Annotated in this window: 51 protein-coding genes, 1 tRNA gene and 2 pseudogenes (1 of these 54 only partly in view); 28 read left to right on the forward strand and 26 right to left on the reverse strand. The window is 53.1% G+C overall.

Annotated elements, in window-relative coordinates; all coding sequences use genetic code 11:
• The 3 genes in view from GPM19_RS10085 to GPM19_RS10095 are tightly spaced (at most 19 nt apart) and all read left to right on the forward strand, a layout consistent with a single transcriptional unit that may run on beyond the window.
• Positions 1-814, forward strand: the 3' portion of a protein-coding gene (locus GPM19_RS10085; RefSeq protein ID WP_160418906.1) for an alginate export family protein. 524 nt of this gene lie to the left of the window's left edge; 814 of the gene's 1,338 nt are visible here — the last part of the coding sequence; its start codon lies beyond the left edge, outside the window; the stop codon is at positions 812-814.
• A gap of 14 nt (positions 815-828) precedes the next feature.
• On the forward strand, positions 829-2,325 hold the full coding sequence (locus tag GPM19_RS10090) for an aldehyde dehydrogenase family protein (protein WP_160418907.1): 1,497 nt from the start codon (positions 829-831) through the stop codon (positions 2,323-2,325).
• A 19-nt stretch (positions 2,326-2,344) separates the two neighbouring features.
• Positions 2,345-4,339 (forward strand): copper amine oxidase, encoded by a 1,995-nt coding sequence (locus GPM19_RS10095; protein WP_160418908.1) that lies wholly within the window; start codon positions 2,345-2,347, stop codon positions 4,337-4,339.
• Positions 4,340-4,539: 200 nt separating this feature from the next.
• On the opposite strand, the gene GPM19_RS10100 is transcribed toward GPM19_RS10095, so the two are convergent.
• From GPM19_RS10100 to gloB, 6 genes are all read right to left on the reverse strand, one after another.
• Positions 4,540-6,129: an ABC transporter ATP-binding protein gene (locus tag GPM19_RS10100; protein WP_160418909.1), complete on the reverse strand. Its 1,590-nt coding sequence runs from the start codon at positions 6,127-6,129 to the stop codon at positions 4,540-4,542.
• Positions 6,122-7,198 carry an ABC transporter permease gene (locus GPM19_RS10105; RefSeq protein ID WP_160418910.1) on the reverse strand — a complete coding sequence of 359 codons (1,077 nt, stop codon included), beginning with the start codon at positions 7,196-7,198 and terminating at the stop codon, positions 6,122-6,124. Before GPM19_RS10105 ends, GPM19_RS10100 begins: the two co-directional genes overlap by 8 nt.
• 4 nt (positions 7,199-7,202) lie before the next feature.
• Entirely contained in the window at positions 7,203-8,276 is a 1,074-nt protein-coding gene (locus GPM19_RS10110) for a microcin C ABC transporter permease YejB (RefSeq protein ID WP_160418911.1), read from the reverse strand.
• A 12-nt stretch (positions 8,277-8,288) separates the two neighbouring features.
• Positions 8,289-10,115: an extracellular solute-binding protein gene (locus GPM19_RS10115; protein ID WP_227842361.1), complete on the reverse strand. Its 1,827-nt coding sequence runs from the start codon at positions 10,113-10,115 to the stop codon at positions 8,289-8,291.
• Positions 10,116-10,216: 101 nt separating this feature from the next.
• Positions 10,217-11,359 carry a transglycosylase SLT domain-containing protein gene (locus GPM19_RS10120; RefSeq protein ID WP_160418913.1) on the reverse strand — a complete coding sequence of 381 codons (1,143 nt, stop codon included), beginning with the start codon at positions 11,357-11,359 and terminating at the stop codon, positions 10,217-10,219.
• Positions 11,360-11,389: 30 nt separating this feature from the next.
• Positions 11,390-12,157, reverse strand: coding sequence for a hydroxyacylglutathione hydrolase (gene gloB, locus GPM19_RS10125; protein WP_160418914.1), 768 nt, complete (start codon positions 12,155-12,157; stop codon positions 11,390-11,392).
• A gap of 108 nt (positions 12,158-12,265) precedes the next feature.
• Here gloB and GPM19_RS10130 point away from each other — a divergent pair, with 108 nt between their 5' ends.
• The 12 genes and pseudogenes from GPM19_RS10130 to GPM19_RS10185 all read left to right on the forward strand — a co-directional run bounded on the left by GPM19_RS10130 (position 12,266) and on the right by GPM19_RS10185 (position 26,339).
• Positions 12,266-13,063, forward strand: coding sequence for a class I SAM-dependent methyltransferase (locus GPM19_RS10130; RefSeq protein WP_160418915.1), 798 nt, complete (start codon positions 12,266-12,268; stop codon positions 13,061-13,063).
• Positions 13,056-13,562 carry a ribonuclease HI gene (rnhA, locus tag GPM19_RS10135; protein WP_160418916.1) on the forward strand — a complete coding sequence of 169 codons (507 nt, stop codon included), beginning with the start codon at positions 13,056-13,058 and terminating at the stop codon, positions 13,560-13,562. The genes GPM19_RS10130 and rnhA overlap by 8 nt, the downstream gene beginning before the upstream one ends.
• Positions 13,563-13,878: 316 nt before the next feature.
• Positions 13,879-16,620, forward strand: coding sequence for a DNA methyltransferase (locus GPM19_RS10140; RefSeq protein ID WP_160418917.1), 2,742 nt, complete (start codon positions 13,879-13,881; stop codon positions 16,618-16,620).
• 3 nt (positions 16,621-16,623) lie between these two features.
• On the forward strand, positions 16,624-18,705 hold the full coding sequence (locus GPM19_RS10145) for a DEAD/DEAH box helicase (RefSeq protein ID WP_160418918.1): 2,082 nt from the start codon (positions 16,624-16,626) through the stop codon (positions 18,703-18,705).
• A complete protein-coding gene (locus GPM19_RS10150; protein WP_160418919.1) occupies positions 18,702-20,030 on the forward strand; it encodes a GIY-YIG nuclease family protein in 1,329 nt (442 codons plus the stop codon). Before GPM19_RS10145 ends, GPM19_RS10150 begins: the two co-directional genes overlap by 4 nt.
• Positions 20,031-20,040: 10 nt before the next feature.
• Positions 20,041-20,310, forward strand: a pseudogene (locus GPM19_RS15405) (transposase); the annotation flags it as partial.
• A 184-nt stretch (positions 20,311-20,494) separates the two neighbouring features.
• Positions 20,495-21,115, forward strand: coding sequence for a hypothetical protein (locus tag GPM19_RS15250; protein WP_202114787.1), 621 nt, complete (start codon positions 20,495-20,497; stop codon positions 21,113-21,115).
• A gap of 229 nt (positions 21,116-21,344) precedes the next feature.
• Positions 21,345-22,751 (forward strand): GmrSD restriction endonuclease domain-containing protein, encoded by a 1,407-nt coding sequence (locus tag GPM19_RS10165; protein WP_160418920.1) that lies wholly within the window; start codon positions 21,345-21,347, stop codon positions 22,749-22,751.
• Between the two features lie 454 nt (positions 22,752-23,205).
• The gene (locus tag GPM19_RS10170; RefSeq protein ID WP_160418921.1) at positions 23,206-23,577 is read left to right on the forward strand and encodes a histone-like nucleoid-structuring protein, MvaT/MvaU family; all 372 of its coding nucleotides are present in this window, start codon (positions 23,206-23,208) and stop codon (positions 23,575-23,577) included.
• Positions 23,578-24,093: 516 nt separating this feature from the next.
• Positions 24,094-24,708 carry a hypothetical protein gene (locus tag GPM19_RS10175; protein WP_160418922.1) on the forward strand — a complete coding sequence of 205 codons (615 nt, stop codon included), beginning with the start codon at positions 24,094-24,096 and terminating at the stop codon, positions 24,706-24,708.
• 616 nt (positions 24,709-25,324) lie between these two features.
• Positions 25,325-25,573, forward strand: coding sequence for a hypothetical protein (locus GPM19_RS10180; RefSeq protein WP_160418923.1), 249 nt, complete (start codon positions 25,325-25,327; stop codon positions 25,571-25,573).
• 307 nt (positions 25,574-25,880) lie between these two features.
• A complete protein-coding gene (locus GPM19_RS10185; RefSeq protein ID WP_160418924.1) occupies positions 25,881-26,339 on the forward strand; it encodes a hypothetical protein in 459 nt (152 codons plus the stop codon).
• Positions 26,340-26,497: 158 nt separating this feature from the next.
• On the opposite strand, the gene GPM19_RS10190 is transcribed toward GPM19_RS10185, so the two are convergent.
• The 3 genes from GPM19_RS10190 to GPM19_RS10200 all read right to left on the reverse strand — a co-directional run bounded on the left by GPM19_RS10190 (position 26,498) and on the right by GPM19_RS10200 (position 28,288).
• On the reverse strand, positions 26,498-26,707 hold the full coding sequence (locus tag GPM19_RS10190; protein WP_160418925.1) for a type II toxin-antitoxin system VapB family antitoxin: 210 nt from the start codon (positions 26,705-26,707) through the stop codon (positions 26,498-26,500).
• A gap of 338 nt (positions 26,708-27,045) precedes the next feature.
• A complete protein-coding gene (locus GPM19_RS10195; RefSeq protein WP_202114788.1) occupies positions 27,046-27,405 on the reverse strand; it encodes a DUF433 domain-containing protein in 360 nt (119 codons plus the stop codon).
• 328 nt (positions 27,406-27,733) lie between these two features.
• On the reverse strand, positions 27,734-28,288 hold the full coding sequence (locus tag GPM19_RS10200; RefSeq protein WP_503658109.1) for a VspR family transcription factor: 555 nt from the start codon (positions 28,286-28,288) through the stop codon (positions 27,734-27,736).
• An 82-nt stretch (positions 28,289-28,370) separates the two neighbouring features.
• Here GPM19_RS10200 and GPM19_RS10205 point away from each other — a divergent pair, with 82 nt between their 5' ends.
• The 3 genes and pseudogenes from GPM19_RS10205 to GPM19_RS10210 all read left to right on the forward strand — a co-directional run bounded on the left by GPM19_RS10205 (position 28,371) and on the right by GPM19_RS10210 (position 29,674).
• The gene (locus GPM19_RS10205; RefSeq protein ID WP_160418927.1) at positions 28,371-28,604 is read left to right on the forward strand and encodes a helix-turn-helix domain-containing protein; all 234 of its coding nucleotides are present in this window, start codon (positions 28,371-28,373) and stop codon (positions 28,602-28,604) included.
• A gap of 25 nt (positions 28,605-28,629) precedes the next feature.
• Positions 28,630-28,823 (forward strand): annotated as a pseudogene (locus GPM19_RS15410) (IS5/IS1182 family transposase); the annotation flags it as partial.
• A 287-nt stretch (positions 28,824-29,110) separates the two neighbouring features.
• Positions 29,111-29,674: a recombinase family protein gene (locus GPM19_RS10210; RefSeq protein WP_160418928.1), complete on the forward strand. Its 564-nt coding sequence runs from the start codon at positions 29,111-29,113 to the stop codon at positions 29,672-29,674.
• On the opposite strand, the gene GPM19_RS10215 is transcribed toward GPM19_RS10210, so the two are convergent.
• The 6 genes from GPM19_RS10215 to GPM19_RS10240 are packed head-to-tail and all read right to left on the reverse strand — an operon-like array spanning position 29,669 to position 37,742.
• Positions 29,669-31,888: an AAA family ATPase gene (locus GPM19_RS10215; RefSeq protein ID WP_160418929.1), complete on the reverse strand. Its 2,220-nt coding sequence runs from the start codon at positions 31,886-31,888 to the stop codon at positions 29,669-29,671. The genes GPM19_RS10210 and GPM19_RS10215 overlap by 6 nt on opposite strands.
• Positions 31,885-32,340, reverse strand: a complete 456-nt coding sequence (locus GPM19_RS10220) for a VPA1267 family protein (protein ID WP_160418930.1) — start codon at positions 32,338-32,340, stop codon at positions 31,885-31,887. The genes GPM19_RS10215 and GPM19_RS10220 overlap by 4 nt, the downstream gene beginning before the upstream one ends.
• A gap of 18 nt (positions 32,341-32,358) precedes the next feature.
• Entirely contained in the window at positions 32,359-32,769 is a 411-nt protein-coding gene (locus GPM19_RS10225) for a hypothetical protein (protein ID WP_160418931.1), read from the reverse strand.
• Positions 32,762-34,831 (reverse strand): integrase, encoded by a 2,070-nt coding sequence (locus GPM19_RS10230; RefSeq protein WP_160418932.1) that lies wholly within the window; start codon positions 34,829-34,831, stop codon positions 32,762-32,764. The genes GPM19_RS10225 and GPM19_RS10230 overlap by 8 nt, the downstream gene beginning before the upstream one ends.
• Positions 34,831-36,462 carry a site-specific integrase gene (locus tag GPM19_RS10235; RefSeq protein WP_160418933.1) on the reverse strand — a complete coding sequence of 544 codons (1,632 nt, stop codon included), beginning with the start codon at positions 36,460-36,462 and terminating at the stop codon, positions 34,831-34,833. Before GPM19_RS10235 ends, GPM19_RS10230 begins: the two co-directional genes overlap by 1 nt.
• Positions 36,463-36,467: 5 nt before the next feature.
• On the reverse strand, positions 36,468-37,742 hold the full coding sequence (locus tag GPM19_RS10240; RefSeq protein WP_160418934.1) for a tyrosine-type recombinase/integrase: 1,275 nt from the start codon (positions 37,740-37,742) through the stop codon (positions 36,468-36,470).
• Positions 37,743-37,865: 123 nt separating this feature from the next.
• Between GPM19_RS10240 and dnaQ the strand changes: the two genes are divergently transcribed.
• Positions 37,866-38,624 (forward strand): DNA polymerase III subunit epsilon, encoded by a 759-nt coding sequence (gene dnaQ / locus GPM19_RS10245; RefSeq protein ID WP_160418935.1) that lies wholly within the window; start codon positions 37,866-37,868, stop codon positions 38,622-38,624.
• A complete protein-coding gene (gene nudC, locus GPM19_RS10250) occupies positions 38,617-39,423 on the forward strand; it encodes an NAD(+) diphosphatase (RefSeq protein ID WP_160418936.1) in 807 nt (268 codons plus the stop codon). The genes dnaQ and nudC overlap by 8 nt, the downstream gene beginning before the upstream one ends.
• A gap of 42 nt (positions 39,424-39,465) precedes the next feature.
• Here the strand turns inward: nudC and GPM19_RS10255 are convergent, their stop codons facing one another.
• Positions 39,466-39,777 (reverse strand): SCP2 sterol-binding domain-containing protein, encoded by a 312-nt coding sequence (locus GPM19_RS10255; protein WP_160418937.1) that lies wholly within the window; start codon positions 39,775-39,777, stop codon positions 39,466-39,468.
• 171 nt (positions 39,778-39,948) lie between these two features.
• On the opposite strand from GPM19_RS10255, the gene sohB reads away from it, so the two are divergent.
• Positions 39,949-40,992, forward strand: coding sequence for a protease SohB (gene sohB, locus GPM19_RS10260; protein WP_160418938.1), 1,044 nt, complete (start codon positions 39,949-39,951; stop codon positions 40,990-40,992).
• A gap of 58 nt (positions 40,993-41,050) precedes the next feature.
• Here sohB and GPM19_RS10265 read toward each other — a convergent pair whose 3' ends face one another.
• A complete protein-coding gene (locus tag GPM19_RS10265) occupies positions 41,051-41,374 on the reverse strand; it encodes an ArsR/SmtB family transcription factor (RefSeq protein WP_160418939.1) in 324 nt (107 codons plus the stop codon).
• Positions 41,375-41,651: 277 nt separating this feature from the next.
• Between GPM19_RS10265 and GPM19_RS10270 the strand changes: the two genes are divergently transcribed.
• From GPM19_RS10270 to GPM19_RS10280, 3 genes are all read left to right on the forward strand, one after another.
• Positions 41,652-43,580 (forward strand): propionyl-CoA synthetase, encoded by a 1,929-nt coding sequence (locus GPM19_RS10270; protein WP_319928116.1) that lies wholly within the window; start codon positions 41,652-41,654, stop codon positions 43,578-43,580.
• A gap of 247 nt (positions 43,581-43,827) precedes the next feature.
• Positions 43,828-44,499, forward strand: a complete 672-nt coding sequence (locus GPM19_RS10275; protein WP_160418941.1) for a 7-cyano-7-deazaguanine/7-aminomethyl-7-deazaguanine transporter — start codon at positions 43,828-43,830, stop codon at positions 44,497-44,499.
• Positions 44,500-44,534: 35 nt separating this feature from the next.
• On the forward strand, positions 44,535-45,359 hold the full coding sequence (locus tag GPM19_RS10280; RefSeq protein ID WP_160418942.1) for an alpha/beta fold hydrolase: 825 nt from the start codon (positions 44,535-44,537) through the stop codon (positions 45,357-45,359).
• A gap of 14 nt (positions 45,360-45,373) precedes the next feature.
• Here the strand turns inward: GPM19_RS10280 and GPM19_RS10285 are convergent, their stop codons facing one another.
• Complete coding sequence (locus tag GPM19_RS10285; protein WP_160418943.1) at positions 45,374-46,765, reverse strand: 3'-5' exonuclease family protein; 1,392 nt, start codon at positions 46,763-46,765, stop codon at positions 45,374-45,376.
• Positions 46,766-46,789: 24 nt separating this feature from the next.
• Positions 46,790-47,917, reverse strand: a complete 1,128-nt coding sequence (locus tag GPM19_RS10290; protein ID WP_160418944.1) for an ABC transporter substrate-binding protein — start codon at positions 47,915-47,917, stop codon at positions 46,790-46,792.
• A 166-nt stretch (positions 47,918-48,083) separates the two neighbouring features.
• On the opposite strand from GPM19_RS10290, the gene GPM19_RS10295 reads away from it, so the two are divergent.
• The 3 genes from GPM19_RS10295 (at position 48,084) to GPM19_RS15415 (ending at position 50,955) form a co-directional block, all read left to right on the forward strand.
• Positions 48,084-49,790, forward strand: a complete 1,707-nt coding sequence (locus tag GPM19_RS10295) for a potassium/proton antiporter (protein ID WP_160418945.1) — start codon at positions 48,084-48,086, stop codon at positions 49,788-49,790.
• 48 nt (positions 49,791-49,838) lie between these two features.
• Positions 49,839-49,929: transfer RNA gene (locus GPM19_RS10300), tRNA-Ser, on the forward strand.
• 282 nt (positions 49,930-50,211) lie between these two features.
• Positions 50,212-50,955 (forward strand): abortive infection family protein, encoded by a 744-nt coding sequence (locus GPM19_RS15415; protein ID WP_227842346.1) that lies wholly within the window; start codon positions 50,212-50,214, stop codon positions 50,953-50,955.
• Here the strand turns inward: GPM19_RS15415 and GPM19_RS10310 are convergent.
• The 7 genes from GPM19_RS10310 to GPM19_RS10340 form a co-directional block, all read right to left on the reverse strand.
• Positions 50,927-51,814, reverse strand: a complete 888-nt coding sequence (locus tag GPM19_RS10310; protein WP_160418946.1) for an FRG domain-containing protein — start codon at positions 51,812-51,814, stop codon at positions 50,927-50,929. The genes GPM19_RS15415 and GPM19_RS10310 overlap by 29 nt on opposite strands.
• Positions 51,815-51,948: 134 nt before the next feature.
• Positions 51,949-52,521 (reverse strand): recombinase family protein, encoded by a 573-nt coding sequence (locus GPM19_RS10315; protein ID WP_160418947.1) that lies wholly within the window; start codon positions 52,519-52,521, stop codon positions 51,949-51,951.
• Between the two features lie 430 nt (positions 52,522-52,951).
• Entirely contained in the window at positions 52,952-53,335 is a 384-nt protein-coding gene (locus GPM19_RS10320; RefSeq protein ID WP_160418948.1) for a hypothetical protein, read from the reverse strand.
• A gap of 86 nt (positions 53,336-53,421) precedes the next feature.
• Positions 53,422-53,964, reverse strand: a complete 543-nt coding sequence (locus tag GPM19_RS10325; protein WP_160418949.1) for a hypothetical protein — start codon at positions 53,962-53,964, stop codon at positions 53,422-53,424.
• The gene (locus GPM19_RS10330) at positions 53,964-54,818 is read right to left on the reverse strand and encodes an antA/AntB antirepressor family protein (RefSeq protein WP_160418950.1); all 855 of its coding nucleotides are present in this window, start codon (positions 54,816-54,818) and stop codon (positions 53,964-53,966) included. Before GPM19_RS10330 ends, GPM19_RS10325 begins: the two co-directional genes overlap by 1 nt.
• A gap of 218 nt (positions 54,819-55,036) precedes the next feature.
• Positions 55,037-55,516, reverse strand: a complete 480-nt coding sequence (locus tag GPM19_RS10335) for a hypothetical protein (protein WP_160418951.1) — start codon at positions 55,514-55,516, stop codon at positions 55,037-55,039.
• Between the two features lie 596 nt (positions 55,517-56,112).
• A complete protein-coding gene (locus GPM19_RS10340) occupies positions 56,113-56,490 on the reverse strand; it encodes a hypothetical protein (RefSeq protein ID WP_160418952.1) in 378 nt (125 codons plus the stop codon).
• Here GPM19_RS10340 and GPM19_RS10345 point away from each other — a divergent pair.
• Positions 56,489-56,692: a hypothetical protein gene (locus tag GPM19_RS10345; RefSeq protein ID WP_160418953.1), complete on the forward strand. Its 204-nt coding sequence runs from the start codon at positions 56,489-56,491 to the stop codon at positions 56,690-56,692. The two genes, GPM19_RS10340 and GPM19_RS10345, sit on opposite strands and share 2 nt — an antisense overlap.
• Positions 56,693-57,671: the final 979 nt, after the last annotated feature.

Raw genomic sequence — 57,671 nt, forward strand, 5'->3', positions numbered from 1 at the left:
TTTCAATCGAGGCGGCGCCTACTACTTGGCTGGCCGCAAAGCTTTCGACAAGACGTTTCTGTTGAAGGCGTCGGACGCTACCTGGCAGACCCAGCTGGGCTGGATCGAGTCGGATAACCGTGCCCAGGCAGACACCGAGCTGGGAATCATGGCACTTCAGCACAGCCATGACGCAGGATCGGTTGAATTGACCTATATCCGAGGGCTGGAAGTAGACGAAGCATTCGCCTCACCTACCCAACTGGAACGTGACGGCATGGACACTTATAGCCTGCGTTTCGAGCAAGCCCTGGGTAGCGAAAATGCTTCGATCCAGGGGGAATATGCCTACCAGTCAAAATCCACCAACGAGAACGCCTGGTATCTCGAGCCTGCTTACACATTCACCGATATGCCTTGGCAGCCGACACTAACATTACGTTATAGCCGTTTCTCCGAGGACTGGGATCCACTTTTCTATGGATTTACCCGTGGCTTCGGCACATGGTTCCAAGGCGAAGTTGCCGCCAATTACGCAGGTCCTTTCAACTCGAACACCGAAGTCTGGCATCTGGGCGCAACCGTGCAGCCCACTGAAACACTTTCACTAGGCGCCTTGTACTTTGATTTCGATACGTTGGATACAAGCAACCAGCCTGATATGAGCGGCCAGGAAGTCAATCTCTACGCTGAATGGTTTCCGACACAGCATCTTTTCGTGATGCCGCTACTCGGCTGGTACCAACCCGAGAAGTCCGCCTCGCAGGGTGGGGTGCAGCTGGGAAGTGACGATACCAATGCCTATGCCCAGTTGATTGTCGGCACTTTCTTATGAAAATCGGAGGTTTTATGAGTGATGTGAGTATCGAGCGACTTCCAGAGGTCGAAGCTTTTCTCAAGCGTGCAACAGGCTCGTACATCGATGGCAGCTTCGTTGCCGGGGCTGAGAGAAAGGTGGATGTGTTCAACCCGGCCACTGGCGAAGCACTAAGCCAAGTCGGGCTGGCTGACGAGACGATTGTCGATCGAGCGGTGTCTGTCGCCAAGGCCACATTCGATAGCAAAAAATGGCGTGGCATGAAGCCCGCCCAACGTGAACGGATCCTGCTGAAATTCGCCGACTTGCTTGAGAAGAACAGCGAAGAATTCGCTCAGATCGAAACTCTTAACCAAGGCAAGTCGATCAATATCACCCGCTTACTGGATGTCGGCTATTCGGTGGACTTCATGCGCTACATGGCGGGCTGGACGACCAAGATCGAAGGCAAGACGGTCAATGTTTCGATCGGTATGCCCGAAGGGGCGGAGTTCAACGCCTATACGATCCGCCAACCCGTCGGCGTGGTTGCCGGCATCGTGCCGTGGAATTTCCCGTTGATGATCGCGCTGTGGAAAATCATGCCGGCATTGGCCACGGGTTGCTCAGTGGTCATTAAACCGGCCTCGGAAACCCCCCTTAGTGCATTGCGTCTGGCGGAGCTGGCTATCGAAGCGGGCGTACCCAGCGGTGTGTTCAATGTGGTGGTAGGGCCGGGATCCACCGCAGGTGCTCAGCTGTCGAGCCATCCTGATGTTCGCAAGGTGACATTCACCGGCTCCACGGTGGTAGGTAAACAGATCGGCCACGCCGCAGTCGATCATATGGCGCATTTCGCATTGGAACTGGGGGGCAAGAACCCGATGCTGGTCCTGGAAGATGCCGACCTGGACAAGGCCGTACAAGGCGCGCTGTTGGCCGGCCTGCTCAACCAGGGCCAGGTGTGCGCTGCCGCTTCCCGCTTCTATGTGCATCGCAGCATCTATGATGCCTTCTGCCAACGCCTCTACGAAGCCGTCTCGCAGATGTCCGTCGGGCCAGGCATGGATCCCACCACTCAACTCAATCCACTCGTATCCAAACGCCACCAACAAAGCGTTCTGGGCTATATCGACAAGGCCGAGCAGGAAGGAGCAAGGGTTCTTCGTGGCGCTGAAGTGCCTGATGACGGGGGCTATTACGTCTCGCCTATCGTGCTTGCCGATGTGACTCAGGACATGACCGTGGCCCGAGAAGAAATCTTCGGCCCGGTGCTCTCGGTCATCGTTTTCGATGATGTGGATGAAGCGTTGAGAATGGTCAATGACAGCGACCTGGGCCTGTCGGCAAGTATCTGGACCAACAACCTTACTCAGGCCATGCGTCTTATTCCTGAAATCGAGGCGGGCACCGTCTGGGTCAATACGCATGTCACGCTGGATTCGAGCCTGCCTTTCGGTGGCTTCAAGCAGTCCGGGATTGGGCGTGAGTTCGGAAGAGAAGCCGTGGAATCCTTCACCGAGATCAAATCGGTGTGTATCGCTTACTAGCTGAAGAAGGACAACAATCATGAGCTATGTGCATAAAGGGCTTGGCGCGATCATGGCGTCAGCCAGCCTGTTCGCCATACCGGCAGTCGCCGAGGTCACGCACCCCCTCGACGGCCTTGAAGGTGAAGAGTACCAGGCAGTGACCCAGATTCTTCGAGACGAAGGCAAACTCACCGATAGCGGGCGTTTCCCCTTGATCGAACTGGTGGAGCCCGATAAATCGTTCGTGCTCGATTGGGAAGAAGGCGACACCATCCCGCGGACCGCGCGCGCCATCGTCAAGGACAAAGGCTCTGCGTATGAAGCGGTCATCGATCTCAACGAAGGCAAAATAGTTTCCTGGAACGAAAGCGGCGGCCAAAGCATGCTGCTGTTCGACGAGTTCATCAAGACGATGGATATGGCGCTTGGCCATCCAGACATGGTGGAAGGGCTGCAAGCCCGGGGCCTGACTCCCAATGACGTTTTCTGCTTGCCGCTGACGGCGGGAAATTTTCTGACCGAGGAAGAGCGGGGCGGCCGTCTGATGAAGGTGCCTTGCTACCTGAACCCGGAAGCGTCCAACTTCTATGCCAAGCCTATCGAAGGGCTGGTGGCGCTGGTCGACCTCAATGCAATGGAAGTGGTCGAGGTGATCGATACCGGGGCTATTCCCTTGCCCGAAGACCCCTGGGGTTATACCGATGAGGAAATCGACGAGCGTTACGGCTTGCGCGAAGAGTCCAGCCCGGCCGAGCTGACTCAACCGGGGGGAGCGAACTTCACCATTGAGGGAAGCCAGGTTGAATGGGACATGTGGCGCTTCAACTACCGTATCGACAAGCGCCCGGGGCTTGTTCTTTCCAATATTGCCGCCAAGGATGACGACGACTGGCGTTCAGTGCTTTATCAGGCGCATCTCTCTGAAGTGTTCGTGCCCTACATGGACCCGGACGAAGGCTGGTACTGGCGCACCTACATGGACAGTGGTGAATATGGCTTTGGTCTATTTCTGACCCCGCTGCGGCCAAGGGTCGACTGTCCTGCCCACTCCACCTTCCTGCCCGCCATGGTCCATACGGACACCGGCGAGCCGCTGGAGATTCCCGATGCAATCTGTGTCTTCGAGCGCAGCACCGGTGATCCCATCTGGCGTCACTATGAAATTTTCGCCCAATCCGAGGAAGAGGCCGTGCCTACCGAAGGCCGTCCCTGGACCGAGCTTGTGGTGCGTACCGCTTCCCAGATCGGCAACTATGACTATCTGATCGACTATGTCTTCATGCAGGACGGCCGCATTCGGGTGATGGTCGGCTCGACCGGACTGGACGCCGTAAAAGGGGTCGCCTCGAAGAGTATGAACGACGACACGGCTGAGCAAGATACCACGCACGGAACCCTGATCGCGCCGAATCTCGTTGCGCCGAATCATGATCATTTCTTCAATTTCCGCTTCGACTTCGACATCGACGGCCAGGAAAATACCTTCATGCGCACCGGAATCGTGCCGGCCACGGTAGAGGATGATGCGATTCGTCGGTCCATGTGGACGACTGAAATGTCAGTGCCGGAAACCGAAAAGGAGGCGCAGTATCGCGTCAACCCCAATACACCCGCCATGTATCATGTGACCAATACCAACAAGGAAAGTGGTCTGGGCCACAATCCGGGTTACATGATCCTTCCCAACAATAGCGTCGCTTACAGCCCGCTGGATGTGGTCAACGATGCGCCCGCTATCCGCAATGCCTATATCGACAAGACCTTCTGGGTTACCCCTTACGACAAGGCCCAGCGCTATGCCGGCGGCGAGTACGCCTTCCAGAGCACAGGAGAGGATACCTTGCCGAAATGGGCCGAGGAGGGACGTTCGGTCAAGGATAAGGATATCGTGGTCTGGTATACGATGGGCTTCCATCATATACCCAGAATGGAAGACTGGCCGGTAATGCCGACGATGTGGAAAGGCACGATTCTCTCGCCTTTCAACTTCTTCGACCACAATCCGTCCATCACGGTGCGTACACCGGAGTAATGTGTCGACCACCCCATAACCTTGTCTTCTTCAGGTAAACGACGAAGCTCTGGCGAAATGCCGGAGCTTTGTCGGTAAAGACGACGCGCTACTTCAGTTCGAATAGCTTGCCAGTCATTTTTATACCGTTATATTAAGTCACTTCAAATACTATCTCAAAACCACCCATTCGCAAGCTATCCAGCCCAGAAAATTCTGGTTTAGGAAGCGGGTGCCAAATTAGCCGCTGCCACCAAGGTGCGAGTGTAAGAATGTTGCGGATTGGATAGTACCTCCAGGCAATCGCCTTGTTCCACCACCTGACCTTCCTTCAATACCATGATGCGATGGGCCATGGCGCGTATCACTGCCAGGTCATGACTGATGAACAGGTAGCTTAATTGACGACGATGCTGCAGCTCGCGCAATAATGTGACCAGCTGCTTCTGTACGCTGCGATCCAGTGCCGAGGTAGGCTCGTCGAGCACCAGTAATTCAGGCTCGAGAATGATGGCGCGGGCGATGGCAATACGTTGGCGTTGCCCCCCGGAAAATTCGTGAGGATAGCGGGCGGCGCAGCTTTCGGGTAATTCGACTTCACGTAATGTCTGGTTGACCCTTTGCGTGACTTCTTGTTTCGAAAGCTTGGGATAATGAAAGCGCAGCCCTTCACTGATAATGTCAAACACCGGCATGCGCGGCGACAGGGCTCCATAAGGGTCTTGAAACACCATCTGCAGCCGGTGGCGTTGGCGGCGAAGCTGATTGCCGCTTAACTGGTCGAGACGCTCAGTGCCCAACCTGATTTCACCTTGGCTGGTGGTGAGGCGCATCAGCGCCGAGGCCAGGGTGGTCTTGCCCGAGCCGGATTCGCCCACGATGCCCAGGGTTTCGCCCGGCGTGATGTAAAGATCCGTGGATTTCACCGCCTCGAAGGGCGGCGGCTGGCGACCGAAGAGGCCTTTTCTGGGGCGCTTGAAGCTGACCGCGAGTGCTTTAGCTTCGAGAAGGGGCTGAACGCGTGCCACCGGCATCGGGCGGCCTTCGGGTTCGGCATCGATCAGCGCTTGGGTATAGGCGCTTTGAGGGCGGGTAAAGACCGTTTCCACCGGGCCGGTTTCTTGCACCTTGCCTTGATACATCACGCAAACCCGGTCGGCATGGCGCCGCACAAGGTTGAGGTCATGGGTGATGAACAGCATGCCCATGCCATAGGCGTCGCGCAGTTCCTTCAACAACGCCAGAATTTCTTGCTGTACCGTTACATCCAGTGCCGTGGTGGGTTCGTCAGCCACCAGCAAATCGGGCTGGTTGGCAATCGCCATGGCGATCATCACCCGCTGACGCTGGCCCCCGGAAAGTTGATGCGGCCAGACATCCAGCAGCTCATCGGGGCGCGGCAGCTTGACCTGGGTAAGCAGTTCACGCATGCGCTGGCGGGCCTGGTTACCGCGCAAGCCTTGGTGTAAGCGCAAGGTTTCGCCAATCTGTTTACCGATGGTGTGCAAAGGATTGAGCGATGTCATCGGCTCCTGGAAGATAAAGCCGACGCGATTGCCATGGATTTTCGTCCAGTCCGTATGCTTGAGAGAGTCAAGCTCGGTATTGCCAAGACGCCGCTGCCCGGTGACGCGGGCATTGGGCGGCAACAAGTTCATCATTCCCAAAGCGGAAACCGATTTCCCCGAGCCGGATTCCCCTACCAGTGCCAAGGTTTCGCCGGGCTGAATATGCAGCGACAGATCCTCAACGATGGACGTTCCATTAAAGGCAATGCTCAGGTGTTCGATTTCCAGCAGCGGCTTAGGCATGCGCCTGTTCCTTGTCTTGATCGGGTTGGACGCTATGAATGTGGCGCGGGTCGAAGGCATCACGCAATCCCTCGCCAATGAATACCAGCAGCGACAACATGATGGCGAGGGTCATGAAGGCGGTAATGCCGAGCCATGGCGCGTGCAGGTTGTTCTTGCCCTGGGCGGCCAGTTCTCCCAATGAAGGCGCCCCGGGGGGGAGGCCGAAGCCCAAGAAATCCAGGGCCGTCAGGGTGCCGATCGCCCCGGTAAACAAGAAGGGGATGAAGGTGAGGGTCGCCACCATGGCATTGGGCAACACATGACGCCACATGATCAGGCGTGACGGTAGGCCCATGGCCTTGGCGGCGCGCACGTATTCCAGGTTACGTGCGCGCAGGAATTCAGCACGCACGATATCCACCAGACCCAGCCAGGAAAACAGCAGCATAATCCCCAGAAGCCACCAGAAGCCCGGTTGAACGAAACTTGCCAGAATGATCAACAGGAACAGTACCGGCAGGCCCGACCAGATTTCGGTAAAACGCTGGCCGATCAAATCCACTTTGCCGCCGAAATAACCTTGAATGCCGCCGATCAACACGCCCATCACCAGCGAGCCCGCGGTGAGTACCAGGGCGAAGACCACCGACAGCCGAAAGCCGTAGATCACCCTGGCCATTACATCGCGCCCCTGGTCATCGGTGCCCAGCCAGTGGCGGGAATCGGGAGGTGCGGGAGAAGGCCGGGTCATCTGCATGTCCAGCGTCTGATAGGAAAACGGGATTACCGGCCACAAGGCCCAGCCGTGTTCGCTGATCTGTTGTTGTATGAAAGGGTCGAGATAGTCGGTGCGCGTCGGCAAGAATCCATCGAATTCGGTTTCGGGATAATCCACCAGCAGCGGTACGTACCAGTTTCCCTCGTACTGCATGACGATGGGTTTATCGTTGGCGATAAGCTCAGCGAATAGGCTCAAGATAAACAGCACGCCAAACAGCCACAGTGACATATGCGCGCGGCGGTTGGCTTTGAACGCTGCCAGGCGGCGCCGGGTAATGGGGGAAAAGCGGTTTGTCAAAATGCCCATCAACTCATGATTCCCGGGTGGCGAAATCGATGCGTGGGTCGACCCACACATAGGTAAGATCGGATATCAGCTTGAGCACAAGGCCGATCAGGGTATACAGGAACAGGGTGCCGAAAATCACCGGATAATCGCGCTGCATCACGGCTTCGAAACCCAGCAACCCCAGCCCGTCCAGCGAGAAAATCACTTCGATCAGCAGCGCCCCGGTGAAAAAGATGCCGATCAAGGCGGCGGGAATCCCGGCGATGATGATCAACATGGCGTTGCGAAACACATGGCCGTAAAGCACGCGACGTTCGCTGGCTCCCTTGGCTCGCGCAGTCAGCACATATTGCTTGTGGATTTCATCCAGGAAGCTGTTCTTGGTCAGCATGGTCAGGGTGGCAAAACTGCCGATGGAAAGGGCGACGACCGGCAAGGTGATGTGCCAGAAATAATCCTTGATCTTGCCCAAGGTGGATAACTGTTCGAAGTTCGGCGAGGTCAGCCCGCGCAGCGGGAACCAGTCAAGATAGGTGCCGCCGGCAAACACCACGATCAGCAAAATGGCGAACAGGAACCCCGGAATGGCATAGCCTACGATGACCAGTCCCGAGGTCCACACATCGAAGCGTGAACCATGGCGCAGTGCCTTGCGTACCCCTAAGGGAATCGAGATCAGATACACCAGCAAGGTGGTCCAGAGCCCCAGCGAGATCGAGACGGGCAGACGTTCCAACATCAGGTCGACCACCGGGCGATCACGAAAGAAACTGGTGCCGAAATCCAGGGTCAAGTAGTCGCCCATCATGCCCAAAAAACGCAGGTGAGCGGGCTGATCGAAGCCGAACTGCTGTTCGAGCTGTTCGATAAAACGTGGGTCGATCCCCCTGGCACCCCGGGATTCATCTTGCACCTGAACTTCCGCGCCGCCCATGTCCATGCGCGTGCTGGCCATGGCATCGGCACCTTCAAAGCGGGCCAGCATCTGATCGATCGGCCCCCCCGGGGCTGCCTGAACGATGATGAAGTTCAGCAGCATGATCCCGAACAGGGTGGGGATCATCAACAGCAGACGACGTAAGGTATAACGAGCCACGTAGCATTCCTTTTACGGCTGGGTTGGCGTCGGTGACTCCGACCGCTGTCGCTCAGCGTCTTGTTGGGGATCCACCCACCAGGCATCGAGGTCCATGGCGTACTGGGGGAAGGGTTCGGGGTAGCCGAATTTATCCCATATCGCAATTCGGGTTTCACCGGAATGGTAATGCGGAATCACATAAAATCCCCATCGCAGGACGCGGTCAAGGGCACGGGCTACTTGATGGAGCTCTTCACGGCTGTCCACGGCAATCAATTCTTCTACCAGGGCGTCCACCACCGGGTTTTTCAGGCCCATGCGGTTACGGCTTTGCGGGCTGTCGGCGGCCTCGCTGGTCCAGTAGTCACGTTGTTCGTTGCCGGGGTTATTGGATTGAGGGAAATGGCTGATCACCATGTCAAAATCGAAATTCCGCTGGCGGTTGAGGTATTGATTGATATCGACGATACGCAACGATGTTTGCACCCCCAGACGTGCCATGTTGCGAAGCATGGGCTGGACGACCCGTTCAAGGCCGGAATCGTAAAGCAGTACTTCCAGTTCCAGTGGCTGTTGCGTCTCTTGGTTGACCAGCACTCCGTCTTTAATGCGATAACCGGCTTCCTGCAGCAGGCTGAAGGCCAGGCGAAACCGCTCGCGCATGTCGTCGGGGCGTGCCATGGGAAGTGGGCTGGTGAAGACGCGTTCTGAATGATGCTCTTCGGCAATCTGTTCACTAAAAGGGGCGAGCAGGGCGAGTTCTTCGCCACTGGGCAAGCCCTGCGCTTCCATTTGAGAGTTCTCGAAAAAGCTTTCGGTACGCTGGTAGGTCTCGTAGAAGATATTGGTGTTCAACCAGTCAAAATCAAACGTCAGGCTCAGGGCTTCGCGCACGCGGGGGTCGCTGAATTTATCCTTGCGCAGATTGAACACAAAAGCCTGCATCATCGAAGGATTGACGTCGGGCACGGTAAGGCGCTTGACCTTTCCTTCGCGGTAGGCGGGAAAGTCATAGCCGGTTGCCCAGGTGGCGGCACGCGCATCGATACGAAAGTCGGTCAGCCCGGCCTTGAACGCTTCCCAGGCGATGTCGCGGTCGCGGTAATAGTCGAAGACGAGCCGGTCTATGTTGTAGCGGCCGCGATTGACCGGCAGATGTTTGCCCCAGTAATCTTCATCGCGTTGAAAGACGATACGTCGACCGGGATCCACCTCGGCTATTCGATAAGGGCCGGAGCCGGGATGTTGTGCCAGCGTCGGGGCGGTGAAATCGTGCGATTCCCAGTAATGGCGGGGCAGAATGGGTAGCTGGGCGACAATCAAGGGAAGCTCACGGGAGTCGGTGTCGCTGAACGTGAAACGTACCCGGTGGTCATCCAGGGCGACTGCCTTTTCGACCCCGGCATAATAGCTGCTGTAGAAAGGATTGCCTTTGTCGCGCAGTAATTCCAGCGTAAAGACTACATCGTAGGCGGTCACGGGCTCACCATCCTGGAAGCGGGCTTCCGGACGCAGGTCAAACTCGATCCAGCTGCGATCAGGCGCCAGTCGCACACCTTGGGCGAGTAGTCCATACAGGCTGAAAGGCTCGCCGGGATTTTCTACCATCAGCGTATCGTATATCTGAAAAATGCCGGTGGCGGGCGTGCCACGAATAATGAACGGATTGGTTGAATCGAAACTGCCCCCTACCGCGGTGCGTGTCAGGCTGCCCCCTTTGGGCGCTTGCGGATTGACATGCGGAAAGTAAGGGAAATCTTCCGTCAGCGCCGGTTCGTCATAAAGGGAAAGGGCGTGAACGGTTTGTATCGCTTTGCGAGGTACGTCGCTGTGCTCGATGGCTTCCCCCAACGCCATGTTGAGGCTCAAGATAGCCCCCAGGCTCCAGGGCAATAGAGCATGAAAAAATTGCGCAACGCATCGCATAGCGGCTTTCCTTTTAAACGAGGTCAATCACCTCAGCCCTCTGAAAGAGTCAGGAGCTGTCCCGGCTGTATAGTTTCCGGTCGTTCGATGCCATTCAGGCGTACCAGTTCCTGCTGATTGACCTTATAACGCGCCGCAATGGCGGAAAGGCTGTCGCCCCGTTGTACCAAATAGGTATTACCATTTTCAGCAATCTGTTGGGTGCCGTTGTTGGTCAATCCGGCGAGCAGCGAAACATCGGCTTGTTCCGGTACCAATAGTATCCGCGCCAGTCGTGGCTGCAAGGTGCCATTAAGCAGGCCGGGGTTCAGCTCGGTCAGTGACGACGGGCTGATTTTCATCAGGCGTGATGCTTCTGCAAGACTCACCGGTTGGCTGAGTCTCACTTGAGTGAAGCCCGGTTGGGTATGAATATCAGGCAGGCTTACCTGGTAGTGAGCGGGGTCGTTGACGATTGCTGCAATCGCATACAACTTGGGCAGATAATGCATGGTTTCGGAGGGAAGCCGCAGGCTCCAGTAATCTTGACCTGGTGCGTGGCGTAGCGCCCGATTGACCGTGCCGGCGCCGGCATTGTAAGCCGCCAGTGAAAGCGTGAGATCGCCTTTATACCATTGGTCGGCTTGCATTTCGATGTAGTCCAGTGCCGCGGAGGTGGCTCTTATAACGTCAAGTCGCCCATCATAACTACCATTGCGCACCAGGCCCATGGCATCGCCGGTTCTCGGCATGAACTGCCATAGGCCGGCGGCACCCCGGTGGCTGCGAGCGACGGGGTCAAAAGAGCTTTCTACAAAAGGTATCAAGGCCAGCTCGCCCGGCAAGCCGCGCTCAGCGACTTGTTGAGTAATCCATGCGATCCAAGGCCGGGCGCGCTCGGTAATTGCAACAATGTTTTCGGGGCTGGAACGGTAGTAATCGATCCATTTCTGGACACGCGCTTGGGCTTCGGGAGGCAGAGGTTGCTTCTGCCATTGGAAGGTCTTGCGTAACATGCTCCAGGCATCTTGTTGCTTGAGTTCCAAGGTTTCCCAGAAATTCAGCTGAAGGGGTAAAGCACTATTGAATCTTTCGGTTGTCGCTGCCTGGCTGGTGGCCGTGGCCGCTAGCAAACCTAGCAGCAGCGTACCGCCGGCGCCCACCAAGAGGCGTTGGCGTAAAGTACGGTAGGTCATATAAGAAGATAATCCGTGTCAAAATGACGTTTAAAAGCGGTTTTTCCATTCGCGCAAGGTAGTGAACGTCGCCAGGTTATCGTCAGCTGGGCCTTGTGTGCCCGCCGCTTGGCGTACCCCCGATGTTTCGGTGCGCAGGAAAGGGTTGATTTTTAGTTCGCGTCCAATCGTGCTGGGTAATGTGGGGCGTTCCAGCGCTCTGGCTTTACGACACTCTTCAAGCGTCGTCTTGACGTCCTGGTTGTCTGGGTCGGCCGCTTGAGCAAATGCCAGGTTTGCCTGGGTGTATTCATGGGCGGCAAATACCAGCGTATCCTGGGGAAGGCGGGCCAGGCGCGTCAGAGCCTGTTGCATCTGTTCGGGAGTGCCTTCGAATAGACGCCCACATCCGGCGCAAAACAGGGTGTCGCCACAAAACAGCAACGGTGGAATGCCGGGGGCAAAAAAACTGATGTGATCGAGGGTATGGCCAGGCGTTGCAATGACATCGAACAAGCGGCCCATGACGCGTACTTCGTCACCGTCACCGACCTGTTCGTCAATACCGCTGATCTGTGGGTTCTGGGGGCCGATCACGCGAGGTGCGTAGCGCTTGATAAGCTCTGCCAAGCCGCCGGTATGATCGTGGTGATGGTGGGTAATCAAGACGGCCTCGAGGGTGAGCGACTCGCGTTCAAGTAGCTCGATGACCGGTGTTGCTTCGCCTGGGTCCACCACGCAAACGCCTTGACTCGAATCCTGTCTTAATAACCAGATATAGTTATCGCTTAGGGCGGGAATCGGTGTCACGCTCAGCATGGGCGAGATCCTTGGAGGCGGTGGATGAATTGTTAGCGGCTTTAGGTGCCAGCCAAACACTACGATAAAGTGACTAAAAAACCTTAACTGTGGAGGGAAGCGCTTTTCATGTCAACTTCGACAACGGCGATGGAACTGGCCCAGTGCCTGAAAGATAATAGGCAATACTGGGACTCGGAGACGGGTCGAACTCAGTGGGAAGCGCAGCGTGCCTGCCTGGGGCCGGTGTGCGAAGAGCTTTTTGGGGGACATAGCCTGGAGATGGGAATGGCAGGGCCGCTTACCACCATGTGCCCGATTCGCCACCCTCTGCGCTGGGCGCCGGTGCTTAGCATGGCCGAGACTGAACAAACCCTGGTGTGCCCGCCGGATGCATTGCCACTCCCCGATCAGTGTCTGGATTTAACCGTGCTTCATCATTGGCTCGAAAATGTGTCCAATGCCCATCACACCCTGCAAGAGGCCGCTCGCGTCACGGCAGATAATGGAAAGCTGGTTATCTTCGGTTTCCATCCTTTTGGCGTGGGACAATTGTCCCGACACCGGCCTTTTCGTCAACACCAGATTCCCTGGAACGGCACATGGCGTACGCCGGCCAGCCTTCGTGAGTGGCTGGCGTTTGTCGATTTTGAAATAGAACGCGTAGACTATTGCTGCTTTCGTTGGCCAGGGGGCAAGGCAGGGCCTGAATTTTGGGAAACGTTGGGTAGGCGCTATAACTTGCCTATCGGAGAAAGTTACATGATCCAGGCAAGACGTCAGCAACAGCGGGCGTCGATCACGCCGCTGAGGTTCAACCTGAAAGCGCCGGTGCGCAATACGACCCAAGGGGCGACGCGAACAAGTTCTGAAAACCACGGCCGCCATGCGAGCCCCAGCAAGAGGAAGGACAACAATAGTGAGTGAGGTTCTCTATCAAGCCCAACCGAAGGTCACCATTTATACCGATGGCGCCTGTCGTGGAAATCCGGGGCCCGGGGGCTGGGGCGCCGTCCTGTACAGCGGGGAGCATGAAAAGACACTGAAAGGCTACGAGCCGCTCACTACGAATAATCGTATGGAGTTGATGGCCGCCATCATGGCGCTACGTGAGCTGAAAAAGCCTTGCAAGGTGCTCTTGTGGACGGATTCGCAGTATCTTCGCCAGGGTATCACCCAGTGGATCGACAATTGGGTCAAGCGTAACTGGATGACCTCCGCGCGACAGCCGGTAAAAAATGCCGAGCTGTGGAAAGCCTTGCAGCAGGAAACGGCTCGGCACGAGATCGAGTGGCATTGGGTAAAAGGCCATAGTGGCCACGCCGAGAATGAACGCGCCGATGCCTTGGCCAATGCCGCCATTGATGAGCATAACCGGAGAGTTGCCCATGAGGCAGGTAATGATATTCTATCCACAAGAAAGTAGTGTAAACGATAAGTGAGTGAGTGAGTGCAAGGGTTTGGTGTCGTTTTTCGTCCAGGCACTATGTTAAAATGTAAACGATAGCCGGTTTTGAACCCTTTCTGTTTACATTTCAAGTTTACGCCCCTCTGAATTCGTGAAGCCGGCGCCGACACTTGCCCGCTCAATGCAAGTGAGCATTTCAGGGGCCAGCTTCACGGATTTAGGTTATCTATATGCTTGAATTCAGATCAGTGACATCACCTGACCAGGTGCGTATTCTCTAGGAATAAAGAATTACTGGCTCCACCAGAGTCATCACCTAGGGAGCACAGGTCGCATGGCCTTCGATCAGACCTACTGTATGGATACGCTCACCGCTGCGACACAGCCAGACGCTGTCAGCGATGAATTCATCTACGCCTTTCTCGATGCCTATGGGTTTCCCAAGGCAACCATCACCCAGATTCGCAACGGTGGTCAGCGCAATGTGGCCAGCCGGAAGGACGACGGGCACGTAGCCCTGAAGAACTGGCTCTACTTTATGCCGGTGCGCCAAGGGGAGAGCGTCCACGAGGCGTTGCAGGTGCTGGTAGACGAAGATGAGCCACCTCGTCACAAGTGCCGCTTCCTGGTTGTCACGGACTACCGGGAGCTGACAGCACTCGATACCAAGACAGACGAGCGTCTGGAGGTCGTTTTTAGTGATCTTCCCACGCAATACCTCTTCTTCGCCCCAATGGCCGGCCTGGAGCGCACCAAGCGCTTCGAGGAGGCGTCTGCTGACCTGAAGGCAGCTGCGAAGATGGGGCGGCTGTTTGATCGCTTGAAGGAGGTCAACGAGTTCAGCACGCCCGAGCAGCTCCACTCGCTAAACGTTTTTCTGACTCGTCTATTGTTCTGCTACTTCGCCGAAGATACCGATATTTTTCCCAAGAACGCCTTCACCAAGGTCATCACCGAGGCCAGCGGTGAGAACGGCGAGGGGCTAACTGAGCTGCTCGCCCAGCTTTTCAGAGTAATGAACCAGCCGGAGAGCGAGCGTTCGGCAGATCTGCCTGCCCACGTGGCGCAGTTCCCCTACGTTAACGGCGGTTTGTTCCGGGATGACCTGCCCGTGCCCGAGATTCGCGGCAAGGGTCGGCGGATGATGATCGAGTGCGGGCAGCTCGCCTGGGAGGCGGTGAATCCCGATATCTTCGGTTCGATGTTCCAGGCAGTCGTGGATGAAGAGAGTCGTGATGCGCTGGGTCAGCACTACACCTCAGTGCCCAATATTTTGAAACTGCTTCGCCCCTTGTTCCTCGACACGCTCTATGTGGAGTTGCACAAGGCGGAGGGCAACCGCAAGAAGCTAGAAGCGCTGCTGGAGCGGCTGACGAGGATTCGCGTGTTCGATCCGGCGATGGGGTCCGGCAACTTTCTGATCATCTCCTACAAGGAGCTGCGCCGCTTGGAGATGGCCGTGTTCCGGGCACTTCAGGACGTGTCCGGTCAGCAAGAGATGTTCATGAGCGGGATTCGGCTGAGCCAGTTCTATGGCATCGAGATTGCTGACTTTGCACATGAAGTGGCGCAGCTTTCGCTGTGGCTTGCTGAGCACCAGATGAATACGCTTTTTGCCGAAGAGTTTGGTCGTTCCGAGCCAATGCTTCCGCTCAAAGACTCAGCAAATCTTGTCCTTGGGAATAGTCTTCAGTTGGATTGGAATACTGTTTGCCTTAATGACGAGTTTGTCGAGACTTATGTGTGCGGTAATCCACCTTATCGTGGTGCTAGTTATCGCTCGGATGAACAGAATGAAGATATAGATAAGGTGTTCTACGGCTTTAAAAAGCACCGCTATCTTGACTATGTGGCTAGCTTTTTTTGGAAGGGCGCTCAGTATATACGAGAACATGGTAATTTAGCTTTTGTTTCGACTAACTCCATTTGCCAAGGTGAGCAGGTGGCGATGCTGTGGCCTTTCATTTTAGAGCTTGGTGTTGAAATCAACTTTGCTTACCAAACTTTCAATTGGAAGAATAGTGCACAGTCCAACGCTGGTGTGCATGTGATAATCATTGGGATTGCTAGGAATCCACGCGAAAAGCGCTTATACCAGTATTTAGGTGGCGAGTGGCGAATGCGGCTAGTAAATAATATCAGCCCTTTCCTCCTCGAAGGTTCCAATACAGTGGTTGCGAGCAGGAAGAAGCCTTTGGTTGGGTCTACTTTCATGGTTAATGGCAACAAACCTGTGGACGGTGGCCACCTTGTTTTAACGGAAGAAGAAAAAGAGAGTTTAATTTCGGAAGATCAGAGGGTAAAGCCGTGGGTTAAGCGGTTGATGGGCTCTCAAGATTTCTTGCAAGACTATAAACGCTGGTGTTTGTGGCTAGTAGGTGTAGACAAAGATGAGATTAATTCAGTAGCTGTCGTTCGGGAGCGTGTTGATTTAGTCAAAAAAATGCGCTGTGCTAGCAAAAAGGCTGATACACGAAGAATAGCAGAAACTCCTCACTTGTTTGGTCAAGTTCGGCAATTTAGTGAAGACGAATATATTTTAGTTCCAAGCGTGACTTCTGAGAGGAGGAGCTATGCTCCAGTTGGAATATTTAACCATTCTGTCATCACTACGAATCTAGTTCAGATGATTCCGGGTGGCACCCTTTACGAATTCGCCATCCTCTCCACCCAAATGCACATGGACTGGCTGCGTCTCGTGGGTGGTCGTCTCAAAAGCGACTACCGATATTCGGCCTCGCTGGTCTACAACACCTTCCCCTGGCCGGAAGCCTCCGACCGCCAGCGCCAAGAAATCGAGAAATTCGGGCGAGCCGTTATCCTCGCCCGTGCCGCCCATCCCGATAAGACGATGGCGCAGCTCTACGATCCCGACAAGATGCCCGATAACCTCTTGGAAGCCCACCAAGCATTGGACCGTGCCGTGGAAAGGCTCTACCGCGACCGTCCTTTCCGCGATACCGCTGAGCGCCAAGAGTATCTGCTGGCCCGCTACGAGGCGTTGATTGAGGCCGAGACAGCGTCAAAGCCAAGTCGAACCAAGAAATCTCGCAACGCTGTCATCAAGGAGGGCTAAGGCATGGCGGAACTGATCAAGGTCGAGTATGCCCAGACCGGCAAGAGCGCAAGTAGTGATGCGTTGGGGATGCGCGAGATGCAGGCGCGAGCCTACGAGAAGCGCGACAGCCAATATCTGCTGCTCAAGGCGCCTCCGGCGTCCGGTAAGTCGCGGGCACTGATGTTCCTTGCTCTGCACAAACTGAACCATCTTGGGCTTCGTAAGGCCATCGTGGCGGTGCCTGAGATGTCTATTGGTGCGTCATTCAAGAACACTGATCTTACTTCGCACGGCTTCCAATGGAATTGGCACGTCAATGATCACTATGACCTGTGTCGTGCCGGCAGTGACACTGGCAAGGTAGACACCTTCTGCCGCTTTTTAGCCGACCCGCAAAGTCGCACATTGGTTTGCACTCATGCCACGCTGCGCTACGCCTTCGCCAAGCTCAAATCATCGGATTTCGACGACTGTCTCTTGGCTATCGACGAGTTCCACCACGTCTCGGTAGACGAGGGTAACCGGCTCGGTGGGTTAATCGATAATGTGATGAACGGCTCTAACGCTCACATCGTCGCAATGACGGGTAGCTACTTTCGTGGTGATGCTGCGCCCATACTGCTGCCAAACGATGAAGCCTGTTTTGACAAGGTGACCTACACCTATTACGAGCAGCTCAACGGCTATCGCCATCTGAAGTCTCTGGGGATTGGTTATCACTTCTATCAAGGCCGCTATCTCGACGCGATACGTGAGGTGCTGGACCCGGACAAGAAGACCATCGTCCACATCCCTAACGTCAACAGCGGCGAGAGCACCAAGGACAAGTATGGCGAGGTCGACCACATCCTCGATGCGCTGGGCGACGTCGAAGTGCAGGACAGTCAAACTGGCATCGTCACGGTGCGTCATCCTAGCGGAAATCTGCTCAAGGTCGCTGACCTGGTGACCGATACGCCCAACCGCCGACACGTGCAGGAGTATCTGCGCAACGTCACCAAGCCTGAGGACGTCGACGTCATCATCGCCCTAGGCATGGCCAAGGAGGGCTTTGACTGGCCCTTCTGCGAACACGTGCTGACCATCGGCTACCGCAACTCAATGACCGAGATCGTCCAGATCATCGGCCGTGCCACCCGTGACAGCGAAGGTAAGAGCCATGCGCAGTTCACCAACCTGATCGCTCAGCCTGACGCCGACGATGAAGACGTGAAGGTCAGCGTTAATAACCTGTTGAAGGCGATTACGGTCTCCTTGCTGATGGAGCAGGTTTTGGCTCCCAGCGTGTCGTTCAAGCCGCGCTCACGCATGACACCTGGCGAAAAGGCTGAACCTGGCACTGTGATCATCGAGGACACTCAGGCACCAGTCTCCAACAAGGTGATGGGTATCCTGGACTCCGGTGGTCAGGAGGACATTATCGCTGCCCTGCTACAGAAGCCAGAGGTGGCCACTGCTGCGGTGACGGATACCACCGAGCCTGAGGTCATCAACGAGGTGGAGCTGCCGAAAGTCATTGAACGTATGCACCCTGATCTAGATGAAGGCGAGCGTGAGTTACTGCGCGAGACCGTGCTGACCACGATGGGGGCGCGAGCCACAGGGGGCCTGTTCAATGAAGACGACCTGCCTGAGGACGCTGTGATACACGAGCCAGAGGCGGTATATGACACTGATTCCGATGGTGGGCCCGTTGATCCCGGTGCCGCGCCAGATGGTCGTGATTTGGACGGTGATATCGAGAGTGACGAGCCCAAGGGAAATCGTCAGTTCCTCAAGATCGGCGAGAAATTCGTTAACATCGAACACCTCAACATCGACCTGATCAACCAGATCAACCCCTTCCAAGGCGCCTACGAAATTTTGTCCAAGGCGCTGACCGCTCCAGTGCTCAAGACCATTCAGGACACCGTGGTCGGCAACCGCACACAAATGACTGAGGAAGAGGCAGTTGTCCTCTGGCCCAAGATCGTCGCATTCACAAAAGAGAAGGGGCGCCCGCCATCGGTGCACAGCGATGACCACATGGAAATGCGCTATGCCGAGGCGCTGGCCTACATCCAACAGAAGAAACGCGAAAGGGCTCGGGGAGTATCGGCATGATTCGAACTCGTCGTGAGCCGCCGAAGCGTCGCGCCCTGGAAGACATCTTTGCCGAACCTGACGAACTGGGTCTGCTGAGGGTCGCACCACCCAGGTCTTCAGCCCCCACCACTGATCAGCGCCTTATCGCCAGTCTCCAGAACATCGAGGCTTTTGTCCGGGAGCATGATCGTGAGCCAGAGAAGGACGCCGAGGACTTGTCTGAAGCCACGCTAGCCGCCCATTTATACGCTCTCAGAGGCGATCTGGGACGTGTCGAAGGGTTGGCAGAGTGGGACTCCCTCGGGCTTCTACGGGCCTTTGTGGGCGATTCGGGGGGCTTAGATCATGCCCAGCCATCCACAGACGCTGGAGTAGGGAAGAGCACTCAAAGGGAGTCGACGGAGACCACACCACCCACGACTGTGAAAGCACCCATATCGCCTGAAAACGTGACATCGCTTGACGATATCTGGGACAGCGACACTCTCGGGCTACTGAGCGGCGATGACGAGAGCGTAGAGTCGATCTTCGACCTGACTCATGTGCCCGAGACCAGCGTGCGGGACATGCCTGACGAAATCGCCCAGCGCACCCACTGTGATGATTTCTATCGTTTCGAGGGCCTATTCGACCAAGTTCGTGAGGAACTGCGGGAAGGCGAGGCCGAGGCGGTGCCATTTCAGAAGGAGTCGCAAATCGATGAGGGCGACATGTTCGTCCTCAACGGCATGCTGTGTATCGCCGACCAGGTGGGGGAGGAGAGTGTCGGTGCAGGGCGCAAGTTCAACCCGCGCTTGAGAGTCGTGTTCGACAACGGCACCGAGTCCAATTTGTTGTTGCGCTCCCTCGCTAGGGCACTCTACAAGGACGAGACCGGGCGGCGCATTCTCCGTCCCGACATCACCTTCGACTCGATGCAGGGCATTACTCATCACGATAAGCGCACAGGCGTTATCTATATTTTGCGCTCGCTGAGCCAAGATCCGGCGCTTGTAGGCATTCGTAATCTGCACAAGATTGGCTACACCGAGAAGGAGTTAGAAAAACGCATCACTGGGGCAGAACGGCAGCAGACCTACCTGGAAGCGCCGGTGAAGGTTGTAGCGTCATTCGACTGCTACAACCTCGACCCACGACGATTCGAGCATCTGGTGCATGCCATGCTTCACAACCAGCGCGTCAACGTCCTGCTGCACAGCCGAGATGGAGGCACCTACCGGCCTCGTGAGTGGTTCAACGTCGAGCTAGATGCTGCACGTGAGGTCGTAAAGAGTATCGTGGATGGAACAATTGCTCAGTATCGGATGGATAATACGATCGGGCGGTTGGTTCTGAAAGGCTGAGACCCCGTGCTACTGGATCATCGATGATACGGCTATCCGTAAGAAGAGCCGACATTCGGTGGGCGTCAGTCGACAGTATTGCGGGAAGATCGGCAAGCAAGACAACTGCCAGGCCGCTGTCAGCTTGTCGGTCGCCACAGAGCAGGCGAGCTTGTAGGTGGCGTGGCAGCTCTATTTGCCAACTTCTTGGGTGGATGACCCAGACCGCTGTCGTCGTGCCGGTGTACCCCCCGATGTGAGTTTTGCCACCAAGCCAGAGATTGCCTTGCAGCAGGTTCGCCAACCGGACAACTAGGCTGCCAGAGGGGGCTACACCCACCCTGGCTGAGCTAGGCGAAAAGCGTGTGAAGGAACGGAAGTAAGCATTTAGCATGTAAAAATGCTCAGAATGATGAGCACAAATAGTTTTCTGCTGGTAAGTTGAATTAGAAAATTACCGATTCTTTTCTTGCATGGAGCGCAGGATGCTGTCAACTCAGCCATCAAATAATGACCCATTACGCACTGTATTCGCGTATCGCGCCTTTGATCTACGTGATCGTTTCCCCCAGCCGCTGGAAACGTTTCGCCAGGCATTAGAGTGCTTACAAAGCGAAGATGCTTATTTACCAGATATGAGCGGCGAAATTGTGGCTTACCTCCGGGATGGCCGCGCACTTCACATTCCTGAGCATTTTTTTATCGGTCAAAGCGGCAACAGCAGCGCTGTGGTAGCTCCGCAAGAAAATGAACGCGTCTGCGATGCAGTGGACACCTGGCTACGAGAAGCCCTGTTGCATGAAACGGATGCCTTGCAGAAAGCATCAACCGTCAGGCCTGCGAGGCTAAATAGTCTGCTAGATCAATGTGACCCCAACGCCCCCGAACCTGACGACATACAGGCATGGCGGGACATGCGCGATGTAGGGCGAGTAGCTATTGACTCACCCAGCAGGGAAGAAGTTTGGGAGACAGCGGTTAAAAAACTTGGCGAGGCTCAGGCACAGCGATGGATGAAAACGTCACATCCACAACTTGATAATAGAAGTCCCAATTTACGTGTCGAGGAAAGCCCGCAACGTGTTTATGAGCTTATTCTGCAATGACACGTGAAATGGCAGCTGACGACCCTGAGCGGTCATTCTTGGAAATGCAGCAGGAGCGCGAATTTCCATATGCATCCTAGTTTAAATTAGTATTCATCAGGATTAGAGGTTTACGAGGTTTTTGCAGGTCGCATTTGCTGGATAAACATACCAGCACATTTATCCAATCATAGATCGCTCAGTTTGATACCTGTTATGTGCTTTCTAAATTCGAAAATAGGTCAACCTTATGCCATTCAATCCTAGGCCTGAATACACAATTGTAAGTACCGAGTTCGGGATAAAAGACTTTCACGATTACCGGGAGGACTTCGTTACTAGGCCTCCCTACCAGCGAAAGGCTGTCTGGGCTAAGAAGAAAAAGCAGTCTCTGTTGGATAGTCTGTTTCGCCGATATTACATACCAAAATTGGTTGTTCGTGAGGTTCGCCTTTCGGATACTACTGCTGTGAACGAAGTGATTGATGGTCAACAACGAATCACAACGGTTCAAGATTTCTTCGCCGGAGAATATCCTCTCCCGCGCTCTCTCGCTGACCTAGACCCGAACTTGCCGGGTAAGTATTACGATGATCTCGATGTTTCAGTAAGAAAATTCATTGATAAATCACTCAAGTATCAAGCTGATATTATTAAAGACATCGATAGCCCTCATGACGTTAATCATCAAATCATTGCCACAGAAATATTCTGGCGACTCCAGCAAGGGGAAACGCTAAATTACATGGAAGTTGCACACGCGCAGCTATCAAGTTTGACGAGAAATTTTATTGTCAAGTATGCGGATGATCAATCCTTTGACTACGAGCGTTATGAACCTATTGAAAAAAACCAAAATAAGCATTCATTCTTTAATCTGTTGAGCGTAGACAACAATAGGATGAAGCATCTGCAATTCATGGCACGATTCTTGATGATCGAAACAGGCGGCGGTTACGCTGACCTAAGTGACAGAAAAATTGAGGAATTTATTAATGATCATAAACAGGCTGATGGAATAGGAAATCTGGCGTATGAATCCCAGGCAGAAGCCATCGCTGTTCTCAGAGTTCTTAATGTATTCCATGAGATTTTTAAAAACGACCCGATGTTGGATGATGCCTCCGGCATAAAAGAGTTCTCGGTTGAATATTTTATAATATCTATTTACATGCTCGTACGTCATGTCAGCCGTCATTACGTGGTTGATTATTCTACCGGTGAAGTGATCAGAAATTTCATTTATTGGTTTCACAGGCGCTGGAAAAGCTACGATGAAACGGAGGATATTGATCTACTTACGTTTAGTAATCATCGGCAGCAGGGTGAGAAAGATCTAGAAATCAGAGACATGATTCTTCGTCAAGTATTTTTTGATTACTTGGCTTCACAGTCGCTGGAGATCGTTGCAAAAGATACGAAAAGAAGCTTTACGGAATTTGAAAGAATTTCCATTTATCGGAAGGGAAAAGGTCTCTGTCAGCAATGCTTGAGGGAAGGAAAGCCTGAAAAGGAAACTAGAGTCAGTTGGTCAAGGTATCAGGCGGACCATGTAATTCCGCATGCAAAAGGTGGTAAGACCGTTATAGAGAATGGTGAATTGCTTTGCTCATATCACAATCAGTCAAAGGGAGCATCTCTGGCTAATAGCACATAACAAGGGGGTGTTGTCGGAGCACCTATCCTGAACATCCGCTTTTGGCCGAATCCGGCGAAAATAGAGGTCATTCTCTTTATACGCCATTCCCCGCTCTTCAGGGCACTTTGCAGATCACCCGTTTGGTTCAGCTTCCAGCGAGCATAAGGTCAGAAGCTCGACCGGAAGCTACCAGATATTCGGCAGTCCGGTACTCGAACACGCCTATAGGCTCGTTGTGAAACCAAGTTCGGGCATGAGTTCTAGAGCCGCAGAGTCGTTCGGGAGCCTCCAGCACTTCCGTTGTATTTTTTCATTGATGCTGGCATTTACCATGGTGTCATTTCTCGGGCTTTTACAAGATGCTGTATTGGAGGTTGCCTCATAATCGTCGAGTTAAAGAAATTGTGTTGATATAACATAGGTCATCCTTGATAATAGTCCATTAATATTTAAAACATGTGGAATGAATTAGATGGCCTCAGTATTAAATGATTATATCAAAAAAGAACAGATGCTTAAGCAGCTGCAAGAAGAGTTGCAAGCGCTTGAGAGTAACAGCGAACTCAAGAAAGAGCTTGAATTCAAAGACAAATTACAAGCATTGATGACCGAACACGGAAAAGAAGCACGTGATGTGTGTGAAATTCTGGATCCTTCATATCGAAATGCTTCAGTCAAAGATCCCAAAAGCGGTACAAGTGATCGTAAAAAGCGTGCATTGAAGGTCTACAAAAATCCCCACACAGGACAGGTGGTCGAAACGCGCGGTGGAAACCACAAAGTCATTCAGGAATGGAAAGCTGAATATGGTAATGAAGAAGTTATTAGCTGGATCGTAGAATAACGAGCATAAGCCAATATCAGCATGCGGTGGGAGTGGTTATCAATGTGCTTGAGAGCTGCTCCCTTGCAATTGTGCGAACGTAATGATGTCCTAGGATTGACCGGTAACGACCCAAAGCGGACGCTACTGAAAAATGCGGCTGGCTCGTTTATCCGTGTTATGCAGCACGCGCGGCAATTTTTTTATACAGCCAAGCGACACTAAATATTACGGTATTTTCTAATGCCTATTAAATCACGAAGGAAGTGGCTTATGTTGAAAATTTCTGTTTTTGCAGGGTTATTCCTCACACTTTACGGATGTGCATACAGTATTAAAGATGTAGATGTGAGTAGCTTGGAACCAAGCTGTGTTCGGGAATGCTCATCCAATTACTCGTCGTGTGTTTCGCAGGGGAATCAAGTTGGCTTCAAAACAGAGACGCTTCGAGCATGTAGGGAATCCTACATTGTTTGCGCCAATACGTGTCCAGCCAAATAGTATTTAATAATTTCACTCAATATAACTGGAAAATAAATGGCCTCCCGAACTTTTGAATTCTGCACACTTCAATTCTTTAACCAATGGTTGGAGAAAGAAGCTGGGTATTTTGAAGGGCTCGCATCTTTCGAAATCGACAAACAAAGGCAAGCTCTTTTAGGTGCTGGGGGACATTTTCGTGTTGCGCGAAACCTGCCCACTAAATATGAAGAATCTAGAAAATTAGAAAGGTATGAGCCAGTACTTGATATATTGAATAAATTGGGTCCCGTTACCCACAAGAATGTAACTAGTATCGTTTCTGATACGCAGCAACGCATTTCTTCCGAGTACGGAAATCGAAATGTTCTTTCATTAACAACAAAATTTATGTGGTTAAAGTTTCGTAGCCCTGTTCGTATCTACGATAGACAAGCGCGTATCGCCCTAGGCACCAAACCAGGTGATTTCGCTGCATTCAATGAAGCATTTTCATCCTGTTATGCCCGGTTTCAGGAGCAGATTGAACAAGCCTGCGGCAACCTTAGCAAGGTCATACCATATTCAGTCGAGCCAACAATGAAAGAGTATGAGCTTAGGAGCCTAGTTTCCACAAAGTGGTTTCAAGAGCGAATTTTAGATATTTATCTTTGGAATCAGGGCAGTAAATAAAAGGCCTAGGCGTAACGACGCTACTTTCAATTGAACATTCGGCTTCATTCCAAGACGTGCTGAAAGCGCTACATTAGCGCTCACTCTACGACAGCTTCTGGCCGGATGTCGCTGCTAGCGACCCAAAGAGGACATGGCAGAAAAGGTCTTCAGCACGCTCCTCTGCATTAACGGCTTTCGATAAAGCACTTAGCGCTAGAGGTTGATTTGTTTTCATTCATTCTTCATTGGGGTCATCACCAGCCGACATTTGGAGTATTATTCTGATTTTACTTGAAAGAAAATAGCAGCCAGTTTTTATTAACGAGGCTCTAAAACAGATTTTGAAAATTTCAATGGAAATTCATGGTAAAAAGAAAAATATCGCATATGCCCTTGGGGGTTTAACGATGCATCGAGGGCTGAGGAATAAAGAATGCTGAAAAAAATATTTCGTAGAATGCAAGTTTAATATTAAAAAACATGATTTAATATGTTCATGTTAAATGGTTTTTAGATTCATTCAGGTCTTGAGCTTAAGACCATGGTCTCAATGTGAAATAGTATCAATTTTTAAATGGATAACATAACCTGTAAGATTGTATATTTGATGTTGCAAATTAATCTGGGAGAATTTATGGCTACTTTTAATTGGTCACAGTCATTGTTGAGTCAGACAGTGGAAACACTGACAACACAGGGAATGAACTTAGTGCCAACGCCTGATGGCCATGTGCATTTCAAGAGCCTGGACGGCAGGCATGGCAGCATGGATGTACTCTCACTGATGAGTGGAAAGTTTGAAATTACCGATAAGAAAACCTATGATGTTGAGCGCTTTTCTACACCAGAAGCAGTTATTGCTGCGGGTTGGGCACTTGATTAACTGCTGGCCATCATGCAGGTCATCGATAGTGTGTTGAAGGTGTTTCCATTTTGATATCCGAACGCACTCAGATTAAGGTGGGGTATGTACCTTGGTCTCACGGAGGCAAAATCTCAAGAATCCTGTTTGAAGAAGACCCTATGCGTACGTGCTGCAAGGAGAATGAAGAGGGTTCCGTGACATCAAAAGCCCCTTGTTTGGGTTGGGCTTCGTCATGCGCCCGTCTCGCCAGGGCAAACGGATAGAAATCTTGCTGCTCACAATGCGCAGTAGTAAGTTGTTAAAAACATGAATTAAGGAAGATATAGTGGATCTTGAACCAATAATAAAATCCTATTATAAGCTGCTTCAATCGTTAGACTGGAGCGATGAAGTTTTAATCAGGGGGTTAAGGGAAGGGTTAAATAAATTTCCCTCAAATGCATTCTTGCGCATGAATCCCGAAAGCAAATACCTTTGCGGGGATTACTACTCGCCTTCTGCGCTGGAAAAAGTTCAATCTCGGAACTTTTCTGGTTTGATTTTTGAGCATATGGTTCCGAAAGCTAAATATATCCAGAAGCCGTGTGAACAAGCGGCACGAGAAGGCAGTTTAGACATTAATGAAATGAGAGAGCTTTTCCAAAAATATTGGAAAATTGCGGTTATCACTGTCGAGGAAAATTCTCGTTTAAAGGGGCATGCTATGCCTAAAGATTGGGATTTCGAAAATATTTTTTCTCGTTATCAGGAATCTGGTATCGAACTTGTAAAAAATATTTCTTAACGAGTCGCGGGAGGTGGACAGATTTGAGTCGCCGCTGTGCTTCGGCGTAAAATCAGAACCTTTCCAAGGTCCGCTATTGGCCGATATCTGCCAATGGAAAACGACCTTAGTCTGAGCGGTACATGCTTACGAAATGAGAAGTGTGTCGATCAGCCTCTTCATTCCGTCGGCGACTCTCTTCGCCGGAATGGTATATCCGGCATCTCTTGGGCAGTGCCCCCCAATGCAGCAAGGCGACGGGCAGCTTGTACGCGCACGTAGGTCTTTAAGGCTTCTTGAAAGATATCTGAAGGCTTACTTAAACCCGGCTCAGCAAACTCAAGCGCCTGTTCATACAAAGCATCATTAATGGTGATAGTGGTTCGCATAATTAATTCCTCGCATCATTAATATCATAATGCGTCATTGTTTTATTTTCAGGAAGATTTGGCCACCTTTGGCCGTTATCTGAAGGGCTGTAGTTGTCAAGTAAAACTGGCCGACGGCTTCTTTTTACTATTCGCCCAATCTGTGAAGCTAACCTCGGTGTCGCGCGCACCTAATAATTAAAATTCGTCCAAGCCGACGCTGTTGCACGGCGTGGCTAATCTCAGGTGCTATATCAGTCGCTTATGATTATCTGCTTTTGGCCGATAGCTGCTTCTCCAAGCAGCAGAAAATAATACAAAGGGCCTTCGATACAAAGCCGGAGAGTACATTAACACACCTAGGTCAGATCCGTTCCTTGGCGCCGTCTATCTATTTCTGTGACACAGACTGCTGCATACTCTAACGCTTGAAGGATATCTTTGTCTTCAAGATAAGGATTGTCAGCAAGTAACTGCTCAGCCGAACTGCCGGAGGCTAGTTTTCTTACTATTGTAGAAATGGGCACTTGGCTGTTTTTAATACAGGCTTTTCCATTATAAATTGAAGGGTCAAAGGTTACCCGGTTGAAGCATGTGCCATGCATGGCTGCGCGTTTAAATGCCTGCTTGTAATAGCTTCTTCTTGCAAAATAAGCTAATAAAAATCCACCCAATAATAAAGGGGAGGCCACGATGAGCATTTCGAGTAGTTCATTCATAGGTAACCTCCTTGCAAACGTCGTGTATAGGCGAGACAGTCCATCGTTGGGGTCTGGCTCAGCCTCCTAAGCAGAAAGAGACTAGCCCATTGCTCATAAACGAACAAACTTCGAATAGGTTTTTTCAATTGTTTCAAGGGTTTCTTCGGTTACCTTCTCTTCCATCATCTCTCGATATATTCAGATGGTATAGGCGACATATTGAAATTGGTAAGAGCAAAGGTGTTTTTCTCGCCCATGGATCCTCCGGGTAGGTTATTGCGACACTTAGTTCAGCGCTTGAGGTTTTGTCACATATACGCATCTATTCCCTGATGGCGGGCCAATGCTAACTCAAGAGTGAGGAGATTTTTTCGAGCGCACGTATCTTTCCTTTGAGGCTTGACTCCTGTCGGGCTGCTAGATGGTTGAGGGGAAGGATTAGCCGCTGCACGTCAGAAAATCTTCCATACGTATCATAGATATAACGCTCGCTTTCATGCGCCTCTATCTCGCGTTTGAGCGCTTGCATCAGCTGAGTCAAATGCTCCCGATCCGTTTCAGTGATGCAGGGCGTCGCAATGGATGGCTTTTCCGGGAGCAGCCCTTTTGGCGGGCACTTAAGTTGTACATTTAGCTGTGTGGGCTTCTTGAGGACATGATAACGCTGATTGCGAGGTCGCTTTTCTTCATCAGCTTGCAGCCAACCCTCTCTGAGTAGACGCAAGACCTGAGCGTACAGATAGCGGCGTACAGATGAACGAGTTGCCTTGGGAACGATAGCATCGCCCAAATATATATCTCTTAACTCTCTGATAGTAAGGGATTTACATTCTGAGTGGTTTAAGATTTCGTGGAGGTTTCTATCGAGGAGGAATGACTTGCTCACGGTATGCCCCACCATAAATTTTAACGAATTGGAAGGTATTATAGTGCCTGCGAGCAATCGCAACAACACTCCATAGTCTTTCTTAAGAGGAGAGCCTATGGAAAAACTGTCGAAAGCTGTTGGAAATAGGATTCGTCAAGCGCGGGTTCAAAAGAGAATCAACCAAGATGAGTTGGCTTGGCGTGCGGGCCTGGAGCCGGCTTACATGGGACGAATTGAGCGAGGACACGCGAATATAACTATCGAAAAGCTGTATCTTATTGCCAAGGAGCTAGAATGTACGCCGCACGATCTTCTGCCCCATCCTGAAGAAGTGTCCTGTTTTCAATAGCGTTCCTTGACTGTGTTTGGGCCTTATCGATATTGATGAGGTTATCGGGCTGACCCACAGCTTTGCTGCCACCTCGGCCAACGTTGCCGATGTCACCATGCCAGGTCATCTAGTCCGGGAGGGGCAAGCAGGTAGACGGCGACATAGAAGGATATCCCTAATTCCCAATGCTGCGTCGCTGCCAAGCGCGGTACCCTCAAGAAGATGAGTGACAGCCCATGAAAATCTGTGTCGGTGTCCGATAACTAAGTTGCTTTCGGGGCGTTGCCTGTCACGGTTCGGGCAGGTTCTGATGCTTTCTGGGCAGGGGTGGTCTGCTCATTCCGGCGTGGATGATCGGTCTGCTCACCGGCCTCTCGCTGGAACGCCCAGGTGCGATGCAGCGGGTGGCCGTCCGGGAAACGATCATTAGACGGCCAATCCGAACATTGTCCGAAAACAGGCTTGTTTGATGGGTTAGTGGACAATAAGATAGGCGGACGGAATAACGGACAAAGGGGTGGCTAATGGCACTGATCGGCTATGCGCGGGTCTCGACAGCGGAGCAGGACACTGCCTTGCAGACAGATGCGCTTCGTAAAGCGGGGTGCGAGCGAATCTTCGACGATACCGTCTCTGGGGCCAAAGCTGATCGACTAGGCCTGATGGCCGCCCTGGAGTTTCTACGCGACGGCGATGTGCTGGTGGTGTGGCGACTGGATCGGCTAGGGCGTTCGCTGCCGCATCTGATCGAGGTGGTCAGTGCCCTGGAGGCCCGTGGTGTCGGGTTTCAGTCACTGACCGAAAACATCGATACCACTACGGCTGGTGGGCGGCTGATCTTTCATGTGTTCGGTGCCTTGGGGCAGTTCGAGCGCGACCTGATTCGTGATCGCACCAGGGCGGGGCTAGCCGCTGCCGCCGCTCGTGGTCGCAAAGGGGGACGCAAGCCCGTCGTCTCAGACGACAAATTGAAGCGGGCAAGGGATCATCTCGCCAATGGGCTGAACGTCCGCGAGGCCGCCGCACGAATAAAGGTCAGCAAGACGACCCTCTACGCTGCCTTGAAGGCTAGCCAACCCGGTTCATGAAATATCAGATAGATCTTTGCGCAATGTGGTGGAGTTCTTCAAAAGCTCAGGCAGCGAAACATAACGGCGGGCAGCAAAGGCCTGGGCGAGAATGGCTGCGGCCGCAGCTTCCCGATTTCCGATCAGCACGACCTGATCCACCGCACGGGTGATCGCAGTATAGATCAATGCTTGGTCGAGCAAGCGGGACTGACGAATCGGCACGATGACTCGCGAGAACTGTGAGCCCTGCGACTTGTGAACGGTGATGGCATAGGCGTGGCTGAGCGATTCAATCTGCGTCGTCTTCAGGGTGTACTCAATACCCTCGAAATCGACCCTACAGCAGTCACTCTCTGCATCTTCGACAGGTAACGCCTCAATGATCCGGCCCAAAGAGCCGTTGCGCAGCCCAAGGGGGTAGTCGTTCTTGGTGAAGATGACCAGATCACCAACCTTGAATGGCACGTGATCAAGTGACTTCGCGGGCACTACGCCGTGTTGCAAGTCGACGTAGCAAACTGGTGTGCCATCACGCCGATAGCATTCATGTAAGCGCTGATTCAGCTGTTTAACACCGCCATGGCCGCTGCGCGTGGCAGAGAGAATCTGAACGCTGTTGTCGGCGCCATTGCCGCCAAGCTCCTCGTAGAGCCTTGCTATAGCTTCATCGAGCGAATATTCTGAACATTCAATAAACGATACGCCGCTGCCTCGGCCTTGGTAGGCCGCGTACTCGGGAAGCGTATGCCCACGAACAGCCGAGGCAATAGGCAGAATACCGCTTGCATCTGACTGCCGCTTGACCACTTTCAGTTCCGTTTGCGCAATGGCCGGGTGACCGGCGAGTGCGTGCAGCACAAGGCCAGGGCCAATGGGTGGGAGCTGACTTGGGTCGCCGACCAGAATCAGTCGTGTGCCTGACGGGATGTGGCGCAGGAGTCGATAGAAGAGAATGGCATCCACCATCGACACCTCATCGACGACGACCACCGCATCGCTGCCGAGCTGTTCTTCGGAAACCCGCGCAAAAAAGGCGGCAATCGTACAGCTGTCTCGCCCGGTGGCCTCCTGCATGCGTTGTGCTGCACGCCCCGCGAGAGCAATCTGGTAGATGGCCACGCCAGGCTGCACGGCCTCCAGCGCTTCGTAGAGAATCTTGAGCACCGTGGTCTTGCCGGTACCCGCGCCGCCTAGAATTAAGCTGAGAGGGGCGCTCACACTGCACAGCACAGCTTGATGTTGCTCGGTAGAGAGCGCAAAGCCTTGGGCACGCTCATAATCGTTGATAGCCGCTTCTACTGCGTCGTGTTCGACCTCGCCAGCCATGAAGATTGACTGCTGTTGAGCCACTTCGCCAGCAGCTATACGCGAAAGGCGCTGGGCAATCTCAAGCTCGATCAGATAGGTGCCGGTCGGTTGGTAAAGGGCGTCCACATTGCGGTACTGACTGCTCCCGCCGACGGCCAACGCTTGCTCAGCCAGATCCGCGTCACCGAGCAGCGTCTTGAGGCGGCGTTTGACATCCTTTTCCGGCAGACAGGTGTGGCCCTCCTTGAGTCCTCGGTAAAGCGTTTCCTCAACCGCTGCCTCAAGTCGTCTCGGATCATCTTCGGTCACGCCAAACCGACACTGCGCCAAGGCATCCACCGTCTTCCAGCGCGCTTCAAAGCTGATCAGCGCATAGGGGTTGGCCTCGATCTTCTCTCGCGCCTTTTCGGCATAACAGTCGACAACCTTCTGGCCGATCCGTCGCGGCATGCCCACCTGGTCGAGCCAGGATAGCGTCTGCGTGACTTGGTGTTTCTCAAAGGCATGGCATAGCAGGTCCGCCGCCTCGGGGCTGACAACAGCGCTCAGAGCGTCTACGTCCTTCTGCTCGATGAGCGACACCAAATCAGGCCCGAAGCAGCCGTAGAGCTTCTGTGCCTTGACCTGGCCCACGCCTGGGATGTCCGGACACCCGGCTATCCAGGCGATGATATTTTTACCCGATGGCCGCAGCAGTTCGGCATGCGTCGCATCGATCTGCTGCTCTTGCTGGTAGGTGCTCAGCGCACCGCGCAACGCCCAGCGCTGGCCTTTGCCGGGGAAGGATGCGTCGGGGATAAGCGTCCAGCTACAGCGCGCAACATACCGCCGACCTTTGGTATCGACACCGGCCATGATGACCCCGCCGCGTGCCCCTCGACTCAGGACGGACGTGATGGTCAGCTCGACAAAGAGATCCGTCATGGCCGCACCATACGACCCGTCTGGGCGAGGTGATCATCGACCATTCGGTAGCGCTTGAGCTGCTCACGCAGCTCCAACACCTCTGCGCGTAGAGCGGCATTCTGTTCTTCGAGCGCCTTCACGCGTTGCTCGCTGCGGTTGTTGATCGTGATAATGCGCCGATCTACCGACGATGAGGCCGCCTCATCTTGCGTTTGCGGCGACTTCTCCCTCTTGCCGGGGGAAAGGATATTCTCTGCATTCAGACGCGCTTCCAGCGCCTCCAAGGCGGTTTTCACCGCTGGGTTCTGGCGCAGCACGGATTTGGCAAAGCCGCACTCGGCGGCGACCTCGGTGCGGTTGAGCTGGCCTTGACGGATGTAGTCGGCCCAGTCGCCAGCGACCTGTCGTTCTGCGGCCCAGGCCTCGAACTTGGCTATGTTTTCTGCGGCACGCGCTTGCCCGTTTGCCATCTTAGTCTCCTTCTTGGCCTAGTCACGGCGAACCTTGGGTAGTGGCGCCATTAGCTTCTGCTGAGACAGACCGGCAATGCTGGCGTGGTAGATGAATCGCTGGGCGACTTCAGCCATCTTTTCTAGCTCGGACCTGAGCGCGTCATTCTCTTGCTGTAGCCGCGCAATCTTCTTCATCGCATCCGGCATACTTTGGGGCCTTGGAGCGCCCTCGGCCTTGGCGATTGCGTCCTTTCGCTGCTTCTTCTTGGCTAGGTAGGCGTTCTTCAGTATTAGCTTACCGGAGAGTGCTTGGCGGGTCGGTGCATAGCCCAGGATGCTTTTCGAGGCGGTGCAGATGTTATCCCAGTTAAACGCCTCTTCCTGCGGCCAATCACGAATCATTTTTGCCATCTTATTGAGCTGTGAGTCGGTAATCGCCTTAGGCATCGTCTGGCTTCCTCAGTAGATCAAGGCAGGCCAGCAGCTCGTTGCCATACTCGATGCCCAAATCTTTCCTGTCCAGCAGCTTGACGCCCGCCGCTGCGGCCTTGTCCTCGACAAGCACCTGCTCATGGCTAAAGTCGGTGCTGTCTGCTAACTCGATCGGGCTACCATCGGGGATGTCCGCGTCGTTAAGGATATTTAGAAGCTGGGTCAGGCGTCCGATCTGCGGCTCTGCCACCTGCATCCAGCGCGAGGCGGCTCGTTCGCCGTTGTCGACAGCCGCCTTGGCTGCGTTGAGCGTCCGAACTAAGTGCTCTCGGTCTTTGACCACGGCGTCAACTGCCAGCCTGTCCCCTTTGCACATCAGTAACTCTGAGCAGTTGAGGCAGTCAGCGAAGCGGTTGCACGGCCCCGCGCGCCAGGATCGACGGCACAGCCCGTAGCGGCTCCTATGGAATGGCCCCTGGCTGTGAATCTCAGCTTCTTCGTCGGTGATTGGCTCCTTGTGGGTCTGCTCTTGCAGCATTCCTAGCAGGGCGGCGCCCTTGTTTGCCGCTTCCTGCGGGTCATCGTTCAGGTAGGTGAGCGTTTGTTTGGCGGAGGCCCGGCTGCTCCAAGTGGTGATCGTATCGATAGATACGCCGCTGCGCCGTGCAAGGCGGTTGAGCAGATGGCGCAGGCTGTGCGACTTGAGCTTCATTGCCTCATAGCCATGTCGGGTGAAAAAGCACAACAACTTAGCGCGCTTCCCAGAGGGTGCCGCCAGGCGCACCTTAAAATATTGCATCTTGAACGGGGCCAGCAGGACGGGGCTTGTGCTGCTACGAATACCAAACTGGAAGCGGCGAAAGCATAGTAATGACTCCGACATTTTGAGCGGCTTCTTACTCCTGCTGTCGACGGGTTCCTGATAGGGGAAGTGAGGATTCAGCTGGCGATGCTCAGCAAGAACGAGTTGCCAAAGGGAATCAAGCGTGAAGCCGGTAAGGGAGTAACTGCCAGTGTGCCTATGGATAAAGGTTGCACAGCTTTTCCGGTTTAGTAACCCTAGCGCCGCTGCCACCTGATCCCGCGTTAGCTCTTGATGATCGGAAACGTCCGGGCAGTTCTCGTGGCGATAGAACTTGGTTGGATTGCCTTCCATGTAGTGGGCCAGCTGGCGGCCCTCTTCTGTGATGTGTTGTAGCCGCTCCACAGCCACAACGGCGTTAGGCGCCATGGTGGCAGGAATTGCCTTGGGAACGAACTCCTTGATCTTCGGTGTCCAGTAGTTGAGGTGGTGCTGAATTTTGCCGTCCTTATCGGTTCCCTCGCGAAGGCAATCAACCCGCAGCCTTAGGGTCTCGCCTATGCGCATTGGTACGCTCAGCAAGAGACAAGTGATACTGGTGACCATCGTATCTACGTCTTCAAGCACTTGCGTGTGGCCACGCCCGAAGACCTCGGCGATTGCAAGCAGGGCATCCTGATCAGGAAGCTTGGCAGCTTTTATCTTTGCATCCGCGTAGCCGCCGTTGGCAAAGTCGTATGAGGCCGTGCCGACGTAGGGGTTCGCCCAGTAGTGTGCGCTGCTAGTCACGATGAAGAAGTCGGCGAGCGTTTTTAAAATGTTCAGCAGCTCACCGGCGATGAACTGTCGCCGTTTTTCCGGCCGTAGTTCAGCCATCGCGTGATCAAAATGGCGCTGATCTACCCTAGTGATATCGGGAATGCCGATGTCCTGTCTGAGCACCATTTCCAGGAAGCGCAAGGCTGACATTTCCCGATGGATGTTTTTGTGCGGTTTAAGCGTGTGGCGGTAACGTAGATAGGCCTTGGCGAATTCGACAAACGCCGGATGCATCAGTTGATGCTGTTCAGGCGTCTTTGTTGGATGCAGGGTACGGTGCTCATGATTGGTGAACCTTATGCTCTTGTTTAGTACGGGCCATCGGTTGCTTTCCCAGGAGAAACCAGTCTGGTCGTCCCAAAGGGTTAGGTGATCCCTGGATAGCGTGATCAGGTTTTGTAGGTTTTTCTGTGCCGTCAACTCTTTCTTAGGTGTGAATTGGATGATCTGTGCCATTAGACAATCCCCAACTCTCTCTTGCGGGCGTTGCATCGGTCGATGCAGTTCTTCACCGCGAGGATATCGGCTGAGAGGTCAATGGGCACAAGTAAATCTCTTGCCCCACCAATTCGCAACGCCTGGTTCTCTTCTTCCTGCCTAATCTTCAGCGCTTCAAGCACTTCTTTGTGTGGGGCGGACACCAACGGTTCGAAATGGCGGCAGCGGTAGCAGGGGATCGGTACAGAGGTGGTGGCACAAAAGCTGTGCTTGCCGCAATTGCCGACGTTTTTTAGTTCGCCGTTCTTGGCAAATTCAAGGCGGCTTATCGGGTCGTTGCTGCGACTGGCTTGCTCTTCGCTATCGATTAGTTTACCAGCGAAGGCCATCGCCAGCGGCATCAGAGTCGGTGCCATCGCTTCGTCAAGTTTACGAGCATCTTCGGCTGGGTCGTTGTAGTACGCCCGAAGGCTTTTCTCGTTCGTATGTCCCAGCCAATGTGAGAGCACGTGTAGGAGCACACCTTTACGAGCCAGTTGGCGAGCACGGGTGTGCCGGAGTCGTGTTGCACTAACGACGAGTGGCCGACCGGTGCGGTGGCTAAGGGGTGGTTCGATATCTCGATGTGAATTAGGCGTCCAGGCTAGGATCTGTGAAATCCTAAGGGGTCTCATATGGAATAGGTGATGGTCGAGATTACTGCGCCAATCAACACGATATTGACTTGTCAGTTCGTATTTAGCTCTTTCTATGCGGCCAGCGGACGCAAATACCGGCAGCTTCTGAAGCTCCGAGTCGGATAGATGAATATCAAGCTGAAACTCGACCATTGCTTGGATCTCATTACGCTGAATCTCGAACAGGTTCCAGAGGTGGCCTGGAAGAGGGTGGTGCTCGAACTTGCTGTCGCGAAATCCGGTTTCGGCGCCCATGTCCTTGCCGCCAGGAAAGCTTACCACTGGCCCGCTCAGGCCCGAGCTATCGTCAGAGGCAGCGTTTCGGACGTCTTGGAACTTTAGGTGGGCAATCTGTATTGGGCGACGTGCGTACTGCATTGAGAGCAGCGTTATGAGAGTACGGCTCGTTGAGAATAGACCGTCCTCGTAGTTGCGCCAGACGCTGGCAAGCAGCGCCTCGTATTCCTCATCGCTCAGCCAGCTTTTCTCAGGGTCGTCTGACAACACATTATTGCTATAGACTGCACGGCTCTTTATTTTTATAAGGAGTTGTAGGGCCTCATCGCTGATCGCTTGTGGGTTGCGGGCTTTCCAAAAAACAAAGAATCTCTTGATAGTTCCGATATTGAGTACGAATAACGGGACTTTCAAGGTTTGCGCAACCCAAGATGTATCGAAGGCGCTCACGGGAAAGTGCTTCAGAGATTTACTAATCGCACACATGAGGCTAACAAACCCTGTTTGCGCATAGTCACCCTTAGCCGAAAAATCAAGCGCCGCCTGCTTAAATGACTCTTTTTGGGCGAGGTCAAACTTCGAAAGCGCCTTTGTCATATTCACGCCCCCGTATCCGATTCGGCGAAATGTATCCTGCTCCCAAATGAAATCCGAAGACGGTCTTTCAGGGCGTTGTGTTCGCAGAAGCTCGGCGTCGGTGTTGGGACTTTCTTCCTGTGCTGGATTCTTGGCCATTTTTATTACCCCTTTATGGTGTCCGACGCGATACGACTACCGACCTCTTTGGCTTGCTCTTGGATGTATCGTTGGTTATTGAGCAAAGACATATTACCCCGCTTCTCACTGTCTGACGCGATACGCCTACCGACCTCGTTGGTCTGCTCTTGAATGTGTCGTTGGTTGTAGAGCAAAGACATGGCAGAATTGGGCGCCCAGCCCATCAGCATTCCGCGAATGGCGCGTTCGGTTTCAAAATCCCCCCCCTCCTTGTCCGCCTCTTGTGAGAACCTGTAGTTCCAGTCGTGGCGAAGCAGGTGAGGGTGCAGCGACTCCAGTGCAGGAAATGCCTCTTTTAGCTTGTTTAGCGCAGAGTTAAATCCGGTTTCGGTAACTGGCTTGCTTTGAAAGCGCCCTGCGCGGTGGTTAACGAACAGGAAATCACTATCAGTACAGGGTCGCCAGTGATCCCGGTAAGCCATAAGCTGCTGCTCAGCTTCAGCAGAAATGCTCACGCTACGCCCAAGGGTCTTCGCAACCGGCTGTCTCACCCGAGAGTCGAACGCGTCGTGGTGGTTGCGCTCGATCTGTAACTGGGCGCTTTCGCCACCGATAGCTTCTACAAAATTGCTGAGCTTAAAGCTCAGCAGCTCGCCACGACGCATGCCTGTCTCATAGAGGATTCGCAGCATGATGACGTTCCTCATACGAGGTCCCTTGTCAGCATTTTTCTGCACCCCTTGGAGCGGATCTGCGAACAGCTCAAGCAATGCTTCCGTTGTCTCATTCGGTAGTCGCATGGCGAGGATACGCTGATTATTGGCTGATTTTGACCCGCGCTTGCGTGCGACCGCTGACATTAGGGCGTTGTGCTGCTGATCGATAGCGGCTTCGACATCAGCGTTTATGCCGGTGATTACCTCGTTCGTTAGCCAACGCAAGTACTTGGCCGTGCACACAATGTACGTGTTGGCCTTGTGGCGGCTGATGACCTCTCCATTGCGGCCTTTGCGGCTAGCGGAAAGGTGCCTTACCAAGCCATCGATTTCGAACTGGCGCAGGAATTCTCGGCGCTGGAAGCGCGCCACCAGATCAATTTGCTGATTTGCCTCCCACTCACACAAACGCTTGATCGCCTCTAGATACACTTTTTGCGTCTCATGGGTAACACAAGGGCGTACCGAACGGGCGATGTAAGCTGTTGGATAGTACAGTGGGAAGCCGCCTGTCTCTGCATCGTAGATCTGCGAGAAGCGCTCGCCATCGGCGGCTATGAAATGTTTTATTGTATAGGCCATGTTTACATAATAGACTAGTGTGAAAGGAATGGAAGTCGCGATTACACTTTTTTACGAGCAAGGCGCGGCTATAGGTGATGTTTATGGTTTATAAAACAATAGCTTGCATAAGAGGCGCGTGTTATGAGTAGACACTTTTCAGGTTACCGTACCGTAATACTTGACACAGAAACCACCGGCATTGACCCGCGGTCCGGCCATCGTTTGGTGGAAATCGGGGCGGTAGAAATGGTCAATCGGCGCTTCACTGGCCGAACGTATCATCAGTACATCAATCCCCAGCGTGATATCGGCCCGGAAGTGGTGGCGGTGCACGGCATCACCAATGAAAAGGTAGCCAATGAACCGGTATTCGCTGACGTTGCCGAGGCGTTTCTGGATTTCATTCGTGGTGCGGAACTGGTCATTCATAACGCGCCTTTTGACGTAGGCTTCATCGATCATGAGTTTACCCTGCTAAGCCAACGTCCTGGTGCGCCGGCACTAGGCTTGGTAGCGCAGCACTGTGGCGTGCTGGATACCCTCGTCATGGCTCGCCAGAAGCACCCTGGGCAGCGCAATAGCCTGGATGCCTTGTGCAAACGCTATGACATCGATAATGGGCACCGGGTCTTGCACGGCGCGCTGTTGGATGCCGAGATTCTCGCCGATGTCTATCTGGCGATGACCGGTGGGCAAACCGCACTGACGCTTGAAGCGAGTACCGCCGCGCAGCAGGCGCCCGTCACCGCAGCCAACCAAGGGCTTGCCATTGAGCGTTTGAGTATTCCTGCCGGGCAGCTTCGCGTGATACGTCCAACGCAGCATGAGCAGGCTGCGCATCTGGCTAAATGCGATACCAACGGGATTGATTGGCCGAAAACCGAGCTCCGCGATGCTTAAACGCATTATCCCCAGTCTGGAAACGCACGGACGCGTGATCCGGCTTGCCCGAGGGAAGGTCGCTCCCGCTTTTGTACCAGAAAATGAAAACCTGCCGTTTTCTCCCTTGCAGCCGGCACAGCCATGGACGCCTACGCTGCAACCGTTATGCTACTGGCATGACGAACCTGTTGCACTGAGTCTGGAAGATGCGCCGGGAGACGACTGGATTGATGGACGGCGTTGGTTGGCGCAACTGCCCGAGTCCTGGTTCGGGTTGGTTTCCACTGCCCTGCAGGTCGCTGCCTGGCTGGAAAATCATCGCTTTTGCGGGCGCTGTGGCGAGCCTTCAAACAAGCTGGAGGCGGAATTTGCCATGCATTGCTACGCATGCGGGCATCGTAATTATCCGCGGATTTCCCCTTGTATCATCACCTTGGTGACTTGTGGCGAGGCAATGCTACTGGCACGCAGTCCGCGTTTTCAAGCGGGGCGCTATTCCACGTTGGCGGGTTTTATCGAGCCAGGCGAGGCGGCTGAAGAAGCCGTGCACCGGGAAGTGTACGAAGAAGTGGGGATATATATTGATCAGGTTCGCTATTACCGTAGCCAGGCATGGCCGTTTCCGCATTCTTTGATGCTGGGCTATTTCGCTGAAGCGACCACACGAAGAATCCGTATTGATGGCGTCGAAATCAGCGATGCTGCCTGGTTTTCCCCTCGGCAATTGCCTATTTTACCCCCCATCTTTTCGATTTCCCGGGAATTGATCGAAGTTCATCTCAATCGGTGGGCAGATAATACAGAGCTACAAAAGTAGCCCTGCTCCGCGCAGGGCATGTTTTCGCTTTCAACGACTCTCTCACTCGGAGGGAAAAAGCTGGGTAAGCTGAGTGGCCAGCATGACATTGCCGGTTGCCTTGAGCTTGCCAGTCATGAACGCGGTCATGCCGTTGACATCACCACTCATGATACCTTTGAGCGTGTCGGTGCTAAGGCGCAGGCTGACCGAAGGGTCTTCGTGTTCGCCTTCGTTAATATCCAAGGTACCGTCCTTGACTACCAGATAATGGCTGTCGGCATCGGTAAAATGAAACTGAAAAACCTCATCCATATTGGCGGCGGCTTGCGGATTGAAGCGAGCTTGCAATTTTTCCAGGGTGTTGGTTGACATCGTTACACTCTCTATCTGTCTGGTAGTTTTAGTGGGGAGCACCGATAGGCGGTGACAGGGGCTTGTGCGAGGTTATTTCAAACATTCGTTTCAATCAAGCGCTCTGAGGTAATATCGTTAAGTGAAGCATGCAGTTGCGGCTTTTACACAGGCTCGCCAAAGGAGAAGAGCATGAATGAATGGGCGGTTGATATAGGTACTTTCGTTGTTCAGGTAATTATCGTGGTGATGTTAGTGGGGGGAGGACTATTGCTCCTGCTGCGGTCACGTCATGAATCCAGTGAACAGCTGACATTGCACATCGAAACGCTCAATGATCAGCGTCGCTACCGTCGACGTCGGTTGGCAATCGCAGCTACCTCGCTTTCCCAGCGCAAAAGCTTGATCAAGTCATTTCGCCGGGACGATAAGGCCAAACAAAAAGGCAAAGGCGACGCCGCCAAGGGAGCTGAACCCGCCAGGGTGTGGGTGCTGGATTTTCATGGCGATCTCAAAGCCTCGGCGACGGAGCATTTTGCCGAAGAAATCTCAGCCGTGCTGGATGTCGCCGAACGCCACGATGAAGTGGTGATACGCCTGGAATCGGGGGGAGGGCTCGTGCACGCCTACGGTTTGGCTGCTGCCCAGATGGATCGCTTACGCGAAGCCGGCCTCAAGACGGTGGTATGTGTGGACAAGGTCGCGGCCAGCGGGGGATATCTGATGGCATGTACGGCCAGTGAGGTACGTGCTGCTCCCTTTGCGGTGCTGGGCTCAATCGGTGTAGTGGCTCAAGTACCCAATATTCATCGTTTGCTCAAGCGCCATGACATCGATGTGGAATTGCTGACCGCAGGCAAGTACAAGCGTACCTTGACGATCATTGGGGAGAATACCCAAGAAGGCCGGGAAAAGTTTATTGAAGACCTGGAGGATACCCATCGGCTGTTCAAGGAATACGTCGCCAAGCGGCGTCCATCCATGGACATTGAATCGGTGGCAACCGGCGAGATCTGGTATGGAAGCGAAGCGGTGGGTAAGGGTCTGATCGATGCGCTGGGGACCAGCGAAGCTTATCTGGTCGAGCGCATGCAAGCCTCGCGTGTGCTGTCGGTGAAGCTTGAACCACCCAAGACCATGAGCAACAGGCTGGGGCTGGCTATCTCGACCGCAGCAGAGAGCGTCTTGCTCAAGGGTATGGGATTGCTGGAGGCGAGCCGTTGGCACAAGCAATGAGCCAGGCTGTTAATCGGCATTGCCCAGGCTAACCTAACGCTGTGTCGGTCTGTATGCGCTATTCCGCCGCATAATGCTGCGCCAATGCCTCCAGGATGGCATTGGCGCTTTGGCTGGTCAGCGAATAAAAGATGGTTTGGGATTCTCGGCGCGTGGTGACCAGACCATCATTGCGCAAGATGGCCAGATGCTGCGAAAGCGCCGACTGGCTCAAGGCCAGCTGTTGATTGATCTGGGTGACCGATAATTCCTGGTTCGCCAGTAGGCACAATATCTGTAGACGTTTCTCATTGGCCATTGCCTTGAGCAGGCGAGTCCCCTGAGCAATGGCGTGCCCGTCTTGTTGCAGCAGGCGCGAAGCGGCGTTGGTTGAAGAGGGCATGACGATCTCCCAGCCTATGGAATAATGACCCGAGGCATGGCGTAAGTGGTTGAGGAACCAGCGCTTATCGCGTGGATTACATTTTTATCAATTATGCTTTAATGATCAATAATTTAATCTGCTATGTCCAAGCGATTGTTTAACGATGTATCAATGGTGTGAGTTTTTTTGATGTCGACAATCCTGCTTGGCTACTTGCCCCTTTAGTCGCTTTTTAGCCCATAGTATGAAGGTAAAGCGGCTGTTTTCTTTCTAGACTGTCAACAATCATTGCCATCTGGAAGACAAGCTACCCATGAGCCGCTATCAACAAGAATTTACTCGTTCCATTGAGCAGCCAGAAACGTTCTGGGCAGAACAGGCGAAACGCATTCCCTGGTTCACGCCTCCGTCCACCATCCTTTCCTATGATGACCAGCAGCATGCTCGCTGGTTTGCCGATGGAGAAATGAATATCTGCCATGCGGCTCTCGATCATCATGTGGATCAAGGCCGTGGCGATCAGGCTGCCATCTATTGGGATTCTCCCGTCACCCAAAGCAAGAAGGTCATCAGCTACCGTGAAATGCGCGATCAAGTAGCTCATTTTGCCGGTGCGCTAAAAAATCTGGGCGTTGAAAAAGGTGATCGCGTCATCATTTACATGCCCATGGTGCCTGAGGCGCTGGTAGCCATGTATGCCTGTGCTCGGCTCGGGGCAGTGCATTCGGTGGTGTTCGGCGGTTTTGCGCCGCACGAGCTTGCGATACGTATTGACGATGCCAAGCCTAAGGTGGTGATAGCGGCTTCCTGTGGGGTTGAAGTCAATAAGGTATTGCCTTACAAGCCAATCATTGACGACGCCATCAAGCAGAGCACCCATCAACCGTCAGCCTGTGTGATCTTTCAACGTGACCAGGGTGTCGCTGAATTGGGACCGAAAGACCATGACTGGGCTGAGCTGGTAAAAGCCGCCGACTTTACCGATTGCGTCCCGGTCATGGGTACCGACCCGCTGTACATTCTTTACACCTCGGGCACGACGGGCAAGCCCAAAGGGGTGGTGCGCGATACTGCCGGCTACGCGGTAGCGCTTGCATATTCGATGGAAGCGATCTATGACATGGCGCCCGGTGAGGTCTTTTTCTCCGCGTCGGACGTCGGCTGGGTGGTGGGGCATTCCTATATCGTTTATGCCCCTTTGCTGCGGGGTTGCACCACGGTGGTTTACGAAGGCAAACCGGTAAAGACCCCGGATGCCGGAGCGTTCTGGCGCTTGATCGAGGAATACAAGGTCAAGAGCTTTTTCACCGCACCCACCGCGTTTCGTGCCATCAAGAAAGAAGACCCGGATGCCAAGCTGCTTGAGCAATACGATATCAGTAGCATGAAGGCTTTATACCTGGCGGGTGAGCGATTGGATCCACCGACATTCCATTGGCTGGATGATCTGCTGGATGTGCCAGTCATCGACCATTGGTGGCAAACCGAAACCGGCTGGCCGATTGCCGCCAATCCACGCGGCATCGAAGCCATGCCTACCAAGGCCGGTTCCGCCACGGTGCCGGTGCCCGGGTTCAACGTTCAGATCCTCGACCGTGAAGCCGAGCAGGCCGAGCCCATGACCCAGGGCAGTGTGGTGATCAAACAGCCGCTGCCACCCGGTTGCCTGGTCGGTGTGTGGGGAGATCCCCAGCGCTTCCATAGCGCTTACATGGCAGCGTTCCCAGGTTACTATCTGACCGGTGACGGTGGTTTTTTCGATGAAGACGGGTACTTGTTCATCATGGGGCGTACCGATGATGTGATCAACATTGCCGGTCATCGCTTGTCGACCGGTGAAATGGAAGAAGTGGTCGGCGCCCATCCGGCGGTAGCGGAATGCGCGGTAATTGGCATTCATGATGAACTGAAAGGGCAGTTGCCTGTCGGGCTGGTGATTCCCAAGGATGGTTTCGATGGCGATGAGGCGGCGCTGGAAAAGGAATTGATCGCCTTGGTGCGGGATCAGATCGGACCGATTGCTTGCTTCAAGCAAGTGCTGGTGGTCAACCGTTTGCCCAAGACGCGTTCGGGCAAGATTCTGCGTAAATTGCTGCGCAATATCGCCGATGGCAAGGAGTATGGCCTGCCTTCTACCATTGACGACCCGTCGAGCTTACAGGATGTGCATGACGCCATGCGTGAGCGTGACGTAGGTTCCTCCACCAAGGCGCAGCCCATCTGATCGCTTAAGGCGCGATGTGATTGTTCAAGGCCTAGATAGCCTTCGGGCCGAGAGTTCTATAGTCTTTTGCGCCAAGCTATCATCTTCTACCCCAAGCCACCTCTGCGGCGGTGGCTTTCTTTCGTCGATCGCTTGCGTATAATGCCAGCGCATCAAGCCGTCTTGGTTGTGTTGTAGTGCAACAAGTCGCCCTGTGTCAGGAGGGTTCCCTCACCCCTCTGTTGTTGTTCAAAAAGGATAACCTACCATGTTTGTTTTATCTGAAACGCAGCGCCGCCGTTGTCTCGCCCTGATGGTCACCTTCCATATTTTGGTGATCGCAGCGAGTAATTATCTCGTGCAGTTACCTTTTACCTTGTTCGGGTTACATACCACCTGGGGCGCGTTCAGCTTTCCCTTCATTTTTCTGGCCACTGACTTGACTGTGCGGCTGTTTGGCAAGGAAGCCGCACGAGCGACTATCATGCGGGTGATGCTGCCTGCACTGTTTGTGTCTTACGTGGTGTCGGTCGTTTTTCCTCGCGGCAGCTTCGTGGGTATCGAGGCCTTGGGGGAGTGGAATCTTTTCGTGGCACGTATCGCCCTGGCCAGTTTCATGGCCTATGTGCTGGGCCAGCTGCTGGATGTCCGGGTGTTCGATCGCTTGCGCCACTTGGCGTGGTGGGTCGCGCCAGCCTTTTCCACGGTGTTGGGTAATCTTGCGGATACCTTCGCTTTTTTCTCCATGGCCTTTTACAACAGCCCCGACCCGTTCATGGCTGCCAACTGGGTTGAAATCGCCGTGGTGGATTACGTGATTAAACTGGGTATCAGCCTGCTGTTCTTCTTGCCGCTTTACGGCATCTTGTTGGCGTGGCTTTCTCGACGGCTGGTTACGTTGACGGGGAATCAGGATGTTGCGCCGCTTGCAGCTCGCTGACGGGCCATCGTTATAACCCAATGAAAGGAGTCAAGATGTCACGCCAAGACTCAGCGCTTTCCCTGCATTATCTGGATTCAGGGGAGCCGGAAGGAAATACACAGAACACCTTGCCGTTAGTGGTCGTCCACGGCCTTCTGGGAAGTGCCGACAACTGGCGTTCACATCTCAAGGTCTGGCAGGCGTCTCGCCGAGTGATCGCGGTTGACCTGCGCAATCACGGCCGTTCGCCGCATGCCAAGGGAATGAGCTACCAGGAGATGAGCGGGGATGTGCTGGCGCTGTTGGATCAGCTAGGGATCGAGCAAGCCCATCTTCTCGGGCATTCCATGGGCGGAAAGGTGGTGATCAGCGTGGCACGCTTGGCACCCCAGCGGGTGGCGTCCTTGCTGGTAGCGGACATTGCACCGGTAGCCTATTCGCATGGCCATGACAGGGTGTTCGCCGGTTTGCGTCGTCTTGAAGCGGGCAAGCCCAAGAATCGTCGCGAAGCGGATGAGCTTCTGGCCGAGCATGTCGAAGAGCGAGCCGTGCGTCTGTTTCTAGCCACCAATCTGGTGCGCAATGATGAGGAAGGTGCTCTTACCTTGCGTATTGGGCTTGATGAGATAATCGAGGGCTATCCGGATCTCATGCAGTTGCCGGCAGGAAATCAGCCTTACGAGGGGCCGACCCTGATACTGCGAGGTGCTAATTCCGATTATGTCACTGACGAGATGCTGCCAGCGACCCGCGAGATGCTGCCCCGTACGAGAGTAGTGACACTCAAGAACGCTGGCCATTGGTTGCATGCCGAACAGTCCGAAGCGTTTCAGGAAGCCGTGCGAGTATTTCTGGCGGCGCAATCTGACAGTGCCTGATTGCGCCGGTTCGATCACGCAAGCTCGACCACGTCGAGTTGATGTTGTTGGCTGTCGCGCAGAAAGCGATTGAGAATACGGTAGCTGTCGACATCAAATTGCGGAGTAGCCACTTGAAGGCGTCTTGCGGCCTCAAGGGTGAGGGCGCTGCCCAAGTAACGCCAGTGTTCCACGACATGCCAACCACCGGTCTTACTGGCAGGGTGATGCTCACCGATGGCAATGCGTCCTTGCCAAGGCCATGCCTGGAGCTGCAAGCGTGCCATGGCCTCCCGGGCACGCCGACTATGCTGGGGTAACGATTCCACGCCGGTGCAAGCGCCGCAACACTTGCCCAGCTGATTGGCAAAACAGCGCCCCCGGCCTTTTTCCAGCCCTATCACCTGAGGGCACAATCGCTCCTCATCGACAATCTGTTTCAGTGCGGCGCGGGCTTTCCTGGCACTGCGGAACAGGCCATACAGCACCGGGCCTGACACCTGATTGAGTTGTGTTTCATTGCTTAGTTGTGGCTGAGGCGATTTGTCCGGCCAATACCAACTGTACAGGTTGCCTTGGCGTCGCAATTGGCGGTTCATGATGGGCATCAATTCCTTGATCAAGTGGGCTTCGCGTAGCTGAGCCCCCAGGTCACCGCTGGCTTCTTCCCATTCGATATGTTGCACCTGCTGCGCCAGGCGCATCTCCTTGTCATCCTGATGATCGCGCTGGAAATGCCCCAGCACCCGGCTGCGTAGATTGACGCTCTTGCCCACGTAAAGCGGTAAGCGATTATGACCGTACAGGAGGTATACGCCGGGTAAGGAGGGGATGTCGTTGAGCAGATCAGGCTTCAGGTGAACGGGTAAGCTTCTATTTTTGCGTTCGGTTTCCAGCAGTGAAGCCAAGGTATCGTCGGGTAGGGTGGCGTGCCAGTGTTGCCAGAGTTTCCATAGCGCTTGGGCATCGGCCTCGGCACGGTGACGCAAGGCATGGGGAATTCCATGCTGCTTGAGCAGCGCGCCCAGATTGTGCTCAGGTTGTTGCGGAGCCAGGCGGCGAGACAAGCGCAGAGTACAGATCACCTCGGCCCGATAGGCAATACCGGCACGCTTGAATTCGTTACGCAGAAAACTGTGATCAAAGCGTGCATTATGCGCGACTAGTCGAGCCTCGCCGAGCCACTCCTGAAGGGCCGAAGCGATATCGCCAAACCTCGGGGCCTCCGCCAGCAACGTATCGGTAATGCCGGTTAATTCGGCAATAGCGGCAGGGACCCGGCATTCCGGGTAAATCAAGCTGCTCCAGCGGGCCACCTCTCGGCCATCCACGACTTTCAGCGCCGCGATTTCGGTGATTCTATCTCGGGTGCTACGAGTGCCGGTGGTTTCCAGGTCGATAAATACCAAAGGTTCGGTCGCTGGCATTGCTCAAGTATCGCCTCAAGAAAATCAACGTGAATGGGGGTCAATGGCCAGGCGTTCCACCGAATAAGGGGTATCGATCTGGCCTCTTTGATGAAGGAATGCCTCGAAACCGGCATAGCGCCGATAATCCAGAGCGGCCGGGCGCAAAGTCATGCGCCGCAAGATATCATTCCATGCGCCTTGATTGATCTCATTATCCAGGATGGGCTGTGCTTGAACCATCAATTGCCATGCCTCGTCCGGGTGTTCGATTATCCACTGGCTGGCATTTTCCAGCGCCGTCACCAAGCGCGATATGACGTCACGATCACGGTGCATTTTCTCGCTGTTGGCTAACAGAATCAATCCATCATAGTGAGGGATGTCGAGCTTTCCCGTACGTAGCACGGTGGTGGCGACGCCGTCATTGGCCAGCTGGGGTGGGAGAAAGTGAAAGAAACCATCCGCCACGGCATCCACGCGTTGTTCGCGTAAGGCATCGGCCGCATCGTAATGCAGGTTTTCCGGGGGATTTTCGGAAACCAAGGGCGTTGCCGGTATCAGCTGAGAAAGAACCATCGCGCGGCTATCCTGCGTAGCGAAACCGTAATGCAATGCAGCAAATTCTTCGCTATTTTCCGGTGGCTGGTCGCCAGCGATGATGACCGCCGTCATGGGGGTTTCAATCAAGGTGGCAATACGCACAAGCGGCGCCCCTTTATGCACCTGCAGGTGCAATTGAGGTTGCCGGCTCAAGGCGAAGTCCACTTCACCGGCGGCCAGTAACTTGGTGGGCACCGAAGGATCGGCAGGCGTCGAAAGCGTTACCTGCAGCCCCTGTAAGCTGAAGAAATCACGTGCCTGCGCTATCACCAAGGCGGCATGCTGGGGGCTTAAATACCAGTCGAGCATGATGTCGATCATCTTGACCGGTGGCGGCTCTAATGGGGCTGGTGGGGTGAAAGCCATCTCGGGGACTTCAGGTTCTTCCTCAATGGAAGGGGAGAACAGAAAAAAAGGAACCTCGACTTGGCTATCCAGGGTGAGGGGGGCAGCAGGTGCCTCGGCGGGAGTAGCCTCATCGGTTTGCTCGGCTAGCGCTGCCGACAGCGGGTAAGCGAGTGTCGCGACCAGGCTCAGCAGGATAATTCCCAAAGGAAGGCGTCCAGGCATGGGGGCTTGGCTCCAAGGTGGTTGTTACCTTGGAGTGTATCCGCTTGCGAAACGCCCTGACCAGCGCAACATAACACCTTCTTATTAAACCGCTTAACGTCGGCGTCGGTAAATTACGCGGGGCATGCGATAATGACTGCCTCGATGCATAGAGGGATCAGGCGCGATGGAGGCAATCAATACGCTTTTCTTGGTAAGCGGCTTTTTGTTGGCGCTCAGTATTCTGGCCAGCCGTTTATCTTCGATCATGGGAGTACCTCTGCTGCTGATCTTTCTGGCGCTGGGTATGCTGGCGGGAGAGGAAGGCCTGCTGGGGCTTCAATTCGACGATTACTCCTTAGCGTTTGTCATCGGGCATCTGGCACTGGCCATGATCCTGCTCGATGGTGGCTTGCGTACGCGCTTGAAAACGTTCCGTGTAGGCTTCAAGCCGGCGCTAACGCTTGCCACGCTTGGGGTGTTCATCACAAGCGGCCTTGTGGGCTTGATTGCCACCTGGATTTTCGATCTCACGCTGATCGAGGGCTTTCTGGTTGGCGCGATCGTCGGCTCCACGGATGCCGCAGCGGTGTTTTCCATGCTCAGCGGCCGCGGGGTCAATCTCAACGAAAGGGTGGGGGCTACCCTGGAAATCGAGTCGGGTACCAACGACCCGATGGCAATTTTTCTGACGGTCATGCTGGTGGAACTCCTGGTGGGTGATATCGGCGGCCCCTTGGAAACGCTCGGTTTTCTGCTCATGCAATTTGGTCTGGGCCTGGTAATCGGCTTGGGTGGCGGTTGGTTGAGTGCCAAGTTGTTGCGTTGGCTGGACCTGGCGCCTGGTCTCTATGCCATGCTCGCCTTGGGGTTGGGTTTCAGTGTCTTCGGCCTGACCAGTGTGTTCGGCGGCAGTGGCTTTCTGGCGATATACCTTGCTGGTTTGATGATCGGCAATCAGCCGGGACGCCATCTCAATTTCATTCTTCCGGTACATGATGGCCTGGCCTGGCTGAGTCAAATCGGTCTGTTTCTCGTGTTAGGACTTTTGGTGACGCCCAGCGAGCTGTGGGAATATGCGTTGCCAGCGTCGCTGGTGGCGTTGGCACTAATTTTTGTCGCTCGGCCCTTGGCGGTTCTGATTACCATCAAGCCTTTTTTCAAGTTCCGCTGGCGTGAAACCTTCTTTATCGCCTGGGTGGGGTTGCGTGGCGCAGTCCCCATTGTATTGGCGATTTTTCCGCTCATCGGCGGCGTGGAAAATGCTTCGCTCTACTTCAATGTCGCCTTTGCCGTGGTGCTGATGTCGCTGCTGATACAGGGGGGATCGTTAACCCTGGTGGCTCGCTGGTTACGGGTGGAGGTGCCGATCGGCGTGACACCCAATCGACGCGGCCCCTTGGGCATCCTGCCCGAAAACGACTATGAAATGTTCGTCTATGAAGTGGAAAACAAGGACCTGGAAGAGGTGCCGATTCGCTTGCTGCGGTTTCCTTCCGGGGCCTTGATCTCGGCGCTGTTCCGTAATCATGCGATGCTACACCCCAAGGGCAGTACCCGCTTGCATGCGGGAGATGTGATTTGTGTGATTGGCCGTACGGAAGACTTGCCGGCCCTGAACCGCTTGTTCAATGGCGACTCCAAGCTGAAGCAGGAGCGCGCCTTCTTCGGGACTTTTACTCTCGATGGTTCGGCGTTGATGCAAGACGTCGCCCAGGCATACGGGCTCACTCTCAGCCCCGGGGAGCACGATATGACCTTGGATGAGTTTGTGTCGCTTCGAGTCGGTGGCCACCCGGTAGTGGGGGATGATGTTGATTGGCACGGAATTCACTGGGTAGTCAGTGAGATGGAAGGAGGCAAGATCACCCGCGTGGGCCTGCGTCTTTATTAACCCCATTGACTCACGGAAAAATCCTGATATTATATGCACCACCAAGTCGGAGGGATGGCAGAGCGGTTGAATGCACCGGTCTTGAAAACCGGCGTAGGCTAATAACCTACCCAGGGTTCGAATCCCTGTCCCTCCGCCAGTACAACAGAAAGGCCATGTTTCAGAGTCTAATCAAAGGCTTACGAGACATGGCCTTTTGCTTATTTACCACATGTATTTACCACATCCCTGTAAGCTAATTTCTTGATCCACGGCTAATGCTCTGTGTCCAATGTTACTTTACACTTATAATCTCTCAATAGATTTAGGTGGGATTTATATATGGAAATTGAGGATTTATACCGTGACAGTGTGGCGATAGAGAAGCTGAGTGGTGAAACTCTTGGGCCGGTGAAGGCCTTAGTTCTGAAGGGAAAAATTTATGGATAGACATTTCCTGTTAGAACAGGCTGAATCAATGCAGAATATGATGGTGGATCGTGCTACGGGAGGTATGCCTTCTGACTTTGAATATGCCAAGGTTCGATCAAGCCTATTGTCTGATGCTGGCATAACGCCGCTTGTACCTCAGATGGTGAAAACTTGCCGATCCACAGGTCAGTTTTGGGCTTCTATCAAAAAAATCGACCAATATGAACCGCGAAGGCAATATATCTGGAATGAGTTTAGGCTGCTTCTAGACAAGTTAGAAGAGGTTGGATCACCGTCAGACTCGGCTATCGGTGAAACCCTGGAGAAGTTCGACTCTGCCCATGTACATGCTGCGTGGCAAAAAACCCTAGATCGAAGAACTTCAGACCCTGAAGGCGCTATTACCATGGCAAAGTCTTTGGTCGAGAGCGTTTGCAAACACATCATTGAACAAGTTGAGGGACAGGAATACACGGGTAAAAGCGATGATCTGCCCGCCTTGTACCGAAAAGCATCGCTCGCACTTAACCTTTCGCCAGAACAACACATGGAAGAGACCTTCAAGCGCATTCTTGGCGGTTGCTCCAACATCGTGACTGGTCTTGGAGAGTTGCGTAACAAGGTTGGGGATGCCCACGGCCAAGGCCCACGGCCAATCAAACCGAAACCTCGACATGCTGAATTAGCGGTTAATCTTGCTGGAACAATGGCTGCTTTCCTAATAGCTACTCTTGAGGCTCGACCCCATCCCTGATCTCTTGGTCTAAATCTTCAAGCAACATGGCTTCAGTCGCGTTTTTCGCCGCACCGTCATAGCCAGGAAAAAGGGTTGCAATTGTTACTCCCAGTCTTTCAAGATGTTGCATTAATCCCTTTGCTTCTGAAAGAGGGAGAAGATGCCGTTTAAGATAAGTATGGGATAATTCGTGGTTATTTATATCGAGGCTATCTAATTCAAACCCTTTTATGAACGTGAACATGCCCTTTTGGGCTGCTAGGTTCTTACTGGTTGAGCCAGGAGCTTTTCTGATTCTGAATGTATTCTTAAAAGAACCTGCTGCATTGCTGTCAAGCTCAACAATGCTCACCATCCAGGTTGATAGGTCTGCTTCGTTGCCTTGTCTGACTCGTTCGTTTAAAGCCTGGGAGACAGCGAAGTAGCAAGCAACCAAAGGAGAGCTAGTCCAATCCAAGAGCCGCGTAGGTACACCGTGATGCTGGGCTTGTGCCAGAAACCGGAAGACAGAATCTTGATCTGTGGGCCATAAGCTTGGGAATTTAAATAGATCAACGTTTCGACCTTGGCTGTTTTGACCTGTTGGCTCCATAAGGAAGTTCCTAAGCTCGTTGCTATCGCCAGCGACTTGAAGCCCAGCATCGTCACAGGCATTTACGAACCAAGACAGGTATGCAATTTCCTTAAATGTTTTTGAGTTCCCACCATAGATAGCTTCTAGTTTTCTAGAGGCTTTGGCTCTAACTATGGACGGACTAAGTGTATGGTGATGGTGGCCAAGTCCCCTATAAATAAGCCCAGGACGTTGATCAGACACGAAATGCTGAAGAAGGCTCGATGCGGTAAGGTGCAGATTGTCCTTTGATTCATCCCACATAGTTTATGCCAGCCTTTTAAAAGAAAAATAACAGTTTACCGTCCCGCTTTCCTAATGATCCAAAAAAATTACCCCTCCACTAATGAATGATTATAACTAAAATTCATCGGAAATGTTTTTTTAATAGCTATTATTTATGAATAGCAATTAGCTGACCGACAGGCTCGCTTCACTGAGGCCGGAGAGATACTGAAGTGTATGGCTGTAGCTTTGATGCTGGCGCTGTTATCCTTACGCCACTGAGATACATCCTCATCATTGATAACCTTCTCCCTACCTAGAGCCTTACCTTCAGCCTTGGCTCTCTTGATACCCTGCATCTGACGTTCCTTGATATTGGATCGTTCAAGCTCAGCCATAGCAGACAGCATGGTTAGCATTGCTTTACCCATCGGTGTACTCATGTCAAAGCCTTCACGGAGCGACAGGACAGCTACTCCCTTGGAGTTAAGCTTCTCGACTGTCTCTAGTACATCAACAGTGTTCCGTCCTAGTCTGTCGATTGCATAGACGATGACAGTGTCTCCCTCTCTGACATAGTTCAATAGCTCACCAAGTCCTTTCCTATCCTGTGCCTTTATCAGCCCAGAGGTAGCCTCATCGACAAACCAACGGTCTACCTTGTGGCGCTCCAAGATGGTAGCTCGCTGTGTATTGGTGGACTGATCCTCAGTACTGACCCGAACGTAAGCAATGGTGGCTGACATATCGGTTGCTCCTTTTATCATCATGGTGGCTCATTGAGTATGGCTCATAATGTAGAGAATGGCTCATTAAATATCAACACAAATGATCCACTCTATAAGAGGAGACAGTGAGTAGCTCACAGGGTACACCTTATGAGCCAAGCGTTAGAGGATAGACAGGCAGTCAGTCAGAGAGACACAGGTAGCCAGTCAGACAGAGAGACAGGTAGGGTAGGTAGGTAAAGGATTAGATAGGGGTAGGGTAGGTAATAAAAAGATCATCTCATGAATACCCTAGGCTCTCACATCAAGGCGGGCCATGGGGAATTTGACCTGCATATTATACATAAATACTTGCTCAGATTTTTGTGATGAAATAATCTCCTTAAAGATATCCCCTGTCAGTTCCCCTCAGGCTCACCCTCAGTCACTCTCTCAGGCTCTCTCACAGCTACTCCTGTACTAACAGGTAGAACAGGGCGATGGCTGCCTCTAACGCCTCTGTGCCTTCTCTGAAGGAGTCTGGGACGGATGCCCACCCTGGCCCATTCTGTCTGGATAACCTCAGGCTCAGGATAGAGCTACGTCCAGCACAAGTTTTCTTATGGAATGTATTAGGGTCGAACTTCTTTATCTCAAGCATAACGTCAAGGGACAACACTAAGTTGTAGTCGATCAGATATACAGGAGAGCCAATCCTACAGATTATCTTATAGAGTTCCTCTATCTTGTCTTGAGGTGACTCTCCTTGGATTTCACTGAGGTCTCTCAGGACTGTTCCTTCTACTGGCTTTACTAATGATTCTATTGCTGGCGCTTGGGTCATCGTCATCATAGTTATTCACCTCTCTCTCTATCTATTTACTTTTTACATATGAATGAATGCACGGGGAGGACAGGAGAAACTCACCACCACAGAGATTATCCTAGGTAGGCTCCATACTCCCGACAGGCTCTCACCACTGTAGACTGACTCACTCCAAATGTTTTGGCAGTCACACTTGAGCTTGCCTTGTGAGTCTTGCGATAGTCAGCGATAGCCTTCCAGTCAGCCCGGAAAGAGGCTCCCCCAGACGGCACAGGAGATTTATAGGATAGACCTGCTTTACTCCAGATCATCTGAACAGACCGTGGATTGACTCCGAAGTGTTCAGCAGTCATCCGTTTAGACGCCTTGTTATCCAGACGCCACTTGATAACTTCCTCATGGTCAACCTTGCGCTTACGTCCCAACTTAATCTTTGCCTTATCGTTAGTAGCGCCAGCAGCAGCGCCAGTGTTAGTTTCTGCATTATCATTAAGAAGGGTATTATTCATTTCTCTCACTCCTTTTTCTATTGTATTGGTGATGGTTGTGTGTTGTGTGTATGTTTTTTCTTTGTTGTCAGTAGAGACTAGCGTTGCCCAGCAGATAGGAGACCACAAGGCTCCCATGAGAATGACAGTCCAAACAGTTCCACTCATCAGACTGCCTCCTTATCTAGGGCATACCCTATTAGGTATCTGTCAGGATTAATCTTGTTTGCATGGACAGTACAGATCATATCCTGTATCTGTTTCCTGTCAGTTATTCCTGACTGAATCAAGGAGGAAGCAAACTGGAGAGCATCACGGTATACCTTTAGGTCATCCCTGTTGAGAACGTCACGGATACCCTTTCCCTTAGTCCCTGCAATCTTATTCAAGGCCTCACGCCATTCACTGGAAGGCAGTCCTGTTACGACCTCAGTTACCATCCCCTTGAGGAAACGTTCAGTATCGTGTGCAAACAGCTTAGAGCCGGTCTTAGAGATGACGCTGTGATAAACGCTTTTGTCTATTTCAGTGAGATGCTCAGTTCTGATAGGCCGGTAACGTTCCATCCTTAACACGCATTCTTCCATATCAAGGAAGTACTGACGAATCTCATAGCCTTCTAGTGTACGGGCTTGCATGGCAAGGTGAGCAGCGAAGTCTCGGGAAACCTGATAGTTAATCTTGGGTCTCCCTTTTGTCTGCTCATAGAACTGGACAATCTCAGTGCTGAAATCTTTCGGACTTTTTAGGGCAAAAGTTTCTTGGGCCATCATTGGCTTGATATAATCCTCAGCCCACTTGCGAAACTCTCTGTGAGGCTTGCCGATTCTTTCCCATAGCTTCCGGGCATTAACTTGTGGTGCCTGTCTGTCTTCTACTAGAGGCAGAACACGGCGAACCTTCAGCATCCTGTCAGCTTGTTCTTCAGTGAACTCTAAGGCTGACACTAGGGTCTTCCTAGGAGCATGGTTTATGTCAATAATAATGGAACGTCCATCTCGTAGGGTTTTCTTGTTGCTCATGATCGTTGGTTCCTTACTTGAAAGCACACCATCCCGCAAAGCGCATTCCCCCTTGGCTCACCGAACACCCCAACGATTAGGGCAGCCAGGGAGCAGAGAAGGATGATGCACTTTCAGGTATGGGCTCGGGTGAGTGTTAGGTCAGCTTTATATGCGTATTAGCTGTGCGACGGAGGAGAAGCTCTGTGTGAAGGAGTATAGCAGCAGGATGGGTCTCGTTAATCTGCCCACGCTTCTCTCGGTAGGAAGTTGACAGGGGAAATCCCAAGTTCTTCTAGGTCGAACTGGTCACACGGTGAGAAGTCCACAACAATACCCTCGAAGACTTCCTGAGGTGTGATCGTATGGGTCACGGTAGGATCATTAATATCATCAATGACCGTCTCTACTGCCAGCTCCAAGGCAGCCACATAACGTATGTAGTCACCAGCGTTATCAGTGGAAAGCGGATGGATGCCATGCTTGAACATGCGAAGGTTCATAGGATCGAAAGCTATATCGTGAACTGCGGTCAAGACGACAGCCTGAAGGTTACCTGCGGGGTAAGCGTGGTAGGAGAGTGTGGCTCTCGCTTTAAGAATGCGGTGGTATCCCTCTTTAAAAATGAGACGGTCGTGCGCTGAGGTTTCCTCTGTAATGATCCGCTTGACCGGAAGGAGGTTCATTGGGCCATCGTTGTTTAGGGTGATATCGATCAAGGTAGTTCTCCTGTGAGCGTTAGTGGACGCCTATGTGCTGGCGCTGTAGCGGATGTTTATAGGGGAAGGTTCACGACATTGGATGCCTGTTCTTCCCAAGGTGAGGGGGAACTAGTTTTTCTAATATAAGGGGGCATGGATGATTACACTCCCGACCGTGTAACCGAGGGAGGAAACTGAAGGAGGTTCAAGAGTATTCGGACTAGCAAGCGAGACACACCATCCTAAGGCTTCCGGTCGGTCTAGCCTGTCGAGTGTTCTACTGTTAGCTGAACCGTGGGGTGACTGATGGAGATGACTGGAAGTTCTCGATGGAGAGAATAACCAATGTAGTCAGCCCCAACGAGCGAAGCGGCTCACTGGTTCCTTCTTCAAGATATCTGTCAGAGGCAGCTCATAGAGAGAGCCTTACGGTGGGAGTGACAGCCTGTCTTGAAGATCACTCATATAGAGAGGTCTTCTTTCGTGGGCTTCGCACCACTGTTGAGAAACCCCTACCGATAATGGCTTTCTAGGTTGTCGTCTGATTCATCTTCAAGTGACCCTATATACTGCGTCGGTTAGAAATCTGTTATAACCCATTGATCATGAGGTCTTTATAAGAGACACCTTGTTTGAATCCAGTCATCAAGATGGTCTTCTAGGGCTACTTCAATGGACTCTATCGTTTCCCCTTGTGGTCCTACCGGATCACCTAGGGCGTCTTGTGCATCCTCCGTCATCAATGACCGTGCCAAGAATGGTAGTGCAATCTCACAAGCCTTGACGTACTTCTGTGCCTGGCGGTCTCCCACATCGAGAAGCTCCTTGACTTCCTTTGTGGTGATAACGTCAAGCTCTTGGAGGATGACATACAGGCTGATCTTGTTGAGCGGTATGTTCCGTTCTTTTTGGTTGTGGTGATCCAGGTTCGCTGTTCCAGACAGAATATCTGAGGCAGGACAGCCGATAGCATCGACAGATCGTCCTTGCATGGCTGATCGTGCGGTATTCTCGATACGCTTCTCTCGATTGCTACCCTTGCGTGTGGATGTGGATGTGGATGTGGATGTGGAAGAAGAAGAACAGGAAGCCTTTTCGTATGGCTCAGCATTAGCATTGGACTGGGCGCGGAGCTTGGCTGTTCGACCTCTACCTAACCGTTTCGTCAGGTTCGGCATCTCGTCAATCGGGTAGAGTGATCCTCTGCCTGGACGAGCGGATAGCCACGCACTATGGGGCAGCTTATCGATCTCTCGGAGGCTTCTCTCGTATCGTTCCTTGAGGATCAGCCCACGGGCTACCATTTCTTCAGAGCCCGACATCACGCTTCTAGCAATCATCTCAACATCGGAGCGGGTAGGAGTGGCATTGGCCCGAGCAGTTGCGGTATATATGGTCATGACGTATGTCCCTTAGAAGTAGAGCCACCCACCAGCGAGCCCATCGCAAGCCATAGGCACAGGACTACCTGACTGGGCTTACGAGGGCCCTGTCCTGCGCTTGGCGCGCATCAGCCGAGCACACCACAAGCCCGTGGGCACAGGACTTTCCAATCGGGCCTATGACAAGGCCCAATCCTGTGCTTGACTAGTGAGCGGCTCTACTTGTGAGAGGTTGGATGGATGTGGTGATGAAGAACCCCTGTGCCCATTCAGGCATTCGCCTTGGTACGTTCGCTAGCGCTACGGTGCGAATTTCACGTGCGGGCGTTCTTCGAACTGCGGTGTGGTAAAGAAGACGCTTCTTCTCTATAAGTGAGGGTTAAAATAAAAATTTATCGGATCAAGAAGTTATGATAATGATAGTTAATCGATTCAATGGTAGGGCTCTGAGGGGAGGGTAGGGAGCTAGTGAGGTAAGCCTCGTGCACGCTGGAGGAAGATGGTGAGCCTACGAGATGACCTCGTATGGCTCTGTGAGGGCTTTTTGGGGTTAGGCGGCTGGCTTTCTTGTGGAGCATGGAAGTCGTTTGAGAGCCGTTCAGGGCGGCAAAGGGAGAAGAACGTGTATCGTACTTGGATTCCCATTCCCGGAGGCTCCAAAGTTTGAGTGGATGGAGTCATAAGCACGGCGAAGCGATATTTCCCTGAGATACTTCAGAGGGCAATTTGGTTAGTCTTCGCCCACGAGGCTGATTGCTTCTCCCAGCGGGCAGCTATTGGTGCTATTACCC

The sequence above is a fragment of the Vreelandella zhuhanensis genome, from assembly GCF_009793355.1.
GTDB classification, from domain to species: domain Bacteria; phylum Pseudomonadota; class Gammaproteobacteria; order Pseudomonadales; family Halomonadaceae; genus Vreelandella; species Vreelandella zhuhanensis.

What these genes read in the sequence shown, in the direction of transcription:
- GPM19_RS10275 (WP_160418941.1), top strand. Translation starts at nt 43,828, where the DNA reads ATGTTTGTTTTATCTGAAACGCAGCGCCGCCGTTGTCTCGCCCTGATG.
- GPM19_RS10120 (WP_160418913.1), bottom strand. Translation starts at nt 11,359, where the DNA reads ATGACCTACCGTACTTTACGCCAACGCCTCTTGGTGGGCGCCGGCGGT.
- GPM19_RS10090 (WP_160418907.1), top strand. Translation starts at nt 829, where the DNA reads ATGAGTGATGTGAGTATCGAGCGACTTCCAGAGGTCGAAGCTTTTCTC.
- GPM19_RS10195 (WP_202114788.1), bottom strand. Translation starts at nt 27,405, where the DNA reads ATGAATGAACTACTCGAAATGCTCATCGTGGCCTCCCCTTTATTATTG.
- GPM19_RS15250 (WP_202114787.1), top strand. Translation starts at nt 20,495, where the DNA reads ATGCTGTCAACTCAGCCATCAAATAATGACCCATTACGCACTGTATTC.
- GPM19_RS10205 (WP_160418927.1), top strand. Translation starts at nt 28,371, where the DNA reads ATGGAAAAACTGTCGAAAGCTGTTGGAAATAGGATTCGTCAAGCGCGG.
- GPM19_RS10330 (WP_160418950.1), bottom strand. Translation starts at nt 54,818, where the DNA reads ATGAGCAACAAGAAAACCCTACGAGATGGACGTTCCATTATTATTGAC.
- GPM19_RS10165 (WP_160418920.1), top strand. Translation starts at nt 21,345, where the DNA reads ATGCCATTCAATCCTAGGCCTGAATACACAATTGTAAGTACCGAGTTC.
- GPM19_RS10095 (WP_160418908.1), top strand. Translation starts at nt 2,345, where the DNA reads ATGAGCTATGTGCATAAAGGGCTTGGCGCGATCATGGCGTCAGCCAGC.
- GPM19_RS10215 (WP_160418929.1), bottom strand. Translation starts at nt 31,888, where the DNA reads ATGACGGATCTCTTTGTCGAGCTGACCATCACGTCCGTCCTGAGTCGA.
- GPM19_RS10145 (WP_160418918.1), top strand. Translation starts at nt 16,624, where the DNA reads ATGGCGGAACTGATCAAGGTCGAGTATGCCCAGACCGGCAAGAGCGCA.
- GPM19_RS10170 (WP_160418921.1), top strand. Translation starts at nt 23,206, where the DNA reads ATGGCCTCAGTATTAAATGATTATATCAAAAAAGAACAGATGCTTAAG.
- GPM19_RS10150 (WP_160418919.1), top strand. Translation starts at nt 18,702, where the DNA reads ATGATTCGAACTCGTCGTGAGCCGCCGAAGCGTCGCGCCCTGGAAGAC.
- GPM19_RS10180 (WP_160418923.1), top strand. Translation starts at nt 25,325, where the DNA reads ATGGCTACTTTTAATTGGTCACAGTCATTGTTGAGTCAGACAGTGGAA.
- GPM19_RS10320 (WP_160418948.1), bottom strand. Translation starts at nt 53,335, where the DNA reads ATGATGACGATGACCCAAGCGCCAGCAATAGAATCATTAGTAAAGCCA.
- GPM19_RS10345 (WP_160418953.1), top strand. Translation starts at nt 56,489, where the DNA reads ATGGCTGATCGTGCGGTATTCTCGATACGCTTCTCTCGATTGCTACCC.
- GPM19_RS10315 (WP_160418947.1), bottom strand. Translation starts at nt 52,521, where the DNA reads ATGTCAGCCACCATTGCTTACGTTCGGGTCAGTACTGAGGATCAGTCC.
- GPM19_RS10235 (WP_160418933.1), bottom strand. Translation starts at nt 36,462, where the DNA reads ATGGCCAAGAATCCAGCACAGGAAGAAAGTCCCAACACCGACGCCGAG.
- GPM19_RS10285 (WP_160418943.1), bottom strand. Translation starts at nt 46,765, where the DNA reads ATGCCAGCGACCGAACCTTTGGTATTTATCGACCTGGAAACCACCGGC.
- GPM19_RS10290 (WP_160418944.1), bottom strand. Translation starts at nt 47,917, where the DNA reads ATGCCTGGACGCCTTCCTTTGGGAATTATCCTGCTGAGCCTGGTCGCG.
- GPM19_RS10115 (WP_227842361.1), bottom strand. Translation starts at nt 10,115, where the DNA reads ATGGCGTTGGGGGAAGCCATCGAGCACAGCGACGTACCTCGCAAAGCG.
- GPM19_RS10140 (WP_160418917.1), top strand. Translation starts at nt 13,879, where the DNA reads ATGGCCTTCGATCAGACCTACTGTATGGATACGCTCACCGCTGCGACA.
- GPM19_RS10240 (WP_160418934.1), bottom strand. Translation starts at nt 37,742, where the DNA reads ATGGCCTATACAATAAAACATTTCATAGCCGCCGATGGCGAGCGCTTC.
- GPM19_RS10190 (WP_160418925.1), bottom strand. Translation starts at nt 26,707, where the DNA reads ATGCGAACCACTATCACCATTAATGATGCTTTGTATGAACAGGCGCTT.
- GPM19_RS10225 (WP_160418931.1), bottom strand. Translation starts at nt 32,769, where the DNA reads ATGCCTAAGGCGATTACCGACTCACAGCTCAATAAGATGGCAAAAATG.
- sohB (WP_160418938.1), top strand. Translation starts at nt 39,949, where the DNA reads ATGAATGAATGGGCGGTTGATATAGGTACTTTCGTTGTTCAGGTAATT.
- GPM19_RS15415 (WP_227842346.1), top strand. Translation starts at nt 50,212, where the DNA reads ATGGATAGACATTTCCTGTTAGAACAGGCTGAATCAATGCAGAATATG.
- GPM19_RS10210 (WP_160418928.1), top strand. Translation starts at nt 29,111, where the DNA reads ATGGCACTGATCGGCTATGCGCGGGTCTCGACAGCGGAGCAGGACACT.
- GPM19_RS10340 (WP_160418952.1), bottom strand. Translation starts at nt 56,490, where the DNA reads ATGCAAGGACGATCTGTCGATGCTATCGGCTGTCCTGCCTCAGATATT.
- GPM19_RS10280 (WP_160418942.1), top strand. Translation starts at nt 44,535, where the DNA reads ATGTCACGCCAAGACTCAGCGCTTTCCCTGCATTATCTGGATTCAGGG.
- GPM19_RS10325 (WP_160418949.1), bottom strand. Translation starts at nt 53,964, where the DNA reads ATGAGTGGAACTGTTTGGACTGTCATTCTCATGGGAGCCTTGTGGTCT.
- GPM19_RS10220 (WP_160418930.1), bottom strand. Translation starts at nt 32,340, where the DNA reads ATGGCAAACGGGCAAGCGCGTGCCGCAGAAAACATAGCCAAGTTCGAG.
- GPM19_RS10105 (WP_160418910.1), bottom strand. Translation starts at nt 7,198, where the DNA reads ATGGGCATTTTGACAAACCGCTTTTCCCCCATTACCCGGCGCCGCCTG.
- nudC (WP_160418936.1), top strand. Translation starts at nt 38,617, where the DNA reads ATGCTTAAACGCATTATCCCCAGTCTGGAAACGCACGGACGCGTGATC.
- gloB (WP_160418914.1), bottom strand. Translation starts at nt 12,157, where the DNA reads ATGCTGAGCGTGACACCGATTCCCGCCCTAAGCGATAACTATATCTGG.
- GPM19_RS10255 (WP_160418937.1), bottom strand. Translation starts at nt 39,777, where the DNA reads ATGTCAACCAACACCCTGGAAAAATTGCAAGCTCGCTTCAATCCGCAA.
- GPM19_RS10200 (WP_503658109.1), bottom strand. Translation starts at nt 28,288, where the DNA reads ATGGTGGGGCATACCGTGAGCAAGTCATTCCTCCTCGATAGAAACCTC.
- GPM19_RS10310 (WP_160418946.1), bottom strand. Translation starts at nt 51,814, where the DNA reads ATGTGGGATGAATCAAAGGACAATCTGCACCTTACCGCATCGAGCCTT.
- dnaQ (WP_160418935.1), top strand. Translation starts at nt 37,866, where the DNA reads ATGAGTAGACACTTTTCAGGTTACCGTACCGTAATACTTGACACAGAA.
- GPM19_RS10100 (WP_160418909.1), bottom strand. Translation starts at nt 6,129, where the DNA reads ATGCCTAAGCCGCTGCTGGAAATCGAACACCTGAGCATTGCCTTTAAT.
- GPM19_RS10130 (WP_160418915.1), top strand. Translation starts at nt 12,266, where the DNA reads ATGTCAACTTCGACAACGGCGATGGAACTGGCCCAGTGCCTGAAAGAT.
- GPM19_RS10295 (WP_160418945.1), top strand. Translation starts at nt 48,084, where the DNA reads ATGGAGGCAATCAATACGCTTTTCTTGGTAAGCGGCTTTTTGTTGGCG.
- GPM19_RS10265 (WP_160418939.1), bottom strand. Translation starts at nt 41,374, where the DNA reads ATGCCCTCTTCAACCAACGCCGCTTCGCGCCTGCTGCAACAAGACGGG.
- GPM19_RS10175 (WP_160418922.1), top strand. Translation starts at nt 24,094, where the DNA reads ATGGCCTCCCGAACTTTTGAATTCTGCACACTTCAATTCTTTAACCAA.
- GPM19_RS10230 (WP_160418932.1), bottom strand. Translation starts at nt 34,831, where the DNA reads ATGGCACAGATCATCCAATTCACACCTAAGAAAGAGTTGACGGCACAG.